The sequence below is a fragment of the Chelatococcus sambhunathii genome (genome assembly GCF_001418005.1).
GTDB classification, from domain to species: Bacteria; Pseudomonadota; Alphaproteobacteria; order Rhizobiales; family Beijerinckiaceae; genus Chelatococcus_A; species Chelatococcus_A sambhunathii.
This window is the reverse complement of the sequence record NZ_LIOL01000002.1, coordinates 619984-665099: the sequence shown is the minus strand read 5'-3', so window position 1 is coordinate 665099 and position 45116 is coordinate 619984. Positions and strand designations below refer to the sequence as shown.

Genomic DNA, 45116 nt, shown 5'->3' with positions numbered 1-45116 from the left:
GATCATCTGCACGTCACCATCGTAAGCCCTTGTGATCGCGTCCATGAGCCGATCCCAGACGCCCGCCTTCCGCCATCGGTTGAAGCGGTTGTAGATCGTGGTCGGCGGCCCGTAGCGCGCCGGCATGTCCGCCCACGGCGCGCCCGAGCGCAGGCACCAGAAGATGCCATTGAGCACCCGCCGGTCATCCACGCGAGGCACGCCCCGCGGCTTGTTGGGAAGGTGAGGCCGGATCGCCTCCCATTCGAAATCCGTCAGATCGTAGCGGCCCATCGCAAAGCTCCCGAAAAGGAGCTTGAATCACAATCGCCACCGTCAGGGAACCCAGAGCCGTTTATGGGTTTACGGCCTAGTTCGAAAGCGCTCGTGGTCCACTCTGCAAGGTTATGGCTGGGCTCGTCCCGGCCATCCACGTCTTTGACGTTGTTCTTTTCTTAAAAGCGTGAATGCCCGTGACAAGCGCGGGCATGACACGGGGAGCCGTCGCACGTCATGGCCGATTGCAGCGCCGCGGTTATGATTCGCGCCCGCCGGCGGTTACTTCGTCTTCTCGAACAGCTCGCGGCCGATGAGCATGCGGCGGATCTCGCTGGTGCCAGCGCCGATCTCGTAGAGCTTGGCGTCGCGCAGCAGGCGGCCCGTCGCGTAGTCGTTGATGTAGCCGTTGCCGCCGAGAAGCTGGATGGCATCGAGGGCGCATTGCGTCGCCTTCTCGGCGGCATAGAGAATGGCGCCGGCCGCGTCCTCGCGCGTCGTCTCGCCCCTGTCGCATGCCCTGGCCACGGCATAGACGTAGGCCTTGCAGGCGTTCATCGTCACGTACATGTCGGCAAGCTTGCCCTGAACGAGCTGAAACGAGCCGATCGGCTGACCGAACTGCTTGCGCTCGTGGACATAGGGCATGACGACGTCGAGGCAGGCCTGCATGATGCCGAGCGGCCCGGCCGCCAGCACCACGCGCTCGTAGTCGAGGCCGGACATGAGCACGTTGACGCCCTTGCCGACCGTGCCGAGCACGTTTTCCTCCGGCACCTCGCAATCCTCGAACACGAGCTCGCAGGTGTCGGAGCCGCGCATGCCGAGCTTGTCGAGCTTCTGGGCAGTGGAGAAGCCTTTCATGCCCTTCTCGACGAGGAAGGCTGTGATGCCGCGCGGCCCGGCCTCGGGGTCCGTCTTGGCATAGACGACGAGCGTCTCTGCGACGGGCCCATTGGTGATCCACATCTTGTTGCCGTTGAGGACGTAGCGGTCGCCGCGCTTTTCCGCTCGCGTCTTCATCGAGACGACGTCGGAGCCGGCGCCGGGCTCGGACATCGCCAGCGCGCCGACATGCTCGCCCGAGATGAGCTTGGGCAGGTAGCGACGCTTCTGCTCGGCCGTGCCGTTGCGGCGGATCTGGTTGACGCAGAGGTTGGAATGGGCGCCGTAGCTGAGGCCGACGGAGGCAGAGGCGCGCGAGACTTCCTCCATGGCCACGCAATGTTCCAGATAACCGAGGCCGGCGCCGCCGAATTCCTCCTCCACGGTGATGCCGTGCAGGCCGAGCGCGCCCATCTCGGGCCACAGGTCGCGCGGGAAGGTGTTGGTGCGGTCGATCTCCTCGGCGCGCGGGGCGATCTTGTCCTGCGCGAAGGCGTGTACCGTCTCGCGGATGGCGTCGGCCGTCTCGCCGAGGTCGAAGTTGAAGTCCTGCGGACGGTTGCTGAGCATGGCGGCTTCCTCCTCTCGTCTTAAATCCCTTATACGCGTTTGGGAGGAACCCTGTCAGCGCATGCTGCCGTGCGTCGATGCCAAGCCGGTGCCTCGGCCCCGCGCACACCCATTAGCCCGTCGTTAAGCGAGAGCGGCTAGCCTCGAGGTCATCCTTGTGCCGAAAGCCCCCGGAGCGCCCTTGCAACCGTCCCCGCAGCATCTCGAGCCGAAGGCTCCCGCGGGATGGCGCCGCGCGGCGCAAAGGCTGGCCTCGCGTCAGGTGCTGTCGGCGGCGACCACGCTCGCCATTCGCGTCGCCTCGGCGGGGATCGGGTACGTGGTGCAATTCGCGCTGGCACGGGCCCTCGGCGCGTCCGAATACGGCATCTTCGCCTTGGCGTGGCTTTGGGTGACGATCGGCGGTTTCGCCGGCTGCTTCGGCTTCAGTCAGACGGTGGTGCGCTTCCTGCCGCGCTACCGGCAGAAGGGCGACATGGCCCTGCACGACGCCTTCCTCACCGTCGGGCGGCGGGTCGTCGCCCTCGTCTCCGGCGTTCTCGCCCTTGTCGGCGCCGCCGTGACGTTTCTTGCCGGCGGCTGGGCCGGCGGGGTTGCGCCCTTCCTCATCGCCGCCGCCTGCGTGCCCGTCTTCGCCTATGCCGACCTGCTCGAGGGCACGGCACGCTCGCGCGGCTGGCTCGGCCTCGCCTTCATCCCGCCCTACATCCTGCGGCAGCTTCTCGTGCTCGGCCTGGTCGCTGGCGTCCATGGCCTCGGCTGGCCGGGCACGGCCGTTACGGCGATGGCGGCCACCTTCGTCGCCCTCGTCATCGCGGCTGCCGTCCAGCACGTCCTTCTCATGCGCCGTCTGCCTCGGGCGGATGGGCCGAAGAAGAACCTGCGCCGTGTGCTGCCGCTATGGCTGCGTTCGGGCGGCCTCCTCTTTCTCGCTGACGGCGCGCGGCTTCTGCGCACCTATGGCGACACCATCGTGCTCGGCGCTTTTCTGCCGCCGGCGGCCGTCGGCATCTATTTTGCCGCGACCCGTGTCGCTTCGGTGCTGGGCTTCGTCGAATATTCGGTCAGTGCCGCAATGGGCTATCGCTTCGCCACCATGGCAGCGAGCGGCGACCGGCATGCGCTCGCGCGCCGCGCGGTCCATGCGGCCATCGTCACGCTGGTGCCGGTGCTCGTCGGCGGCCTCGTGCTGTGGCTCATCGGCGGTTTCGTCCTCGGCCTTTTCGGCGCGGCCTTCGTCGCCGGCACGGCGGTGCTGCCGCTGCTCATCGCCGCGCAGGTGCTCCGCGCCGCGGTCGGGCCGGCCGACGACCTGCTCAACGTGCTCGGGCGCGAGCGCTGGACCTTCGTCGGCCAGCTCGCCGGGCTCGTCGTCAATGTCGCGACGGGGCTCGCCCTGGTGCCGATCCTCGGCATCGTGGGGGCGGGGCTCGCCTCCCTTGCCGCCATGGCGGCGACGACGGCGATCCTCGGCATCGGTGCGTGGCTCCTCCTTGGCGGTCACCTGCGCGCGGCGACGGCCTCGGGCGATGGCGTCGGAACGAGAGGCCAATCGTGATCGGGGAGCAGATCTCAAGAGCATACCAGGTTCGGGGGGAACGATGAGGATCGCAATTCACGGGAGCGTGCATCCACCCAATGCCACCTATCGCTGCGTCATGACCACGGTGGCGGACCTGCTGCCGCATCGCGAGGCCTGGGAGCGGCTGGCGAAGTCGGCGATCGAGCCCAATCCGTTCTACGAGCCGGACGCCTTGCTGGCGGCCGCCCGCCATCTCGAGGGGGGCACGCTCTGGGTCGTCGCCATCTGGCGCGACGGGAGGGAAGGGGGCGAACTCGCCGGGCTGTTCCCGTTGCAGTTCGGCGCGCTCAGGCAGGGCGTCCTCTGGCCGTTGCCGAGCCTCTACGTCAACCATATGTTCTCCGCCACCAGCGCGCCCCTGATCTGCGAAAGCGATCCGGAAGGCGTGTGGGAGGCTTTCCTCGGCGATCTCGGCAACCTCTGCCGGGGCGGCGCGGTCCTCAAGTGCCCCCGCCTGCCGCGTGGGCGCGGCGTGTCGATCGCACTTGAGAACGTCATGGCCAGGCAGGGCCTCAGTCACGCATGGCTGTACGGATACGCGCGGCCGGCCGTCGAGAGCGACCTTTCCTACGATGCCTATGTTGCTCGCTACTCGTCCAAGAGACGGCGCAACCTGCGCCGCGCCGAGCAGCTTCTCGCATCCCACGGCGATGTGACCTTCCACAGTGTTCCGGGGCCGGGCCCCGAGGCGGCGCGCGCCTATGCGGATTTCCTCGCCCTCGAGGTGGCCGGCTGGAAGGGAGCCGCGGGCACCGCCCTTGCCAAGAGCGAAGCCACTCAAGGGTTCGGCGAGCGCCTGTTCGGGCCGCAGCGCGTCGCCGATGGCGTCGCCTTCGATGTTCTGGCCATCGCCGGCCGGGCCGTGGCGATCAACGTCAATCTGGTGCGTAGCGGCGTCGTCTATGCCGCCAAGAGCGCCTATGACGAGAGCTTCTCGCAGGCGAGCCCGGGCACGCTGCTCGATCTTCACCTCCTGCGCCGCACGCTGGACGAGAAGGCTTATACGCGGCTCGATTCCTGCGCCCAGCCCAACCATCCGCTCGCAGCCTACTGGCTGGAGGAGCAGGAGGTTGGCGCTGTATTCCTCGCTACGACGGCGAGCACGCCTCGCTGGTATTTCGACATGATGCTTCTCACCGTGCGCCAGACACGGCGTCTGCGCGAGCAGGCGAGGGAGCTGATCGAGCGCTTCTGGCAGTAGGCGACGGAAGACGGGCCGGTGCCCCGGCCCGCGAGCGCCCGCCGGCCGGTCCTCAGAGCTCGCCCTTCTTGAACTTCTCCCACATGTCGGCCGTGCCGTAGAAGGCGTTGCGATCGACGTCGCCCGTCACGCCCGGCACGCGGCCCGTGGTGGTGAACTGCCAGAAGCTCCAGCGCCGATTGTTGTAGCGTTCCTCCGGCTCGGCGGCGACGGAGCGCAGCCAGAAGTGATAGCCGGGCAGCTCGTTCTCCAGCACCTCCTGGTGGAAGGTGATGTCGGTGTAGATGATGGGCCGCTTGCCGGTATGCGCCTCGAGCTCGGCCAGCATCAGCCGGATCTTTTCGAGCGCGACCTCGCGCGGCACCTTCTGCGGGCAGGTCTTGGAATGGCCGTTCCACTCGACGTCGAGGACGGGCGGCAGCGCGTCCGGGTCGTTCGGTATGTGCTGGCGGAACCACTGCGCCTGCTCGTGTGCCGGACGGCACCAGTAGACGAAGTGATAGGCGCCGCGCGGGATACCGGCCGCACGCGCTCCCGCCCAGTTCTTGTAGAAGCTCGGGTCGATGTGGTCGCCACCCTCGGTCGCCTTGATGAAGACGAACTGCGTGCCGGCGCGCCGCACGGCCGCCCAGTCGATATCGCCCTGCCAGCGGGAGACGTCGATCCCCTGGATCGGGTAGCGATGCGCCTTGGCGACGCCTGGATGCGGCTTGCGGTCACCCTTGTCGGGATAGAACGTGTCGATCGAGGAGCAGGCGACGAGGGCGAGGGCGACGAGGGAGGTGACGGCGAGACGGCGGAGCATCGGGCGGCGGGCGCTCATTGGAAGGGACATGCCGCGACGATTCGTTTCAATAGATTGACGAACCCTTTACGAAAGCCCGAACCACAGGGTGGCGATCCCCAAAAAGGCGAAGAACCCGATCACGTCCGTCGTCGTCGTCACGAAGGGGCCTGACGATACGGCGGGGTCGACCCCGAGCCGATTCAGGGTCAGCGGGATGAGGATGCCGCCCAGCGCCGCCACCGACAAGACGGTGAGGATGGCGAGGCCGATGACGAAGCCGAGGTCGCGGATGCCGAACCACACCACGGCCACCGTGCCGAGGATGATGGCAAAGCCCACGCCGTTGCAGATGCCGACCGCGACCTCGCGGCGGATGATGCGCCAGGTGTTGGAGCGGCGCAGCTCTTGTGTGGCAAGCGCGCGCACCGTCACCGTCATCGTCTGGGTGCCGGCATTGCCGCCGATGGAGGCGACGATCGGCATCAGGACGGCAAGCACAACCATCTGCTGGATCGAGCCCTCGAACAGGTGGATGACGTTGGCGGCCACGATGGCCGTGACGAGATTGGCAAAGAGCCAGGGAAAACGGCTGCGCACCGTGTACCAGATGGTGTCCGACAGCTCCTCGTCGCCCTTGACGCCGCCGAGTGCCTTCAAATCCTCGTCCGCCTCCTCCTCGATGACGTCGACGATGTCATCGACCATCATCACACCGACGAGGCGCTTGGCCTCGTCGACGACGGCGCAGGAGACGAGGTTGTAGCGCTGGAACAGCCGTGCCGCCTTCTCCTGGTCGTCGGTCGCCTCGATGAGATGCTGGTCCTCGTTCATGATGTCGCTGATCTTCACCGGGCGCTTGGTGCGCAGGAGACGGTCGAGCGGCACCGTGCCGATCAGCTGGTAGGCGGGGTCGACGACGAAGATTTCATAGAAGGTGTCGGGCAGGTCCTCGGTCTCGCGCATGTAGTCGATGGTCTGCCCCACCGTCCAGAAGGGCGGCACGGCGATGAATTCCGTCTGCATGCGCCGCCCGGCCGAATCCTCCGGATAGTCCAGCGAGCGCTGCAGCGCCACGCGCTCGGGCGGCGGCAACTGCTCGAGAACCTCGGCCTTGTCGGCCTCGTCGAGATCCTCGAGGATGTAGACGGCATCATCGACGTCGAGCTCGCGCACCCCCTCGGCGATATTGGCGTTGGGGATGCTCTCGAGCAGTTCTTCGCGGATCGCGTCGTCGACTTCGGTGAGGGCTGCGAAGTCGAAATCGCTGCCGAGCAGCGCGACGAGCCGCGGGCGGTCGTCATAGTCGAGCGCCTCGATGAGGGCGCCCAGATCGGCCTCGTGGAGCGGGGCGGCGAGGCGGCGCAGATTCTCGGCATTGCCGTCGGCAATGGCCTCGGAGACGCTCGCCAGGAAGGTCGGATTGACGTTGCCTTCCTCGTCCCGGAACGCGAGCGCCTCGGGCGCCGTCTCGTGCTCGACGTTCACCATGCTGATCCGCCCGCTGTGTGAGGTTCGACGCCCTTCTAGGTGCCGTCCTTGCGGAAGACAACCGCCCACGCGCGGCTTTGTTGCACGATGCCGACGCTGTGGCCCGATCGCCTCAGGGGCGAAGACGAAGTCTCACAGGCCGAGCTGCGGCCCGCGCGGCGCCGTGCCGCCGACGACGAGCACCCAATAGTCGCGCCCGCCCGCCCGGGCGTGGGCAAAGCCGATGTGGGAGGCGGGGTTCTGTAGCATGTTGCGGCGGTGCTCCGCCGAACGGCGCCAGTCGTCCATCACCTCGTCGAGCGAGCGCTGCCCCATCGCGATGTTCTCCGCCCCGTGCGTAAAGCGTTGCCCGGTGCCGTTCATGCGGCTCCAGAACGAGCCGGCGGCATCATGCGAGAGCACGTCCTTCTCTGCCATGGCGCGGGCCTGCTGCCGCGCCGCCGCATTGAGCGTCTCGTCGGGCATCACCGGCCCCAGGCCACTTGCGGCCCGGAAGCGCGAAACGGCCCCGGCCGCGGCCGGGGCAGCTTCGGAAGAGATCAAATCGACACTCTGGCGCCTGGCGCCCGCCAGAGTGCAGGCACCGAGCGCCAGGGCGAGCGAAACGAGGAGGACAGGGGTTTTCATGAAGGTTTTCGGCAGGTGGGACAGCGCCTTGTCCGCCCCGCTCCCGGCGGAAATATGGCGCGAGACGCCCATGATGCCGCGGCCGCGGCCGTTTTCCGTTCAAATAGGGCCGGAAAACTCCGGCTCTTCCGGCGCTGCTGCTTGCCCGTCTGGCTGCGGGACGTTTCGCTGGTCCTCACATGCGGAAGACGCCGAAGCGCGTTTCCTCCACCGGGGCATTGAGGCAGGCCGAGAAGGCGAGACCCAAGACGCGGCGTGTCTCGGAAGGCAGGATGATACCGTCATCCCACAGGCGGGCGGTGGCGTAGTAGGGGCTGCCTTCCTCCTCGTAGCGTTCGCGGACGGGCGCCTTGAAGGCCTCCTCGTCCTCGGCGCTCCACGATTTGCCCTCGGCCTCGATGTTGTCGCGCCGGACGGTGGCGAGCACGCTCGCCGCCTGCTCGCCGCCCATCACCGAGATGCGGCTGTTGGGCCAGGTGAAGAGGAAGCGCGGCGAATAGGCCCGCCCGCACATGCCGTAGTTGCCGGCGCCGAAGGAGCCGCCGACGAGCACCGTGATCTTCGGCACGCGGGCGCAGGCCACCGCCGTGACGAGCTTCGCCCCATCCTTGGCAATGCCGCCGGCCTCGTACTGGCGTCCCACCATGAAGCCGGAGATGTTCTGCAGGAAGAGGAGCGGAATGCGCCGCTGACAGCACAATTCGATGAAATGGGCGCCCTTGAGCGCCGATTCGGAAAAGAGAATGCCGTTGTTGGCGATGATGCCGACGGGAATGCCCCAGATACGGGCGAAGCCGGTTACCAGCGTCGTGCCGTAGAGGCGTTTGAATTCGTCGAACTCGGAACCGTCGACGAGCCGGGCGATGACCTCGCGGATGTCATACTGCTTCTTGAGGTCGGTGGGCACGAGACCCTCGAGCTCGGCCGGGTCGTAGACGGGCTCGGCCGGCGTCGTCAGGGCGATGTCGCTCCTCTTCACCGTATTGAGGTTGGCGACGATGCGGCGGGCGAGCGCCAGGGCATGCACGTCGTCCAACGCATAGTGGTCGGCGACGCCGGACTGGCGGGCGTGCACGTCGGCCCCGCCGAGCTCCTCGGCCGAGACGACCTCGCCGGTCGCAGCCTTCACCAGCGGCGGGCCGCCGAGGAAGATGGTGCCCTGCCGGCGCACAATGATGGTCTCGTCGGACATGGCGGGCACATAGGCGCCGCCGGCCGTGCACGAGCCCATGACGACGGCGATCTGCGGGATGCCAAGCGAGGACAGCGTCGCCTGATTGTAGAAGATGCGGCCGAAATGCTCCCGGTCGGGGAATACCTCGGTTTGGTGCGGAAGGTTGGCGCCGCCTGAGTCGACCAGGTAGATGCAGGGCAGTCTGTTCTCGCGCGCAATCTCCTGCGCGCGCAGGTGCTTCTTCACCGTCATCGGATAGTAGGTTCCGCCCTTGATGGTCGAATCGTTGCAGACGATCATGACCTCGCGGCCCTCGACCCGGCCGATGCCGGCGATCAGTCCGGCCCCGTGGATGGCATCGCCATACATGCCGAAGGCCGCGAGCGGCGCGATTTCAAGGAAGGGCGAACCGGCATCGATGAGACGCATGACGCGCTCGCGCGGCAGGAGCTTGCCGCGCGCCAGATGCCGCTCGCGTGCCTTCGCCGGCCCGCCGGCCGCTACGGCGGCTCGCCGGGCGTCGAGTTCCGCCCGGAGCTCGGCCCAGGCAGCGGCATTGGCGCGAAAATCGGCGGATGTCGAATCGATCGCGCTCTCGATGGCCGGCACGCGTCCCTCCCCAACAGCTATTCGCCCGCGTTGCGGGCCGTTGCGCGGACTATGGCGCTGTGCCCGCCATCCGGCAACGTGCGCCGATACCAAGGCGCATTTGGAGAGGGTGTTTCCGGGATTGACGGGCGGGCCGGCTTCAGGCCGGAACGGGAATGGCCGGTCCGAAGATGTCTTCGAAGCTCGCCCTGAGCGCGGCATCCACCTCCGGCATGGTGACGGGAATGCCGAGATCGACGAGGCTCGTGACGCCGTGCTGGCGCACGCCGCAGGGCACGATGCCGGAGAAATGCGAAAGGTCCGGCTCGACGTTGAGGCTGATGCCGTGAAAGGTGACCCAGCGGCGCACGCGGATGCCGATGGCGGCGATCTTGTCCTCGACGGCCGGCCCCCTCTCAGGGCGACGCACCCAGACGCCGACACGGTCCTCGCGCCGCTCGCCGCGCACGTTGAAGCCGTCGAGCGTGGCGATCAGCCAGGCCTCCAGGGCCGCGACGAAGGCCCGAAGATCGGGCGTGCGCCGCGAGAGGTCGAGCATGACATAGGCGACGCGCTGGCCGGGCCCGTGATAGGTGAACTGGCCGCCGCGGCCGGAGCGGAAGACGGGGAAACGCCACGGCTCGACGAGATCGGCGTCGTTGGCCGAGGTCCCAGCGGTATAGAGCGGCGGATGCTCCAGGAGCCAGACGCATTCGGGTGCTTCGCCTGCCGCGATCGCCGCGACGCGGGTCTCCATGGCCGCCACGGCCTCCTCGTAGCCGACACGGCCGTCGCTGATGCGCCACTCCACGGGCGGCGCGCCCGCCTGCGGCAGCATCAGTCCGCCCAACTCGTCTCTCGCCTTCAGCAACGAAGTCGTCCCCATCCCGTGGCAAGCCGACGCGACCGCGCGGCTCCGCCGCAGAAAGTGGGGCGGGATTTGGCGTTCGACAAGTTCGAAAGTGGCGGCACCGCCCCGTAACCCCGACGGAGTGCCCGAAGAGCCAGGGAAACGACGGAGCAGGCGTCGGCCGGGACGGGGCCTCTGCGGTGCTGCGAGGCGTTTTGCACAGGCCGCAATGGGGTACTTGTGGAGCCGACACCGATCTGTTACATCCCAGCCCGCTTCCGGAGACGGGCGTCTCCATGAAGCGGTTGCGGTCGTGGCGGAACTGGTAGACGCGCTACCTTGAGGTGGTAGTTCCGAGAGGAGTGGAGGTTCGAGTCCTCTCGACCGCACCATGATTTCGAGCCGGTGGCTCCAAAACGGCGATCCCCTGCGGGATCGCCGTTTTGCTTTGTGACTCGGCATGTCCATGCCAGTTCGAGGCAGCCTCGTAGCATTCCCTCTCCACATTGCCGGCATGCCGCCCGTCGGCTTCCACATTGCCGCAGGCACGGGCTAGTCTTTCCCCATTAAACCGGTTCAGATCGGACCAGCGCCGCGGGGCGGCCGGGGACAGGGAGACGTCGCATGGCATCGAAGGGCAAGGTGGCACTCATCACGGGGGCGGGCTCCGGCGTCGGGCGGGGGGTGGCGCTCGCCTTCCTGAAGGACGGCTACAGCGTCGTCCTCGCCGGCCGCCGCAAGGAGGCGCTGGAAGAGACGATCCGCCTCGCGGGCGCCCCCGCCGAGCAGGCGCTGGCCGTTTCGACGGATGTGACCGATCCGGCGTCCGTCAAGGCTCTCTTCGCCGCCTGCAAGGAGCGTTTCGGGCGGCTCGATGTGCTGTTCAACAATGCCGGCGTCTCGGCGCCCGGCCTGCCGCTCGAGGATCTCACCTTCGAGCAGTGGAAGGCGGTGGTGGATACGAATCTCACCGGGCCTTTCCTGTGCACGCAGGAGGCCTTCAGGATCATGAAGGATCAGAACCCGCGTGGCGGACGTATCATCAACAACGGTTCCATCTCGGCCTATGCGCCGCGACCCAATTCCGCGCCCTATACGGCGACGAAGCACGCGATCTCCGGTCTCACGCGCTCGACCTCGCTCGACGGGCGCAAATACGACATCGCCTGCGGGCAGATCGACATCGGCAATGCGGCGACCGACATGGCCGCCAAGATGGCCGAAGGCGTGCCACAGGCGGACGGCTCCATCAGGAAGGAGCCGCTGATGGACGTGGCCCACGTGGCCAATGCGGTGCTGCACATGGCGAGCCTGCCGCTCGAGGCCAATGTCCTCTTCATGACCGTGATGGCGACGAAGATGCCTTTCGTCGGCCGCGGCTGAGGCGGCACGGGCCCGTTGTACCCACCGGGGGCTTCCCGCGGCGGGCGGGGCAGGGTAAGCGGAGGCGTCCGTTTGTCTGACCCTCAGGAGTGAACATGTCTTCGATCGAACGCATCGGCGTCGGCCCACGCATGAGCGAGGCGGTGGCCTACGGTAATCTCGTCTTTCTCTCGGGTGAGGTCGCCGACGACACCTCGCAGGACACGGCCGGCCAGACCCGCCAGATCCTCGCCCAGATCGACGAGACGCTGAAGAAGGCTGGTACCGACAAGACCAAGATCCTCAAGGCCAACATCTGGCTGGCCGACATGGCCGATTTCGCCAAGATGAACGAGGTGTGGGACGCCTGGGTGCCGCAGGGCAATACGCCGGCCCGCGCCACCGTTGAGGCCAAGCTCGCGACGCCGGCCTACAGGGTCGAGATCATGGTGGTCGCGGCGCGCTGAGCCCGGGCAGCGGCTGAGAGCGAAAGGCGCGGCATCCGGGTGCCGCGCCTTTTCTTCGTGGCGGATCGCCCTTGCCACGGCGGGCAGCTTCATCAGACTGTCAGAATGTCGGGCTATGAGCAGCGCCTCGCCCGGCCCCTCATGGCAGAAGATGCCGCAACCGACCGGAGGCAAGGTGCAGGCCGACGTCGTCCGTCTGAGGCACCGCTACGCCCGGCAGGTCACGATGCGCCTCGTCGTGAGTGACCCGCGGCTTCGCGACGCCTTCGCGGCGGTTCCTCGCGAGCGTTTCCTGGGGCCTGGCCCCTGGCGCCTCGTGACGCCGTTCGGCAGCGAGATGACGCCTGATTCCGATCTGCGGCACGTTTATTCCGACATCGCGATCGAGTGCCAGCCGGTGCGCGGAAGGGATGATGGCGAACCCTCGCGGCACGCCCTTGGCATTGCAGCGCTCGGCCTTCGCGCTGGCCAGACGGTCGCCCACATGGGCTGCGGCACCGGCTATTACAGCGCCGTCATGGCGGAACTCGTGGGCGGAACGGGTCGTGTGGATGCTCATGAGGGCGATCGCGTGCTTGCCGAGCGGGCAAGATCTGCTCTCGCGCCGTGGCCGCAGGCGAGCGTGACGGAAAAGCCATCCGGGCCGTTGCGTGTCTGTGACGCGGTCTATTGCGAGGCGGCCCGAACCGGCCCCGACGAGGCGTGGCTTGCGGCGGTGAAGGACGGTGGGCGGATCGTCTTTCCGCTGACCGATGCCTTCGGGCGCGGCGCGCTCGTCTGCCTGTCGCGACGGGGCGATGTCTTCGCCGTCGCGCCGCTTGCCCGCGTCACCGTCGCGCCACCGGCCTTGCCGGTCAGTGCCGGCGTCGATGGGAGGCTCGCCGAGGCTTCGGCAGCCGGCAGGCTCATGTCCGTCCGGGCTCTGCACCGGGGGGTGCCGTCCGGCTCCGATCCGGCGGTCGTTCTGGGAGACGGCTGGTGGCTGTCTTCGCGCCCGCTTGATCTCTAGCGCAGCCGCCCGGCGCCATACCGACAACTTTTCGTCGATCCGCCGGAACCAACGGCGCCGTTCGGATGTTGATCTGGCGAACGTGGATAGCGAGGCGTGAACATGCATCCACGGTTCGAAAACGGAAAGCACGCGAACCAGGCCGACCTGAGCGCGTACGCCCATGGCGGCGTTGCGTGCAGGGACCGTGCGTCCTGACGATGGTCGGCAGAAAAGAGGATCTCCGTCATGCGAACCAAGTTCGGTATCACTGTTGCTACCGCAGCCCTGCTACTGGCCGTGCCGGCGGTCGCGCAGACCACGGCTCCGGCGACGCCCGAGCCGACTCCACCGGTAACTCAGCCGCAAGCGCCTGGCGCTGCGCCTGAGAGCGCGCCGAGCACGGCGCCGAACATGCAGGGCGGCACGGAAATGAAGGCGCCGGATACATCGGCCGCAGCCCCCGCCATTGGCGCCCCAGCCGGCTTTGTGACTGCCCAGGGCGAGGCCCAGTGGATGGTCTCGAACCTGATGGGCAAGTCGGTGGTCGGCACGGACGACAAGACGATCGGTGAGATCAACGACGTCGTGCTCGATCAGGAAGGCAAGGCCGACGCGGCCGTGATCGGTGTCGGCGGCTTCCTCGGCATTGGCCAGAAGAATGTCGCCATCCCGTTCTCGGAACTGCAGGTGTCGAAGAACGCCGAAGGCGAGGTCGAGAAGATCATGCTGTCGGCCACCCGTGAGCAGCTTGAGCAGGCTCCGGCCTTCAAGACCCTCGCGGACATTCGCTCCGAGCAGGACCGCATGAGCACGGGCTCGACCCGCCCAGCCGATCCGACCGCTCCGCCGGCCACGACGGCGCCCAAGCAGTGAGCGCCGCGTAGCTGAGGGCGCGTGCGGCCGCACGCGTCGGACAAGGCGGCCCGCATATGCGGGCCGCCTTTTTGCGTCCGGCGGGCGTTGCGCCGGTCGGGAGCGCGTCTAGGATGGTCAGAACGGTTGCGGCGAGCGGGGGGAGCGATGTTGCGGGCTGGCTTGAGCGAGCGGGTGACGCAGGGCAGGGGCGCCACGGCGGCGGATGTCGTGGTGCGCGACGTCAGGATGCTCGATCTCGTGACGGGTGATCTCGTCCCGACGGATATCGCGCTCTGCGGCGATACGATCGTCGGGACCTACGATCGTTACGACGGACGCGAGATCATCGAGGGCGGCGGGCGTATTGCCGTTCCCGGCTTCATCGACACCCACTGCCACGTGGAATCCTCGCTCGTGATGCCGCAGGAGTTCGAGCGTTGCGTGCTGCCGCACGGGGTGACGACCGCGATCTGCGATCCGCACGAGATGGCGAACGTGCTCGGTGCCCCGGCCTTCGATTTCTTCCTCGCCTCGGCCGAGCGTATGGCGATGGACCTCTTCGTGCAACTGTCGAGTTGCGTGCCGGCGACGGCACTGGAGACGTCGGGGGCGCGGCTCGACGCCGACGACCTCGTGCCCTACTGGGCCCATCCGAAGGTGATCGGGCTCGCCGAGTTCATGAACTTTCCCGGCGTCCTCGCCCTCGATCCGGCTTGCACGGCCAAGCTGCAGGCCTTCGCCAACGGCCATATCGACGGCCATGCGCCCCTGCTCAGCGCCAAGGATCTCAACGGCTATTGCGCCGCGGGCATCCGCACCGAGCACGAGGCGACGAGCGCGGAAGAGGCACTCGAGAAGATCCGCAAGGGCATGACCGTGCTCATCCGCGAGGGCTCGGTGTCGAAGGACCTGCATGCGCTCGCTCCGCTGCTCACCCTTGCAACGTCGCCGTTTCTCGCCTTCTGCACTGACGACCGCAATCCGCTGGACATCGCGGAGGAGGGGCATATCGACTTCCTCATCCGCAGCGCGATCGCCCTCGGTGTGCCGCCGCTCGCCGCCTATCGCTCCGCCTCGCTGACGGCGGCGGCCGCGTTCGGACTCGTCGACCGTGGCATGATCGCGCCCGGCAGACGGGCGGACATCGTCCTTCTCGACCATCTCGAGGAATGCCGCGTGTCGGACGTCATCGTCGGTGGGCGGCGCGTGCGGCCGGAGCTATTTGCGGAACGTGAGCCGGTGGCGCCGATCGGCCTTGCCAGCATGAAGGCGCGCGAGGTCGCCTCTGCGGACTTCTCCATCGCCGGCACAGCGGGCGAGCGTTCGGTCATCGGCGTCGTCCCCGGCAAGATCATCACGGAGCGGCTGAGCCGGACCATGTCCGAGCGCGACGGCGCCTTGGTTGCCGATCCGTCCGCGGACATCGCCAAGGTCGCGGTCGTCGCCCGCCACGGTCGCAACGACAACATCGGCCTCGGCTTCGTCTCGGGCTTCGGCATGCAGCGCGGGGCCATCGCCTCATCGGTCGGCCACGACAGCCACAACATCTGCGTCGTCGGCGTCGACGACGCCGACATGGCGCTCGCCGTCAACCGGCTCGGCGCCATCCGCGGCGGTTTCGTCGTCGTCGAGGGCGGGGCGGTGCGCGCGGAACTGCCCTTGCCGGTTGCCGGCCTGATGAGCGACCGGCCGTACGAGGAGGTGCATGCCGGCCTCGGTCCCCTGCGCGCAGCGGCCAAGGCGCTCGGCGTGACGCTGCCGGAGCCGTTCCTGCAGGTCGCCTTCCTGCCCCTGCCGGTGATCCCGCATCTCAAGATCAGCGACTTCGGCCTGGTGGACGTGGATAGGATGGAACTGGTGCGGCCGTAGGCAATCGGCTGTCCGTCGAAGCGACTGCCTGATGCCGACCGCCGACTGCCGCCTTAATGATATGGATCGGCCGCGTCGCGCAGCCCGTCGCCCATGAAGTTGAAGGCGAGGACGACGATGATGACGGGGGCGATCGGCCACAGCAGCCATGGGTAGAGGTTCACCGCCGCGAGGTTCTGGGCCTCGTTGAGCAGCACGCCCCAGCTCGTGATCGGTGGCCTGAGGCCGAGGCCGAGGAAGGACAGGGCCGTCTCGCCCAGGATCATCGAGGGGATCGATAGCGTCGCCGAGGCGATGAGGTGGCTCATGAAGTTGGGGATGAGGTGGCGTCCGATGATGCGGGCCCGCGACGCCCCCATGAGCTCCGCCGCCTTGACAAAATCCTCCTCGCGCAGGGCGAGCAGCTTCGAGCGCACCGCGCGGGCAAGGCCCGGCCAGTCGAGCAGGCCGAGGATGATGGTGATGCCGAAGAAGACGAGCAGCGGGCTCCAGTTCGGCGGCAGGGCGGCCGACAGCGCGAGCCACAGGGGCAGCTCCGGCAGCGTGCGCAGGATCTCGATGAGGCGCTGGATGGCGTTATCCACCCAGCCGCCCAGATAGCCGGCGATGCCGCCGAAGAACAGGCCGAGCGCGAACGACACCGCGATGCCGACGATGCCGATGGTGAGCGAGATGCGCGCCCCGTAGACGATGCGCGAGAACACGTCGCGTCCCAGCCTGTCGGTGCCGAGCAGGAAGAAGGTGCCGTCCTCCGGCGGACAGACGAGATGAAAGCGCGCATCGAACAGCCCCCAGAAGCGGTAGGGCTCGCCGGAGCAGAAGAAGCGCAGCCGCTGCGGGCGGCTCGTGTCGATGTCGTAGTCGCGGGTGAAGGTCTCGAGGTTGAACCTGAAGCTGTAGGGATAGACGAAGGGGCCGACGAGCGAGCCCTCGTGAAAGAGATGCACCCGCTGCGGCGGCGCATAGAGGAAGTCGCCGTTGCGCTGCGCCTGCCCGTAGGGCGCGATCACCTCGACGAAGGGAATGGCCGCATAGAGGGCGATGAGGACGAAGGCCGAGATGACGGCCAGCCTGTGCCGGCGGAACTTCCACCAGATGAGGGTCAGCGAGGAGGCGCGGAAGAAGCGCTCATCCTCGCGGCCACCGGGCTCACTTGCGCCGGGATCGAAGGGTGCGTCGTCGACGAAATGCGCACTGCGGCGGCGGGAGGGCATTTCGCTCACATTCGTCATCTCAGCGCTGTCCGAGGCGGATGCGCGGATCGAGCCACGCGAGCAGGAGGTCGGAGATCAGCATGCCCACGACGGTGAGCACCGCGACGAACATGAGGATGAAGCCGGCGAGGAACTGGTCCTGCGACTTGAGGGCCGCCAGCAGGATCGGGCCGACGGTCGGCAGGCTGAGCACCAGCGACACCAGCACCGAGCCGGAGACAAGGTTGGGCAGGAGGTTGCCGATGTCGGCGATGAAGGGGTTGAGGGCCATGCGGAAGGGATATTTCAGCAGCGCCCGCGTCTGCGGCAGGCCCTTGGCCGTGGCGGTGACGTAATATTGCTTCGACAATTCGTCGAGGAGGTTGGCGCGCATGCGCCGGATCATCGCCGCCGTGCCGGACAGGCCGATGACGATGGTCGGCACGATGAGGTGCTGCAGCAGCGAGCCTACCTTTGCGAGGCTCCACGGCTCGTTGGCGTAGTGGGCGTCGAACAGGCCGCCGATGGAAATGCCGAACCAGCGGTTCATGTAGTAGAGCAGCACGAGCGCCAGCAGGAAGTTCGGCGTGGCAAGGCCGATATAGCCGACGAAGGTGGCGAGATAGTCGCCGAAGGAATATTGCCGCGTCGCCGAATAAATGGCGATGGGGATGGCCACCACATGCACGAAGATGACGGTGGTGAAATTGACGAGCAGCGTCAGCCAGAGCGCATCGCCGACGACCTGGTTGACTGGCCGATCATACTCGAAGGACCAGCCCCAGTCGCCTTGCAGCAGGCCGGAGAAGCCGTTGGGGCCCGGCCAGACGCCAATCCAGACGAGGTATTGCTCGAAGACGGGCCTGTCGAGGCCGTATTGCCTGATCAGGAACTCAGCCTTGGCCATGGCCGCCGCCTCGCCCTGGGCGCGCAGCTCGGCGATCTGGTTGGTCAGGAAGTCACCCGGCGGCAGCTTGATGATGAGGAAGACGAGGAGGCTGATGACGAGCAGGGTCAGCACCATCGTGACCAGCCGGCGGGCGATGAAGCCGATCATTGTGCGGACGCCACGCGCCGGTCGGCGCGGTCCCAGAATATCTCGTCGACACGGTAGATGCCCACGAGCGAGGTCGGCTCCCAGCTGTAGAGCGCCTTGTCCGGAAAGTTGGCGAGGCCGTTGCGCAGCACGATGGGCTGGATCGCGCCCGCCACCGTGCCGATCGTCCACTGGTTCTCCGCGTGCAGCGCGAGCATCTCGCGCCAGATGCGGGCCTGCTCGGCAGAATCGGTCGTGTGCAGCCACGCCTTGTAGAGGGCGAGCAGCTCCTTCGGCTCGTCCATGTCGCAGGCTTCGCCGACCTTGCCGTGCGTCTCCACATATTGGCCCCACTTGGGCCAGGACAGGTGATACTGGCTGATGGGGGCCAGTTCTCCCGGTGGCATCGCAGGGGTGGGAATGGCGTTGTCGAGGCCCGGAGCGGCGGTCATTACCGGCAGGCCGGAATAGGCGCGGTTGCGCAGCACGGTCCGGTCCTGCGGCTTGATGAAGAGCTTGACCCCGATCTCGCGCCAGAACTCGCCGATGAGCTGCAGGGTGTCGACGAGCATGGTCATGTCGCCCTCGACCTCGACGACGATCTCGAGCAGGCGCCCGTCCGGCAGGAGGCGCAGGCCCGAGCCGTCGCGCTGGTCGAGGCCGATCTCATCGAGCAGGCGGTTGGCCTCGTCCGGGTCGTAAGTGCCGTAGAGCTTGCGGAACGATTCCTCGAACAGGCGCGAGCCTTCGCGTACGGTGTTGTTGCCCTCCATGCCGAGCCCGAAGAACAGGGCATTGTTGACGGTGCGCCGGTCGATGCCGAGCGAGAGCGCGCGGCGGAAGCGCACGTCGCGGTTGAGGTCCCGCCAGACCGGATCGGTCGCATTGAGGTTGGGGTAGAGCACCACTTCCGAGCCGCGGGCGATGGGCCACAGCAGTGTGCGATAGCCCTTGGCCTTCTCCCCCTGCTTGAGCACCGGAATGTCGGCCATGGTCAGGCCCCGTGCGAGCACGTCGACCTCGCCGGCATTGGCCTTGGCGGCGAGTAGCCCGCTTGAGGCGATGTCGACATAGACCCTGTCGATGTAGGGCAACTGCTGCCCGGCCGCGTCGATGCGGTGGTAATAGGGGTTGCGCGAGAAGACGAAGCGGCTCGTCGGTCCCGCGTTGTCGACCTTCCACGGGTCGAGGGTGGGCAACTCGGGGTCGGAGAAGTCCGACATGGAATCGACGCGGTTGTGCAGCGCGGCCCAGGACTTGAGCTTCTGCCGAGAAGCCGCCTGCGCCAAGGTCTCCGGGTCGGTATAGCGCGCGTGGAAGCGCTTCAGGTAATGGGCCGGCCGGTAGATATGCGGGTCGAGCGGCTTGGCGAGGGTCGGCAGGAAGCGGGGATTGGGCTTCGACCATGTGTAGCGCACGGTGGTCTCGTCCAGCACCTCGAAGGTCGGCTGCTCGTCGTCGACGAGCATGAAATCGGGCGGGCCCGCCGGCATCAGGTAGCGGTTCAGCGCCACATCCTCCCACCAGTAGCGGAAATCCTCGGCGGTGAAAGGGTGCCCATCGGACCAGCGGTGCCCCTTGCGCAGGTGGAGGGTGAAGCGACGCCCGTCCTCCACCTCGTAGGAGGCGAGGATGTCCGGCACGAGATTGAGATGTTCATCATAGCCGACGAGCCGGGCATAGGCGATGACCGAAAGATAGCGGATGTCGCGCGCCTTGGCGGCGAGCGTCGTGATGGCGCCGCCCGGCCGGCCCGTGACGCGACCGCGCGCCTCGAGGTCGACCACGAGCGGCTCCAGCGGCACCCGTTCCGCAACGGGAGGCATTTGGCCATTGTCCACCGCCTCTTCGAAGAACGGCGTTTCCTTCAAAGCCGGGGCCGATTGGCCCGCGCCCGCGCCGGCGGCAATCATGGCGAGGCATAAGGCGAGGCCTGCCATCGTGCGACACAGGGGGGCGGACATGAGCCCGAGCGCCGTCATGCCGCAATCCTCGCGCCGGCGTCGGTCACGCGCACGAGGTGGCCGGGCTCGACCTCCACCATCTCGCCGGGGCCGTCCGCCGTCAGCCGGTAGGGCTCCGGCCACTCGGAGGGATGCGAGAACCGGTCGCCGCGCAGCTTGGCAAAATCGAGCGGATGGTTCAGGTCCGGGCTCGGCACGGCGGCCAAGAGCGCCTGCGTGTAGGGATGCAGCGGACGCCTGAAGAGCGATTGCTTCGGCGCCTGCTCCACGATGCGGCCGCGGCACATCACGGCGATGTCGTCGGCGATGTAGTCGACGACCGCGAGATTGTGCGAGACGAAGAGATAGGACAGGCCGAGTGCTGCCTGCAGGTCCTTGAGCAGGTTAAGGATCTGCGCCTGCACCGAGACATCGAGCGCCGACACCGGCTCGTCGCACAGCAGCACCCGTGGCGACAGCGCAAGCGCGCGCGCGATGCCGAGGCGCTGGCGCTGTCCGCCCGAGAAGGAATGCGGATAGCGGCGCAGGTGCTGCTTCTCGAGGCCGACGAGCGAGATCAGCATCTTCGCCTTGGCGAAATGCTCCTGCGGCGAGCCGATGCCGTGGATGACGAGCGGCTCCGTCAGGATTTCGTAGACCGTCATGCGCGGGTTGAGCGACGAGAACGGGTCCTGGAAAACGAACTGCACGGCGCGGCGATAGGCGAAGAGATCGTCGCCCGCGAGCGCATGCACGTCGCGCGGGCCATTGCCGTCGTCGAAGAAGACATGTCCCTCGTCGGGTGCGATGGCGCGCATGATCATCTTCGACAGGGTGGTCTTGCCGCAGCCGGATTCGCCGACGAGGCCGAGCGTCGTGCCAGGCGTCAGCGTGAGGCTGACGTGATTGACGGCGTGGACCTTGCGCGTGGCGCCCGAGAACCAGCCGCTGCGCAGGGTGAAGGTCTTCGACACCTCGTCAACGGCGAGCACCGGCCCGCGCGGCGCCGGGCGCTCGATGCGGGGGGCGGAGGCGATGATGTCGCCGCTCGCCACCTCGCGCAGCGGCGTCAGCCGCTCGCCGGGAGCCATGTCGAAGCGCGGCACCGCCCGCATGAGCGCCTTGAGATAGGGGTGCTGCGGGTTGCGGAAGAGTTCGTCGCGCGGGCCGGATTCGACGATGCGGCCGCGATACATCACGACCACCTCGTCGGCGACATTGGCGACGACGCCGAGATCATGGGTGATCATCAGCACCGCCATGCCGGTCTCGGCCTGCAATTCCCGGATGAGATCGAGGATCTGCGCCTGCGTCGTCACGTCGAGCGCCGTCGTCGGCTCGTCGGCGATGAGGAGCGCAGGCTTGCAGATGAGCGCCATAGCGATCATCGCCCGCTGGCGCATGCCGCCCGACAGCTCGAACGGATAGGTGACGAAGGTGCGCTTCGGGTCGGGAAAGCCGACGCGGGTGAAGACCTGCTCGGCCTCGGCACGAGCCTCTTGCACCGTGACGTTGCGGTGCAGCAGCAGCGCCTCGCTCACCTGGTCCCCTACGGTATGCAGGGGAGACAGGGACGTCATCGGCTCCTGGAAGATCATGGCGATGCGCCCGCCGCGCAGGTCGCGCATCGTGTCGCCCCGAGGATCGAGCTGCGCGATATCGACGGGGGCGCCGCGCTGCGCTTCGCCGAAGAGGATGCTGCCCGTTGCGATGCGCCCCTTCCTGGGCAGGATGCGCATGATCGCCTGGGCCGTCACCGACTTGCCGGAGCCGGATTCACCAACGAGGGCGACGGTGCTGCCGGCCGGGATGTCGAAGGAGATGCCGTCGAGCGCGCGAAAGCGTCCGCCGCCGTCACCCGCGAAATCCACGGCGAGATCGCGGACACTGAGCAGTATGCGGTTCCCGTGCTCCCGTCCCGGCGTCACGCAGCTCCTCCCGATGCCCCCTCCCAGCATGGGAGGTTTCAACACTAAAGCGCCACGCGCAAAAGTGAAAACGTCTTTCTTGCGTGAGGCCGGCTGCGCCACGGAAATATACCCGCTGCGGGCAAGGTCCCTCAGGCCTGCGGCACCGTTCAGCGTCGCGGCGTGTGGCCGAAGAGGGCAAGCGCTGAAACGGGTTCGACGGCACTGCTGTTCCGCAAGTTGGTCAGAAGCCGCTCGCAGAACGCCCAGACGGCCTCGTCGTGCACCAGGTGATGGGTGAGGAGACCGATGGGCTCATCCGCATCGGCAATGCCGCCGGCACGCCGCCGGATAGCCTCAGCGAGACCGGCAAGCAGGCGCGCCGGCTCGGCGAGGCTGCGCGAACCGTGCCAGTCGATGGGGTCGAGATGGGTGTTGACGAGCGGCAGGCCGGCCATGTCCGGCGCCGTCCGGTCGCCGAAGAGCGACAGGCCCGCATAGCCCGCGCGGGCGAGGGCGGGGGCGAGCGCCGGGACGCAGCGGTTCCAGGGCGGCACGAAGACCGGCACCAGCTTCTCGCCGAAGACGGCCCGCGCCATGGCGAGGCTGCTGCGCAATTCGCGCTCCATCTCAGCCCGGTCGCGGTGCGGCCCGAATTCCGCTTTCTTCTCGCCCGCCGGGGCATGGTTGGCATGGGCAAAACCGTGCACGAGCACGCTTGCCTGGGGGGCCGCCGCGAGGCGCACGGCAAGGTCGTGCCCCGCCTGCGACGGGATCGCGGCGATCGCCACCGGCACGCCCGTTCGCGCGGAGAGAACGAGCAGCCTGTCGAGGGCCTGTGAGGGTTGGACCGCGTCATCGTCGCGCCACCACAGCCCGACGCGCCGCCCGGTGCGCGCGAGGACATCGAGCGCCTCGTCGAGTTCGGCCCAGGCACGGTTCTCGTCACGGCTGACGATGGCGGGCGCAGCGGCCCGACTTCTGCCTGCGCAGAGCCTTTCGATGATCGTCGTCGTTCGTTCGACCCCGTCGAGCGCGACGGCGAGCGCCTGGGGCCGTGGCCGCGAGAGCGCTCGGGCGATGGCCTCCGCCAGTCGCTCGCCGCTGAGCGCCGCTTGCGGCACCAGCTCGGCGATGCCCGAGGCGGCGAGGTGCTCAGCCCGCTGACGCTGTTCGGTTTCGTTGCCTTCCTCGAAGGGGACGAGCACGGCCCGCGCCCGCGTGCGGATGAGATCCGTCACCGTGTTGTAGCCGGCAAGGCTCACCGAGGCGGCGCAGCGCGCGAGCAGGGTCCTGAAATCGGGGCGGGCGCGCTCAATGGTACAATTGGCCGGGGCGGCCATTGCAAGCTCGGCGAACAGCGCCGGGGCCACACTCTGGCCGATGAGCAGGCGGAAGGGGTGCTCGGGCAGGAGGCCGGCCGCCGCGATCGTCGCGCGGTAGAGTGGCATGGCCGCGGCGCTGGCGCCGCCGGAGACGAGGATGAAATCGCCTTCCGGCAAGGCACCCGTCGCGGGCGCCTGCGGGCGGTCGGCGCCCTCGTCGACATAGCCGGTGTAATGGAGGAGTGGTCGCAGATTGTGGCTCACCGGCCAGGATGCCGAGAGCGGCAGGACGGCCTCATCGCCATGCACGAGCACGCCGTTATAGGCCGCGAGAAGCCGCGCCTCGGCCTCTGCGATGCGCTCGGCGCGCGCCGGCGCCACCAGCACGTCGCGCACCGAGGCGAGCAGAAGCGGCGCCGGCTTGAGGGCGCGCGCCGCTTGAATCGATCTGATGAATTCCGCCGCCAACATCCTGCGGCCGAAGGGAAAAAGCTCGGTAATGACGACGTCCGGTTGCCCCTCCGTCACGGCCTTTGCCAGAAGCTCGGCCCGCTCCTGCATCAGGGCCGGCGAAGCCTTGTTGCCGTTGGCGTCGAGCAAGGTGCGGAAATCAACGCCGTGCGAGCGCAGCGGCGGCAGTTGCAGCAGCGTCACGCCATCGAGCCGGACGAGCGGCGCCGGCATGCCGCCGGAGGCGAGCGTGACGCGGTGGCCGGCCCGGGCGAGGCCGCGGGCGAGCGCGGCCATGCGCGTGAGGTGCCCGGCGCCGAGGAGATGGGTGACGGCCATGAGGACGTGGCGCTTCAAGGCCGTACTCCGATGAAGGACAGGGCATCCGCAATGATCACGGCGGCATGGCCGAGGGAGCGCTCGCCATGCACGAAACGGCGCGCCGCCGCGGCCATCTGCCTGCGCCGCGCGTGGTCGTCGATGAGGCTGGCGATCGCGGCCGCGAAGGCATCCGCATCGCGCGCCGGGGTGAGAAGGCCCGTCTCGCCGTGGCGGACGACGCTTGCGACGCCGCCCTCGTCACCCGCGACGACCGGACAGCCCTCGGCCTGCGCCTCGAGGAGCACCATGCCGTAGGCCTCGTTGACGGCCGGCCAGACGAAGAGGTCGGCACCGGCATAGAGGCGGGCGAGGGTGCCCGCATCGTCCACGCGCCCGGCAAGGCGCACCCGCTCGCCGAAGGGCGTGAAGAGCGCTTCGACCATGGCTCGCTCGGGGCCGTCGCCGACGATTGTGAGCTGCCACGGCCGCTCGCCGAGCCTGCCGAGCGCTTCCGCGAGAAGGCGATAGCTCGCCAGCTTGTCGCCGGGCCGCATCATCGCCACGGTGAGCAGGCGGGCAGGCCTGGCTGATCCCTCCCCTCGAGGGGAGGGTGTCTCGCCCCATTGGGGCGAGACGGGTGGGGTTCGGCCTGCGCGAGGCGCCCCCCCCGTCGGCTTCGCCGCCACCTCCCCCTCGCGGGGGAGGATCGGGTGACCGTGCGCATCGGCGCTTGGCCCCGCAGCGACATCGACGAACGGCGGCAGGTTGACCAACTCCTGTCCGGCAGGACGCAGGGCCTCCAGCGACGGCCGGTCGTTCTCCGTCATGACGAAGATGAGGCGCGCGGCGTCGAGGGCACGCTCGGCCCCCTCGTGCCCCAGCGCCCACGGCCCGCCGGCGCGCTTGGCCGCTCGTGAGCCTTCCGCGACGACATAGGGGATGCCGAGTGCCGCGGCCACGCGCGGCCCGGTCCAGTCGGGCGCCTTGTAATAGGCGTGGTAGGTGAACCAGACGCGTGGCCGCTCAGCCGGTGGGAGCACTCGATAGTCCGCGACGAGCCGCTCCGCCTCGCGCTCGCCCTCGGCCCGCAGCCGCTCTTGAATCTTCTTGTCACCCGCCCCGTCGAAGGTTCTGAGGCGACAGGCAATTTCCGGCCCGTAGCCGGCCCGTTCCAGCGCTGCGAGAAGGAGCTGCGCCATGCGGCGGTCGCCGGACGGCGTCGCATCGTCCGGCGCCTTGAGCGGAGCGTAGAAGGCCACGGGCCCGCCGCTCACGGCCGCGCCTCCTCCTCGGCGACGGGGACCTCGGCAGGCCTCTCGCCGAGGCTCCTGCGCAGCAGCGCCGCGACCTGGTCGATGCCGCCATCGGCCGAGAAGTCGTCGCGCAGGCGGTTGAAGGCGGCCGTCCCCAGCCGATGGCGCGCCTCAGGGTCGCGCGCGAGCAGGTTGAGGGCGTTGGCGAGCGCCTCCCAGTTGCCCGGCGGCGTCAGCCAGCCTTCCCGGTCGTGGCGGATGAATTCGGGAATGCCGGAAAAATCGGTGGCGATGACGGCAAGGCCCTGGCTCGCCGCTTCCATGACCACGTTGGGCAGCCCGTCGCGGTCGCCGCTTTTCGCCTCCTTGGCCGGCAGCACGAAGATGTCGGCCTCGCGCATGAGATTGATCACATCGGGCTGCGCCTTGGCACCGAGGAAGATGACCTTGTCGGCGATGCCCCTGGCCGCCGCCTGCCGCTTGAGGCTCGCGAGCATGTCGCCGCTGCCGACATGGGCGAAGCGCCAGTGGAGCCCCTCCGGCAGCGCGGCGAGAGCGGAAAGGAGGTCGTCATAGCCCTTCTTCGCCACCGCCCGCCCGACGGAGATGATCCGCACAGGGTCGGCTGCATCGCTGCCGTCGCGTGCCGGGCGTTCGGCCGGCGGGACGGGAAAGCGCGATAGGTCGAGCCCATGATAGGCAAGGTGGACACGCCCGTCGTCCGGCGCGAGCGCGGCGAGGTGGCTGTGCCCCGTCTCTGTGCAGGTGACGCCCCAAGTGCTGTCGGCGATCTTCTCGCGCTTTTCCCAGTCCGGCGTCGTCCAGATGTCCTTGGCATGGGCCGAGAAGCTGAAGGACAGGCCGCGGAGCAGGCTCGCATAGCGCACGACCGAGGCGGGCGTGTGCAGGTAGTGGACATGCAGGTGGCGGATGTCGGCCGGCAGTTCGCGGGCCATGACGAGTGCCTGCCCGAGGCGTCGGCCGCGGCTGGGTGTGAAGTCGCGCTTCAGGTCGCGCCAGAAGGCGACGATCAGCTTCCCGAGCCGGGGATTGGCGAGAGCGATGAGGGCGCCGCGCAGGACCCGGAGCGGCTCCTGGTAGAGATATTCGGGCAGGTAGGTGACAGGCGCCGCGATCTGCCGGTGCATCGGATGGCTGATGCGCTCGGTCGGATGGCGCAGCGACCAGATGGCGAGGGCAAGGCCGCGCTGCTCGAGCCCCAGGATTTCCTGGGCGATGAAGGTCTCGGACAGGCGGGGATAGCCCTTCACCACGATGGCGATGCGCGCCGGCGGCGAGACGCCGCGAGAAGAACCGGACATCGTCATGCGGGGCTATTCGGCGGCCTGGGTCATGGCCCGCGCGGCGCGCCGTTCCAACCAGGAGGAGAAGCGCTGCTGGATGACGTCGAGCCCGTCGAGAAGGCCGGGCACAGTCACCTCGGACGGCCGCTTCTGGTCGGCGAGCCGGTCGATGGCGCGCGCCATGCGGTCCGGGTCGCGATGGCCATTCTCATGGACGAGCATGTTGACGAGGCCGAGCCGCTCGGCCTCGACGGCGCGGATATATTGCTCGAGCCGCGGGCTGGTGCGCGGCACGATCAGGGTCGGCTTGTCGAGCGATAACACCTCGCAGAACGTGTTGTAGCCCCCCATGGCGACGACGGCCGTGGCGCGGCTCATCAGCACCTCGAGCTTGGTGTCGAAGGCGATGGCGTCGAGTTTGGGGTTGCGCGCGATGCGCTCCATGAAGCCGCGCCGGGTGTCGCGGTTGATGAAGGGGCCGAAGACGACAACCGCCGGGATTTCCGGTGGCGTCGAGCTCTCATAGGCGGAGATCGCCCAGTCGATGAGGTCGTCCCCGTCGCCGCCACCGCCCGTCGTGACGAGCACGAAAGGGCCTTTCGTCATCTTGGGATAGCGCGTCAGGCCGGGCTCCTGCGGCACGCTGCGGCGCAGGTAGCCGGTATAGGTGATGCGCTCGGCGATATCGTTGGCGAGCGGCAGGGCTGCAAGCGGCTCGTAGATCTCGCGCAGGCCGTAGACCCACACCTCGTCGTAATAGCGCTCCAGCACCTCGGCGGCGCCCTTGCGCTCCCACTCCGGCACGAGGAGGGCGGGCTCGTCCATCACGTCGCGCACGCCGAGCACGATACGCGCACCAGTGCCCTGCAGCCGCTCCAGCGCCGGCACGATCTCGCCGCGGAATCCCGTCGGCTCCTTGTCCACGATGACGAGGTCCGGCCTGAAGGTGCGCGCCGTCTGCTCGATGATGGCGCTGCGCAGGCCGATGGCATCCTCGAGATGCACATGCAGATTGAGGCTGCGGTAGTCCCCGTCCGGCTGCTTCACGACGCCGGGCACGCGCACGTAGTCGACGCCGGAGCCGAACTCGAAATTGCCGATGACGGGCGAGCCCGAGATGATGACCACGGACACGCCCGGCCGCTCGGCGACGAGCGCATTGGCGATGGCGCGCGAGCGCCTCAGGTGCCCGAGGCCGAACGTGTCATGGCTGTAGATGAGGACACGCGCGTGCTGGCCGTCTTGATCGGCATGCGGGCTGTACCCATCTTGCCCGGAGTTCAGCGACAAGGTGCCCGTCTCTGCTGCCCGCATCGGCAGCCTCCTGATCAGTCTCGATTAATGTGGCCATGGGGGATAAGGGCCGTTTGCGCCCTTATCTCTTTCTTCTAGCATGCAGCCGGGCGCGCGTCCCCGTCCTCGACAGATGCCCACCATGGGCCCGTGTCGCGGACAGTGGCAACGCCCGCGCCTTGAATCAAGGAGAAAGGCTTGGACAAGAGCCTGTTTCGCTACATTTGGCGATTTTCCAAGCGTGAACAGCTCGCGATCTTCGCGGTCGTCATCGCCTCCTTGCCGTTCTATTTCTGGTCGCTGGAACTGCCGAAGCGCATCGTCAACGAGGCCATTCAGGGCGGTGCCTTCACGGAAGGCAGGACCGAAGCCCGCTTCTTCATCATCTCCTTCGACCTGCCGCCCCTCATGGGAGGGGGCACGATCGAGCTGTTCGAGGGCTTCTCGGTCGATCAACTCGGCCTGCTCTTCGGGCTGTCGACGCTGTTCCTCACCCTCGTCCTCATCAACGGCGCCTTCAAATACGTCATCAACGTCGCCAAGGGGGCACTCGGCGAGCGGATGCTGCGCCGGTTGCGATTCGATCTCTTCGCGACGACGCTGCGCTTCACGCCCTCGACCCTGCGCACGGTGAAATCATCCGAGACGGCGACCATCATCAAGGACGAGGTCGAGCCTATCGGCGGCTTCATCGGCGATGCCTTCGTCCAGCCGCTGTTTCTTGGCACCCAGGCCGCGACGGCGATGGCCTTCATCCTCATCCAGAACGTCTGGCTCGGCCTGCTCGCAGCGGCCGTGGTGGGGGTGCAATTCGTCATCATACCGCGCATGCGGCGGGTCCAGCTGCGCCTCGGCAAGGAGCGCCAGATCGCCTCGCGCAAGCTCGCCGGGCGCATCGCCGAGATCGTCGATGGCATGGAAGCCGTGCACGTTCACGACGCCACCGCCTGGGAGAAGGCGGAGATTGGCGACCGGCTTCATCATCTCTTCGACCTGCGCTTCCGCATCTACAAGTGGAAGTTCATGGTCAAGTTCATCAACAATCTTCTCGCGCAGATCACGCCTTTCCTCTTCTATGCCATCGGCGGCTATCTCGCGCTCAAGGGCCAGCTGGACATCGGCCAGCTCGTCGCCGTCATCGGCGCCTACCGCGACCTGCCGCCGCCACTCAAGGAGCTGATCGACTGGGACCAGCAGCGCCTCGACGTGCAGATCAAGTACGACCAGATCATCCAGCAGTTCCTGCCCGACAAGCTCGTGCCGCTCGACGTCTTCGTGGCGCAGGAGAAGGAGGACGGGCCGCTCGCGGGACCGATCGCCGCGGAGCGGCTGCGCATCGCCGACCCCCACGGCTCGCCGATCGTCGAGGAATTCTCCTTCACACTGCCTTTCCCGGTGCGGCTCGCCATCATTGGTGACGGCGGCCCGGGGCCGAGCACACTTGCGCGGGTGCTCGCCCGCCGGCACGACGAATATGCCGGGCGTGTCACGATCGGCGGGCGCGACCTCGGCCGCATTTCCGAGGGCCAACTCGGCCGGCACCTCGCCTATGCGGGGCCGGAACCGGCCCTCTTCCCCGGCTCGCTGCGGGAAAACCTCATCTATGGCCTGCGCAACCGGCCTATCAGGCGCCTGACCGACGACGGACCGCAGGCGCGCCGGCGGCGCATGGAGGCCGAGCGCACGGGCAATCCCATCGACCGGCTTGAGGACGAATGGATCGACTACGAGCGGCTGGGCGTCGAGGATGCCGATGGTCTCGACGGGTTGCTGCTCGGGGCGCTCGGCCGGATCGGCATGCGCGAGGACGTCTATCGCTTCGGCCTACTCGGCCGCGTATCCAGCCAGCGTATGCCCGATCTTGCAGAGAAGGTGGTCGAGGCCCGCCGCCGCCTGCGCAGCATGCTTGCCGAGCAGGGCCTCGAGAACCTGGTCGAGCCGTTCGATCCCGGCCGCTACAATGCTCAGGCCAGCATCGGCGAGAACCTCCTGTTCGGCGTCGCCGTGGGGCCGGCCTTCACGGGGCGGGGGCGGGCGGTCAATCCGGTGGTGCGCAAGGCGCTTGACCGGGGTGCGCTGATGGACGATCTCGTCGCCATCGGTGCACGCATCACCGAGACGATGACCGAGATCTTCCGCGACCTGCCGCCCGGTCATCCCCTCTTCGAGCAGTTCTCCTTCATCGATGCCGACGAGTTGCCGGAGTTCGAGGACATTCTGCGGCGTGTCGCGGCCAAGGGGCTGAAGGCTCTCAACAGCGAGGACCGCGCACGGCTCCTCGCGCTCGCGCTTGACTATATCGAGCCGCGCCACCGCCTCGGCCTTCTCGACGATCGTCTCAGGCAGGCCATTGTCGCGGCGCGCGTCATCTTCCGCACGGCGCTGGACGGCTCCGTCTGGGCGCGCCAGCTCGATCTCTACGATCCCGAGTCGGTATGCGATGCCGCGCCCCTGCGGGAGAACCTGCTCTTCGGCCGCATCGCGCACGGCATCGCCGACGCCCAGTCGCGCGTCATGCGCGTGGTCAGCGCCGTCGTCGACGAACTGGGCCTGCGCGAGGAGGTGGAGAAGGTAGGACTCGGCTTCCAGGTGGGGCCCGGCGGGCGGCTTCTCGCACCGCATCAGCGGGCCGGCGTCAATCTGGTGCGCTGTCTCGTCAAGAAACCCGACATATTCATTCTCGATGGCGGGCTTGCGGCCTATGGTGAGGAGCAGGCGCGGCATATCCGCGAAGGGTTGCTCGCCACCTTCGAGAACCGCTGCTTCGTCGCGGTGTTGCGGGACGAAGAACAGGCCGAGGGGTTCGATGCGCTCATCGTCTTCGATGGGGCGAGGGCGGAACTCCGCCGCAGCCCGGCAGCCGGACGGGAGGGACGGGAGGCCGATGCCGCCGCGGCCAATGTTGCAGGGGGACATGGATGACACTGGATTCGGAAGTTCAATCGCTGCGGCAGGTGCCGATGTTCCGGGACATCGATCCCGCGCGGCTCAAGCTCCTCGCCTTCACCGGCGAGCGGGTGCATTTTTCCGCCGGCCAGCCGTTCTTCCGGCAGGGGGATGCGGCCGATGCCGCCTATGTCATCCTCGACGGCCAGGCGGACGTGACGCTCGACACGCCGTCGGGGCCGCTGAAGGTCGCGGAGCTCGCCCGCAACGACATCGTCGGCGAGATGGGCATCCTGTCCGACACGCCGCGCTCGGCGACCGTGACGGCGGCGGTGCCCATCGTCGCCCTGCGCATCGACAAGAGGGTTTTTCTCGAATTGCTCAACCAGTTCCCGCAGATGTCCATCGCCGTCATGCGGGAGCTCGCCAAGCGGCTGGAGCGCACCAACGCGCGCCTCGCGCAGAGCAATTCCTGAAGGCGCCGGCCGTTCGCCTCGGCATCCGCTGGCGCTAACATGGAACCGGCGAGGGCAACGGGCGGAACGAACGCATGGCCGTCGGTGATCTTGGCACAGCCAGCACGCGTTCCGCCGGGCGACGGCTCGGCGCGCTCGGTGCTTTCGGGCGCCTGCCGGAGCGCGCGCAGCGCATCGTCGACGGCGAAACGCGCGAGGCCGAGGTGCTCTCGGCCTGGCTCGTCGTGGCCATCGCCGTCTTCTTCAACGTGCTCTACGCTGTCTCGCCCAAGGCGCTCGACGCCATCGGCGCCTTCCGGCCCGTGCCTGTCGTCGGCGGCATCTTTCTCGTTCTGGGCCTCATCCGTGTCGCGCTCGCCCGTCGCGGGCGGATGCACGGCTGGCTGGTGCCGGCTTTTACCGTCATCGACTTCACGCTGCTCTACGGCCTCATCTGGTCCTTCCACCTGCAGTACCAGCAGCCGGCGGCCTTCTATCTCAAGGCGCCGACCTTCCTCCTGGTCTTCCTCTTCATCGCCATCAGGGCGCTGCGCTTCGAGCCACGCCTCGTCATCTTCGCCGGCGTCGTCGCCGCTGTCGGCTGGGCGGGGATGACGGCCTATGCCTTCGATGCGGCCGGCGCGGATGTGGACGCGCCGGTAACGCGCGACTTCGTTGCCTATATGACCTCGAACAGCATCCTCGTCGGCGCCGAGGTGGAGAAGATCGTCACCATCCTCCTCTTCACCGGCGTCCTCGCCATCGCCATTGCGCGCGGTCGCCGCCAGTTGCTGACGGCGGCGCTCGGCCTCTCCGCCACGGCGGAGCTGTCTCGTTTCTTCGACCCCACGGTTGCCCGGCGCATCACGAGCGGCGACGGGCTCGCCCCCGGGCGCGGCGAGATGGTCGAGGCGGCGGTGCTCGTCTCCGACATCCGCGGCTTCACCCGTTTCGTCGCCGATCATCCGCCGGACGAGGTGATGCGCCTGCTCATCGCCTACCAGCAGCGCATGGGCGCGATCATCGCCTCGCATGGCGGGGCGATCGACAAGTTCCTCGGCGACGGCATCCTGGCCACCTTCGGCTGCACGGGTGTCTCGCCGACCCCGACGGCCGATGCGCTGCGGGCGGTCCTCGCCCTGGCCGACGAGGCGGCGCGCTTCAGCCATGCCTTCGCCGCGGCCGGCGGGCGCAAGGTCGACGTCGGCTTTGCGGTGGTCTCCGGCCGCGTCCTGTTCGGTACCGTCGGCAACGATGGCCGGCTGGAGTACACCGTGATCGGCGAGCCCGTGAACCTGGCCGCCAAGCTCGAGAAGCACAACAAGATCGGCTGCACGTGCGCGGTCACGGATGCGGCGACGCTCGCCAGGGCCGAGGCCGAGGGCTTCGCGGCGGCGGCTGCCTTCCGGCTGGTACCGGGCGTTGCGGTCGAGGGCGTGGCGGGGCCGGTCGATCTCGCCGTCATGGATCGCGCCGCTGCGGAGGGAAACGCGTGACCGCGACCGAGGTTGCAAGGGGCGATAGCTCCGGCAAGGGTGTGGAGCGGGGCACGGGGAGGGGCCGGGGAGGCGGGTGGCGCCTGCTGCCGTCGCTCGCGCGTCTGCGCCTGGCCTCCGGGCTCGTCCTCTTCGCCTTCGTCCTCCTGCACTTCCTCAACCACGCCCTCGGGCTCGTCAGCATCGCGGTGATGGACGTCGTGCAGACGTGGCGCTGGGCGCTCTGGCGATCACCACCGGGCACCATCCTGCTCTACGGCGCCTTTGCCGTACATATCGCCCTCGGCGTCAGGGCGCTCTTCCGTCGGCGCACCTGGCGCATGCCGGTGAACGACGCCCTGCAGATCGGCCTCGGCTTCGCCATCCCGGTGCTGCTCGTGGGGCACATCCTCGGTACCCGTGGCATGCATGTTGCCGCCGGCGTGGACGACTTCTACGAGCCGGTGCTGCGGCGGCTGTGGCCGGAGGCGGCCGTCAGCCAGTCGCTGCTCGTCGTCATCGTCTGGGGCCATGCCTCGATCGGCCTCTACCACTGGCTGCGGCCGAAGGCGTGGTTCCCGGCGGCGGCGCCGTGGCTCCTTTCCATCGCCACGGCGTTGCCCCTGCTCGCGCTCGCCGGCTGGATCGAGGCCGCCCGCCGGCTGGAGCTGCTCGATCACGGCAGAGAGGTGCCACGCTGGCCGAATGGGGAGACCGCCGCCTTGGCGGGCTGGCTGGCAGAGGCCGGGAACCACCTGGTCTTCGCCTTCCTGGGTGCCGTGGGTCTCGGCCTCATCGCCGTGCGCGTGGCGACGCGCCTCAGGGCCAAGGTCAGGATCAGCTACGGCGGCGGGCGGCTGGTGCGGGCAAGGCCCGGCCCAACCTTGCTCGAGATCAGCCGAATGAACGGCGTGCCGCATGTCTCAATCTGCGGCGGGCGCGGGCGCTGCACCACCTGCCGTGTCCTCGTCACCGCCGGCGGCGAGACGCTGCCGCCGCGCGGCGCGCTGGAGGAGACGGTGCTGGCCCGCATCGACGCGCCGCCCGACGTGCGCCTCGCCTGCCAGCTCAGGCCCACGGCCGATCTCGGCGTCCACCTGCTGGTGCCGGCCGAGGGCGCTGATGTCGGCCAGCGCGATCCCTATCGCTGGGGCGTCGAGCGGCGCATCACAGTGCTCTTCGCCGACCTGCGCGGCTTCACCTCGCTCGCCGAGGAGATGTATCCCTACGACACCGTCTTCCTGCTCAATTCCTACTTCGAGGCGATGACCGCGGTCATCGAGCGGCACGGCGGCACCGTCGACAAGTTCCTCGGCGACGGCATCATGGCCCTCTTCGGCACCCGGCCGGAGCGCGACGCCGGCGCCCGCGCCGCGCTTGCCTCGGCCGGCGAGATGCTGGCAGCGCTGGAAGATCTCAATGCCGAATTCGCCGGCCTCGTGCCGACGCCGCTGCGCATGGGGCTCGGCATCCACACCGGCCCGGCCGTGCTCGGCCGCGTCGGCGGCATGCGCCGCGGCGGCGAGCGCGAGCTGACAGCTTTGGGCGATACCGTCAACACGGCGAGCCGGCTTGAGGAGATGACGAAGGAGTTCCGTTGCCTGCTCGTCACGTCGGAGGACACGCTGAAGGCCGCCGGCATCGAATGCCCGGGCGGCGACTTCCGTCATGTCGCGGTGCGCGGCCGCAGCGAGACCATCGCCGTCTGGATCGCCGACCGCCGCGAGACGATCGGCGATATCCTCACCGTCACGATCTGACGAAGAGCCACTCGTCATGCGCCACGGCGTCGATGCCGGCGGCATCCTGCGCCTCGGTCGCGGCGCCGGCTTCCGTCACCCTGTGGGCGCGCCAGCCGGCGAAGGCGGCGAGCGCCCGGCGCGTCGCGCCGGCAACCTCGGTTTCGCCGCTCTCCGCGAGCACGCGCGGGTGGAAGGAGGCGATGACGGCGACGTTCGCGTGCGCCACGAGGGGGGCGATGGCCGGCAGGAGCGCGTACTCGGCCCCTTCGAGGTCGATCTTGATGACGCGGCGGGGGGAGGCCGGCAGCCGCTCCGCGAGCGCGGCAGGTGTCAGGGCCTCGGCCTGCCAGGTGGTATCGGCGCCGGCGAGCAGCAGGCTCGACATGGAATCGCCGGGCTTGCGCCGGGCACCGAAGGTGACGGTGCCACCGTCCGGATGGATCGCCTTCGGCACCACCGTGACTCGCGCGGCCAGCCCGGGATTGGCGGCGAGGTTGCGGCCGAGCTGGTCGAGCGCGGCGGGATCGGCCTCGACCGCCACCACGCGCGCGCCGCGCGCCGCCGCCTGCAGCGTCGTCGGCCCGACCCAGGCGCCGAGGTCGACGAAGAGCGTCGAGGCGTCGACGAGCGTGTCGATGAGGCGGCGGGTGCCGGGCTCCCAGCTGTCGGCGGCAACGCGCTCCCAGAAGGTGGGCTGGTCATCGGCGAGCGCGATGCGCCGGTCGCCGAGCACGACGCTGCGCCCTGTCGTCACCTTCACGCCGCCTTGTCGTTGAGATGGCAGGCGGACACGCGCCCCGGCCCGATGGCCTTGAGCGCCGGCCGCTCCGTGCGGCAGCGGTCGAAGGCATAGGGGCAGCGCGGGTGGAAATGGCAGCCGCTTGGCGGCGACAACGGCGAGGGCAGCTCGCCCTTCAGCGCCGAGAAGGTCTTCTTCTTCGGCTCGAGCCGCGGCACCTCCTCGAGCAGCGCCCGCGTATACGGATGGTTCGGCGCGCGGAACAGCTCCTCTGCCGGTGCGAGCTCGACGATGCGGCCGAGATACATCACCGCGACCCGGTCGGCGATGTGCTCGACCACGCCGAGGTCGTGGCTGACGAAGAGATAGGTGAGGGAGAGTTCCTCCCTGAGCTTCATGAAGAGGTTGAGCACCTGCGCCTGGATCGACACGTCGAGCGCCGCGGTCGATTCATCGCAGACGATGACCTTGGGCTTCACTGCGAGCGCACGGGCGATGCCGATACGCGCTCGCTGGCCGCCCGAGAACTGGTGCGGATAGCGCCGGCGCGTGGCGGGGTCGAGGCCGACGCGGGTCATCACGTCGCAGACGTAGTCCTCGACCTCGGCGCGCGAGACGAGGCCGTGCACCACCGGCGCCTCGCCGATGATGTCGATGACGCGCAGGCGCGGGTTGAGCGATGCCATCGGATCCTGGAAGACCATCTGAACCGCGAGGTCCACCTTGCGCCGCGCCGCGCCCGTGAGCTTCGCCACGTCCTGCCCCTCGTAGGAGACGCTGCCGGCGCTCGGCTCGAGGATGCCGGCGACGACGCGCCCGAGCGTGGATTTGCCGCAGCCGGATTCGCCGACGAGGCCGACGACCTCGCCCGGCGCGATGGTCAGGTCGATGCCGTCGACGGCATGCACCACCTGCTCATGGCGCCGCGCGCCGAAGAGGTTGGCAATCTTCTCGGCTGCGTCGAGCTTCCGGACGAAGCGCTTGGAGACGCCGTCGAGTGCGAGGATGGGGGCGGCGGTCACGCGGCGGCCTCCACGGGAATGAGGGGATGGAAGCAGCGGAAGGCGCGGGCGCCGCCGGTATGCGTCACACCGGGCGGGGCCTTGCAGACGGCGTCCGCCCGCGGGCACCGCGGCGCGAAGGCGCATCCGGGCGGCAGGCTGGCGAGGGAGGGCGTCATGCCGGGGATCTGCGCCAGCGGTTCGCCGCGCCTGTTGCGGCTCGGCACGGAGCCGATGAGGCCGTTGGTATAGGGATGGGCGGGCCGCTCGAGCACGTCGGCGACGCGGCCCTCCTCGACGATGCGCCCGGCGTACATCACGGCAACGCGGTCGGCGAGGCCGGCGACGACGGACAGGTCGTGCGTGATCCAGACCAGCGCCGTGCCGCTCTCGGCAGCGAGCTGCTGCACCTCGGATAGGATCTGCGCCTGGATGGTGACGTCGAGCGCCGTCGTCGGCTCGTCGGCGACGAGGACGGCCGGGCGGTGCAGCAGCGCGATGGCGATGGCGACGCGCTGGCGCATGCCGCCGGAGAACTGGTGCGGATAGGAGACGAGCCGCTCCTCGGGTGAGGGGATGCCGACCTTGGCGAGTGCGTCGCGGGCGCGATCCCGCGCGGCCCGCTCCGACACCTTCTCATGGGCGCGGATGGCCTCGATCATCTGCGTGTCGACGCGCAGGACCGGGTTCAGCGTCGTCATCGGGTCCTGGAAGATCATCGCGATGTTGCGGCCGCGCAGGCGGCGCAGCTCGGCCTCGCTCTTCTTCGTCAGGTCTTCGCCGTTGAGAAGGATGGCGCCCGAGGCGATGCGCCCCGGCGGGTCGATGAGGCCGAGCACGGCAAGGCCAGTGACCGATTTGCCGGAGCCGGATTCGCCGACGAGCCCGAGCACCTCGCCGGCATGGACGTCGAAGCTGACGCCGTTGACGGCGGTGAGCACCCCCTCGCGGGCCGTGAATTCCACGACGAGGTCGCGGACGGAAAGGACGGGTTCGCTCATCGCGACAACCTCGGGTTCAGGACATCGCGCAGCCGGTCGCCGACGAGGTTGATGGCGACGATGGCGGCAACAAGGGCGATGCCGGGGAAGGTCGAGATCCAGTACTTGCCGGACAGAAGATAGTCGTAGCCCTTGGCGATGAGCATGCCGAGCGATGGCTCCGTCACCGGCACGCCGACGCCGAGAAACGACAAGGTGGATTCGAGCGCGATCGCATGCGCCACCTGCACCGTCGCCACCACGATCAGCGGCGGCAGGCAGTTGGGCAGGAGATGGCGGAAGACGATGCGGTTCTTCGGCAGGGCGAGGCAGCGCGCCGCCTCGATATAGTCGCGCCGCCGCTCGACGAGGGCCGAGCCGCGCACCGTGCGCGCATAATAGGCCCACTGCACGATGACGAGGGCGATGATCACCTTGTCGACGCCGCGCCCGAAGACGGCGAGCAGCACGAGGGCGACGAGGATGGCCGGGAAGGAGAGCTGCAGGTCGACGACGCGCATGACGAAATTGTCGATGCGCCCGCCGGCATAGGCGGCGATGACGCCGACCGAGGCGCCGACGGCGCAGGCGATGACGACGGAAATGGCGCCGACGCCGAGCGAGATCCTGAGGCCGTAGAGGATGGCCGACAGCAGGTCGCGGCCCTGCTCGTCTGTGCCGAGCCAGTAGGTGTAGCCGGCAAGGCTCTCCGATCCCGGCGGCAGGGTGCCGTCCATGATGTCGAGCTGCGCGAGGTCGTAGGGGTTCTGCGGCGCGATGAAGGACGCCGCGAGCGCCAGGATGACCAGCACAACGAGGCCGGCAAGGCCGATGACGGCGAGCGGGCTCTCGAAGAAGGCGGCGACGTGGCGCAGCAGCAGGCTCTCGCCCTTGTCGGTCGGGCGGGCGGCGGCTGCGGGCGCGGGGGTGGCGGCCTGTTCGCTCATGCCTTGGCCTCCTCGAGGCGCACGCGCGGGTCGATGGCGGCGTAGATGAGATCGACGATGAGGTTGATGATCACGAACATCACGACGGTGAGCATGAGGTAGGCGACGATCACCGGCCGGTCGAGCCGGCCGATGGAGTCGATGAGCAGCTTGCCGATGCCGGGATAGGCGAAGACCGTCTCGGTGACGACGGCGAAGGCGATCATCGAGCCGAGCTCGAGGCCGAGCACCGTGACGACCGGGATGAGGATGTTCTTCAAGACGTGCACGCCGATGACGCGCGACTGGGACAGGCCCTTGGCGCGGGCGAAGCGGATGTAATCCTGCAGCATCACCTCGCGCGTGCCGGCGCGGGTGAGGCGGATGACGAGCGCCATCTTGTAGAGGGCGAGGTTGAGCGCCGGCAGGATGAGGTGGGAAAGCCCGTCGAGGGTGAGGAAACTCACGGGCACGCCGAGGAGCTCGCGCGTCGTGCCGCGCCCGCCGGCCGGGAACCAGCCGAGCATGACGGAGAAGAGGAGCACCAGCATCAGCCCCTGCCAGAAATTCGGCAGGCTGAAGCCGAGGATCGAGCCGGCCATGATGGAATGGCCGCCGAGCGACTGCGGTTTGAGGCCGGCATAGAGGCCGAGCGGGATGCCGATGAAGACAGCGATGACAAGGGCCGTCAGCGCCAATTCCAGCGTCGCCGGCAGGCGGTTGAGGATCAGCGTCAGCGCCGGCTCGTTGTAGACGAAGGAGCGGCCGAGGTCGCCGTGCAGGGCATTCCAGACGAAGAGACCGTATTGCTCGTAGAGCGGCCTGTCGAGGCCAAGGCGCTGCGTGATCGCCTCCAGCTCCTGCTGGTCCGCCTGGGGGCTCGCGAGGATCGCGACAGGGTCGCCCACCGCATAGACAGCGATGAAGACGAGCGTCGCCATGACGGCCAGCACGAGTGCCGCCTGGCCCAGGCGTCGGATGACGTAGACGAGCATTGTCGTTGACCTTGCAAAAAAGCGGTACCCGGCCGGCAAGCGATGGCTCGCCGGTCGGGTCCGGTCATCAGCCTCGTACGGCCGCTGTTACTGCGCCGGCTTGACCTCGGTCACCAGCGTATACTGGTCGACGCGCGGCGTGTAGCTCAGCGTCTTCTTGAACGCCCAGGGCGTCACCTCGAAGTGCAGCGGCAGGAGGGCGTAGTCGTCCATGGCGATCTTGGACGCCTTCTGCAGCAGCTCCTCGCGCTTGGCGTCGTCGATGGTGCGCTGCGCCTCCATCACAAGGTCGTCGACCTCCTTGTTGGAATAGCGGCCGCGGTTGGTGTGACCGCCGCCGGTCTCCTTGTTCGGCGTCACGACGAGGGCGTTGAGGGAGTTGGACATCTCGCCCGAATCCGCGCCCCAGCCGGCGAGATAGGCCGAGAACTCGTGCTTGTTGCGGCGCGAGAAGAAGGTCGAGGCCGTCATGGCGTCGATATTGGTCTTGATGCCGACGCGCGTGAACATCTGCGCCACGGCTTGGGCCACCTTCTCGTCGTTGATGTAGCGGTCGTTCGGCGTGCCGATGGTCAGTTCGAAGCCGTTCGGGTAGCCGGCCTCGGCGAGCAGCTTCTTCGACGCCTCGGGATCGTAGGCGACGGGCTTTGCATCCTTCGTCGTGCCGAAGAGCGGGTAGGGCAGCAGTTCACCGGCGGGTTTGGCGACGCCGCCCATGATGCGCTCGACGATGGCCTCGCGGTTGATGGCCTTCGACAGGGCCTCGCGCACGCGCTTGTCCTTGAAGGGGTTCTTGTCCGTGCCCTTCACGCCCGGCGTCTTGTCCTCGAACTGGTCGAGATGGATATAGATGATCCGGTTCGACAGGCCCTCGACGAGGGCGAAACCGGCACCCTTGATCTTGTCGAAGTCCTGGATCGGCGGGTTCTCGATCATGTCGACGTCGCCGGCGAGCAGGGCCGCGACGCGCGGGCCGGCACTGGTGATCGGCCGCATGACGACGCGCTGCCATACGGGCTTCTCGCCCCAGTAGCCCTCGTTGGCCTCGAGGATGATATGCGTGCCGCGCGTATATTCCTTCAGCTTGTAGGGGCCGGTGCCGATGGCCTTCGCCGGGTCGTTGAAGTCCGACGACTTCGGCGGCGTGCCCATGTTCTCGCAGCCGTCCTTGCCGTACTTGACGTCGCCCGCCCCGAAGACGGCGGCGGAGAGGATGCCGAGCGTGGTCATGTTGTTGGGGAAGAGCGGCTGCGGTGTCGTCGTCTTGACGCGGATGGTCAGCGGATCCGGCGTCTCGATCGATTCGATGCCGCGTGTGAACACCGTGAACGACGAGGGCGAGTTCTCGACCAGCGGCACCCGGCACATGGTGTAGACATAGTCCCGTGCCGTGAAGGCCTCACCGTTCGAGAACTTGACATTCGGGCGCAGCTTGATTTCCCACGTCGTGTCGTCGACTGCCTTCCATTCCTCGGCGAGCGCCGGCAGCAGCTTCTGGTTGGCGTCGGTGGTGATCAGGGATTCGAAGATGTGGCGGCGCAGGGCATTGTTCTGGCCGACGTTGTGGAAGTGCGGGTCGATGGAGGTCGCCTCGGAGGCAACGCCGACCTTCAGCTCTTTCGTGTCCTGCGCGGCAGCCGGCTGCGCCATGGCGACGGCAAGCGGCAGCAGGGCATAGGCTGCGGGTTTCAGTTTTTTCATTCCCATTCTCCTCTGGGTGGATGCGCACCACGATAACGAAAACGCGCGGGGAGCGGCAGCACCCCGCCGACGTGGCTTGCTCATCTGGGGCCCGATGCTATTATTCATTCTTGGCATTGTCACCGCCAAAAAGAATAACGAGATTGCATAGAACTATGCCGTCCGAGGATAGCGAAAGCCGATCATCGCGACCGAGCCTGCGCGAGCTCGAAGTGCTTCACGCGCTGATCGCCACCGGCAAGACGACCGCGGCCGGCCAGCGCCTCGGCATTTCCCAGCCTGCCGTCTCGCGCGCCGTGGCCGCGCTCGAGGAACGGGTCGGGCGGGTGCTGTTCTCGCGCGACGGCGGTCGCCTCGTGCCGACGGCCGATGCGCTCGCCTTGGAGGCGGAGGCGGCGCCGATCCTCGCCGGCCTCGCCCGGCTCGAGAACTGGCCGCGGGCGCCGCGGGCGCAGAGCCTCCTGCGCATCTCCGCTGCGCCGACCGTGGCGCATCATTTCCTGGCGCCGCTTCTCGCCCGTTTCGTGGCCGCGGAGCCCGAGACGCGCGTCGTCGTCGAGATCGGCCGTGGCGGCGACGTCCTTGCGGCGGTGGCGGCCGGCAGCGTCGATGTGGGGATCGGCATGCTGGAGACGCCGGTGGCCCATCTCGGGGTCCGGGCTGAGCCGTTCCGCCGCTCTAAGGCCAAGTGCATCATGTGGCCGGATCACCGCCTCGCGCGGCTTCCCGTCGTGCGTCCAATCGACATCGGCAGCGAACCGCTCATCGTCGTCACCCGGCGTTTCGCGGCGCGAGCGCTGTTCGACAGGGCTTTTGCCGATGTCGGCATCGAGCCGAACATCGTCGCGGAGGCGACGACCTCGACCTTCGTGATGGAGATGGTGCGCAGCAGGGCGGGCATCTCGGTGCTCAATCCCTTCCCCATGTCCCTGACAGACGACCCGAGCTTCGTCTACAGGCCGTTCCTGCCGGAAATCACCTACGAGATGGCCTTCCTCCTGCCCGCGACGGGCGCCGCTCCGTCGGCCGCCCGCCGCTTCGTCGATCTCGTCCGCGCCGAGCAGCCGGACGATCCCTTCACGGTCGCCCTGCGCTGAGGCGGCCCCCGTCGGAGTTCATGATGTCCAGTCCCGCGATCACCGAGATCCTCGCCAGCCTCGTCGCCTTCGACACGACGAGCCGCAACTCCAACCTCGACCTCATCGCCTGGGTCGAGAACTATCTCGCCTCCCACGGCATCGCGAGCGAGCGCATCTACGACGCGACGCGCGCCAAGGCCAACCTCTGGGCCACCATCGGGCCGGCGGACCGGGCGGGCTACATTCTCTCCGGTCACACCGACGTCGTGCCCGTGGACGGGCAGGAGTGGACGGACGATCCCTTCAACCTGGTCCTGCGCGATGGACGGGCCTATGGCCGCGGCGCCTGCGACATGAAGGGCTTTCTTGCCGCCTGCCTGTCGCGGGTGCCGGCGATGAAGGCGGCCGCGCTCGCCCGGCCCATCCATCTCGCCTTCTCCTACGACGAGGAGGTGGGCTGCGTCGGCGTGCGCGGCATCGTCGAGAAGCTGGCGAAGGCGGAGGTCAAGCCGCTGGGCTGCTTCGTCGGCGAGCCGACCGCGATGAACGTGGTTATCGGCCACAAGGGCAAGCGCAGCCTCAAGGTGCGCGTGCGCGGCAAGGGTTGCCATTCTTCGCTCGCGCCACAGGGCGTCAATGCGGTGGAGTGGGGCGCCCGGCTCGTCGCCCACATCCGCACCATCGCCGACCGCTTCGCGACAAGCGGCGCCCGCGACGCGCTCTACGACGTGCCCTACACGACCGCCCATGTCGGCATTTTCACGGGCGGGACGGCACTCAACATCGTCCCTGACGAGAGCCAGATCGTCTTCGAGATCCGCGCCATCGGTGCCGACGATCCCGATACCGTCGTTGCGGAGATCGAGGCCTATGCGCGGCGCGAGCTGGAGCCGGCCATGCAGGCCGTCGACCCGCAAAGCGGCTTCGATTTCGACGTCTTCGCCGGCTTTCCGGGGCTCGACACGGCGCCGGGCGACGAGGTTGTCACGCTCGCCAAGCGTCTTGCCGGCCGCAACGAGCACGGCAAGGTGGCCTACGGCACCGAGGCCGGCCTCTTCCAGGCGGTCGCCGGCGTGCCGTCCGTGGTCATCGGGCCGGGCTCCATCGGCGAGGCACACAAGCCGGACGAGTACATCGAGGTTGCCCAGCTCGAAGCCTGCGGCGCCTTCATCGACCGGCTCATCGGCCATTGCGCCGAGGCGCATTGAGGGCGAGCCCCGCTTTCATAACGGTCATGCCCGCGTCTGTCGCGGGCATCCATGTCCGGAAAGCTGAGCAGCATCAAATGCGTGGATGGCCGGAACGAGCCCAGCCATGGCGAGGTCGCCCCTCGTCTGAGACCCCCGATCCCCAGCAGCTCGCGGGCCTTTGCGGAGGTTCAGGCATCCCGGCCGTTGAACGGCGTCAGCTTCAGGCTGTCGATATCGATCCCGTCAAGGCAGCGCGCGTTGACGGCGATCATCTCGCTGCCGTCGGGAGCCTTGCCGCGCGCGAAGGATTCGATGCCGCAGTGGCGGCAGCGCAGGTGGTGGATGACCTTGCGGTTGAACTGGTAGTCCTCGAGCGCATCCTCGCCGGACAGGAGCCTGAAGCGGTCCGGCGTGACGAAGGTCGGCAACAGGCCGCGCTTGCTGCAATGCGAGCAGTTGCAGGAGATGACGGTCTCGAGATCCGTGGTCGCCTCGTAGCGCACCGTGCCGCAATGGCATCCGCCTTGATAGGTCTGCATTCTCGCTCCTGCCAGCTGTCCGATCGTCAGGGCGCGACTATGCCACCCATGGCGAAGATCGCAAGGCGTGAGGATGCCGCCGTCACATCAGCCCGTCGGCATCCGCAGCTCCGTCGGGTCGTCCGACGCTGACGTACAGGAAGCCGCGGCGGGCCATCTCGTCGGCGCGGTAGATGTTGCGCAGGTCGACGACGATCGGCGCCTTCATCTGCCCCTTGACCCGGTCGAGATCGAGGGCGCGGAAGGCGTTCCATTCAGTGACGATGACGAGCGCATCCGCGCCTTCGACGCAGTCGTAGGCATTGTCGCAATAGGTGACGTGCTCGAGCAGGCTCTGGGCCTGCTCCATACCCTCCGGATCATAGGCGCGGATCCTCGCCCCGCTATCCTGCAGCGCGGTGATGATCGACAAGGCCGGCGCCTCGCGCATGTCGTCCGTGTTGGGTTTGAAGGTGAGGCCGAGGACAGCCACCGTCTTGCCGCGCACCGATCCGCCGCAGGCTGCGATCACCTTGCGCGCCATGGCGCGCTTGCGCTGGTCGTTGACGGCGGCGACCGTCTCGACGATTCGCATGGGCGAACCCGCGTCCTGAGCCGTCTTGATGAGGGCGAGCGTATCCTTTGGGAAGCAAGAGCCGCCATAACCCGGCCCGGCATGCAGGAACTTGCCGCCGATGCGGTTGTCGAGGCCGATGCCGCGCGCCACTTCCTGCACGTTGGCGCCCACCTTCTCGCACAGATCCGCGATCTCGTTGATGAATGTGATCTTGGTGGCGAGGAAGGCGTTGGCGGCGTACTTCGTCAGTTCCGCCGTGCGCCGGCCGGTGTAGAGGATCGGCGCCTGGTTGAGGTAGAGCGGGCGGTAGACCTCGGCCATCACCCTGCGGGCGCGCTCGTCGTCGGTGCCGATGACGATGCGGTCGGGCCGCTTGAAATCTGCGATGGCCGCGCCCTCGCGCAGGAATTCCGGATTGGAAACCACGGCGAAATCGGCGTCCGGCCGCGTCTCGCGCACGATGCGCTCCACCTCGTCGCCCGTGCCGACAGGCACGGTCGATTTGGTGACGATCACGGTATAGCCGTCCATGACCTTCGCGATATCGCGCGCCGCCTGGTAGACGTAGGAGAGGTCGGCGTGGCCGTCGCCCCGCCGCGAGGGCGTGCCGACCGCGATGAAGACGGCGTCGGCCGAGCGCACGGCTTCCGTCAGATCGGTGGCGAAAGACAGGCGCCCTTCCTTGACATTGGTGGCGACGAGATCGTCGAGCCCCGGCTCGAAGATCGGGATGTCGCCCCGAGTCAGGGCCTCAATCTTGGCCGGATCCTTGTCAACGCAGGTCACGACATGGCCGAAATCGGCGAAACAGGCACCGGAGACGAGGCCGACATAGCCGGAACCGATCATTGCGACGCGCATCGAGACACCCTGATGGTGGAGCGGAGGATCGCCGAGGGCTTTAAAGCGTCGGCGGGCGAGGGGCAAGGAACCCCGCAGTTTGACAGGGGCCCGGTCGCTGCGCAAAAGAGCGCCAAACGGAGAAGGCATGATGACGGATCCTGTCCTGGTCGAGGTCACGCGTGGCGATGTCGTGGAATCGGTTCACCACGGCGCGCTCGCCGTGGTCGATGCCGACGGAGCGGAGGTGCTCGTACTCGGCGATGTGGACCGGCCGGTCTTTCCGCGCTCTGCGGTCAAGGTCATCCAGGCGCTGCCGCTCATCGAGAGCGGCGCGGCCGACCGCTATGGCCTGACGGACGACGAACTGTCGCTCGCCTGCGCCTCTCATTCCGGGGAGCCGCGGCATGCCGAGACGGTGGCGCGCATGCTCGCC

The 45116-nt window shown here is 68.1% G+C and carries 37 protein-coding genes and 1 tRNA gene (1 of these 38 running past the window's edge); 15 read left to right on the top strand and 23 right to left on the bottom strand.

Features of this window, described 5'->3' with window-relative positions:
- A partial coding sequence (locus ASC46_RS06600) for an IS5 family transposase (protein WP_055458454.1) occupies positions 1 to 273 on the bottom strand: 273 nt, incomplete at its 3' end.
- Between the two features lie 264 nt (positions 274 to 537).
- A complete protein-coding gene (locus ASC46_RS06595; protein WP_055458453.1) occupies positions 538 to 1710 on the bottom strand; it encodes an isovaleryl-CoA dehydrogenase in 1173 nt (390 codons plus the stop codon).
- Between the two features lie 181 nt (positions 1711 to 1891).
- Between ASC46_RS06595 and ASC46_RS06590 the strand changes: the two genes are divergently transcribed.
- Entirely contained in the window at positions 1892 to 3268 is a 1377-nt protein-coding gene (locus tag ASC46_RS06590; RefSeq protein ID WP_141659663.1) for a lipopolysaccharide biosynthesis protein, read from the top strand.
- 43 nt (positions 3269 to 3311) lie between these two features.
- Positions 3312 to 4493, top strand: a complete 1182-nt coding sequence (locus tag ASC46_RS06585; protein ID WP_157672319.1) for a GNAT family N-acetyltransferase — start codon at positions 3312 to 3314, stop codon at positions 4491 to 4493.
- A 52-nt stretch (positions 4494 to 4545) separates the two neighbouring features.
- On the opposite strand, the gene ASC46_RS06580 is transcribed toward ASC46_RS06585, so the two are convergent.
- From ASC46_RS06580 to lipB, 5 genes are all read right to left on the bottom strand, one after another.
- Positions 4546 to 5316 carry a glycoside hydrolase family 25 protein gene (locus tag ASC46_RS06580; protein WP_055458450.1) on the bottom strand — a complete coding sequence of 257 codons (771 nt, stop codon included), beginning with the start codon at positions 5314 to 5316 and terminating at the stop codon, positions 4546 to 4548.
- Between the two features lie 48 nt (positions 5317 to 5364).
- Positions 5365 to 6768 (bottom strand): magnesium transporter, encoded by a 1404-nt coding sequence (gene mgtE, locus ASC46_RS06575; RefSeq protein ID WP_055458449.1) that lies wholly within the window; start codon positions 6766 to 6768, stop codon positions 5365 to 5367.
- A gap of 132 nt (positions 6769 to 6900) precedes the next feature.
- Entirely contained in the window at positions 6901 to 7395 is a 495-nt protein-coding gene (locus tag ASC46_RS06570; protein WP_157672318.1) for a CAP domain-containing protein, read from the bottom strand.
- Positions 7396 to 7570: 175 nt separating this feature from the next.
- Entirely contained in the window at positions 7571 to 9178 is a 1608-nt protein-coding gene (locus ASC46_RS06565) for a carboxyl transferase domain-containing protein (RefSeq protein ID WP_055458447.1), read from the bottom strand.
- A gap of 139 nt (positions 9179 to 9317) precedes the next feature.
- Positions 9318 to 9995 (bottom strand): lipoyl(octanoyl) transferase LipB, encoded by a 678-nt coding sequence (lipB, locus tag ASC46_RS06560; protein ID WP_096335333.1) that lies wholly within the window; start codon positions 9993 to 9995, stop codon positions 9318 to 9320.
- Positions 9996 to 10314: 319 nt separating this feature from the next.
- Between lipB and ASC46_RS06555 the strand changes: the two genes are divergently transcribed.
- From ASC46_RS06555 to ade, 6 genes are all read left to right on the top strand, one after another.
- Positions 10315 to 10399: transfer RNA gene (locus ASC46_RS06555), tRNA-Leu, on the top strand.
- Between the two features lie 232 nt (positions 10400 to 10631).
- Positions 10632 to 11390: an SDR family oxidoreductase gene (locus tag ASC46_RS06550; RefSeq protein WP_055458445.1), complete on the top strand. Its 759-nt coding sequence runs from the start codon at positions 10632 to 10634 to the stop codon at positions 11388 to 11390.
- 95 nt (positions 11391 to 11485) lie between these two features.
- Complete coding sequence (locus tag ASC46_RS06545) at positions 11486 to 11836, top strand: RidA family protein (RefSeq protein WP_055458444.1); 351 nt, start codon at positions 11486 to 11488, stop codon at positions 11834 to 11836.
- Between the two features lie 115 nt (positions 11837 to 11951).
- Positions 11952 to 12845, top strand: coding sequence for a protein-L-isoaspartate O-methyltransferase family protein (locus tag ASC46_RS06540; RefSeq protein WP_055458443.1), 894 nt, complete (start codon positions 11952 to 11954; stop codon positions 12843 to 12845).
- 228 nt (positions 12846 to 13073) lie between these two features.
- Positions 13074 to 13700 carry a PRC-barrel domain-containing protein gene (locus tag ASC46_RS06535; RefSeq protein WP_063186135.1) on the top strand — a complete coding sequence of 209 codons (627 nt, stop codon included), beginning with the start codon at positions 13074 to 13076 and terminating at the stop codon, positions 13698 to 13700.
- A 147-nt stretch (positions 13701 to 13847) separates the two neighbouring features.
- The gene (gene ade, locus ASC46_RS06530; RefSeq protein WP_096335332.1) at positions 13848 to 15551 is read left to right on the top strand and encodes an adenine deaminase; all 1704 of its coding nucleotides are present in this window, start codon (positions 13848 to 13850) and stop codon (positions 15549 to 15551) included.
- A gap of 53 nt (positions 15552 to 15604) precedes the next feature.
- Here ade and ASC46_RS06525 read toward each other — a convergent pair whose 3' ends face one another.
- From ASC46_RS06525 to ASC46_RS06490, 8 genes are all read right to left on the bottom strand, one after another.
- On the bottom strand, positions 15605 to 16765 hold the full coding sequence (locus tag ASC46_RS06525) for an ABC transporter permease (protein ID WP_055458517.1): 1161 nt from the start codon (positions 16763 to 16765) through the stop codon (positions 15605 to 15607).
- A gap of 19 nt (positions 16766 to 16784) precedes the next feature.
- Positions 16785 to 17801, bottom strand: coding sequence for an ABC transporter permease (locus ASC46_RS06520; RefSeq protein ID WP_055458441.1), 1017 nt, complete (start codon positions 17799 to 17801; stop codon positions 16785 to 16787).
- Positions 17798 to 19762 (bottom strand): ABC transporter substrate-binding protein, encoded by a 1965-nt coding sequence (locus ASC46_RS06515; RefSeq protein WP_055458440.1) that lies wholly within the window; start codon positions 19760 to 19762, stop codon positions 17798 to 17800. Before ASC46_RS06515 ends, ASC46_RS06520 begins: the two co-directional genes overlap by 4 nt.
- Positions 19759 to 21651: an ABC transporter ATP-binding protein gene (locus tag ASC46_RS06510; protein WP_082464724.1), complete on the bottom strand. Its 1893-nt coding sequence runs from the start codon at positions 21649 to 21651 to the stop codon at positions 19759 to 19761. The genes ASC46_RS06515 and ASC46_RS06510 overlap by 4 nt, the downstream gene beginning before the upstream one ends.
- 149 nt (positions 21652 to 21800) lie before the next feature.
- Entirely contained in the window at positions 21801 to 23762 is a 1962-nt protein-coding gene (locus ASC46_RS06505) for a glycosyltransferase (RefSeq protein ID WP_055458439.1), read from the bottom strand.
- Positions 23759 to 25000, bottom strand: a complete 1242-nt coding sequence (locus tag ASC46_RS06500; protein WP_055458438.1) for a glycosyltransferase family 4 protein — start codon at positions 24998 to 25000, stop codon at positions 23759 to 23761. The genes ASC46_RS06505 and ASC46_RS06500 overlap by 4 nt, the downstream gene beginning before the upstream one ends.
- Complete coding sequence (locus ASC46_RS06495; RefSeq protein ID WP_096335339.1) at positions 24997 to 26301, bottom strand: glycosyltransferase; 1305 nt, start codon at positions 26299 to 26301, stop codon at positions 24997 to 24999. The genes ASC46_RS06500 and ASC46_RS06495 overlap by 4 nt, the downstream gene beginning before the upstream one ends.
- A 12-nt stretch (positions 26302 to 26313) precedes the next feature.
- On the bottom strand, positions 26314 to 27597 hold the full coding sequence (locus tag ASC46_RS06490) for a glycosyltransferase family protein (RefSeq protein WP_072249433.1): 1284 nt from the start codon (positions 27595 to 27597) through the stop codon (positions 26314 to 26316).
- Between the two features lie 177 nt (positions 27598 to 27774).
- On the opposite strand from ASC46_RS06490, the gene ASC46_RS06485 reads away from it, so the two are divergent.
- From ASC46_RS06485 to ASC46_RS06470, 4 genes are all read left to right on the top strand, one after another.
- Positions 27775 to 30498 (top strand): ABC transporter ATP-binding protein/permease, encoded by a 2724-nt coding sequence (locus ASC46_RS06485; protein WP_055458436.1) that lies wholly within the window; start codon positions 27775 to 27777, stop codon positions 30496 to 30498.
- On the top strand, positions 30495 to 30938 hold the full coding sequence (locus ASC46_RS06480; protein ID WP_019401287.1) for a Crp/Fnr family transcriptional regulator: 444 nt from the start codon (positions 30495 to 30497) through the stop codon (positions 30936 to 30938). The genes ASC46_RS06485 and ASC46_RS06480 overlap by 4 nt, the downstream gene beginning before the upstream one ends.
- Before the next feature lie 74 nt (positions 30939 to 31012).
- On the top strand, positions 31013 to 32413 hold the full coding sequence (locus ASC46_RS06475; RefSeq protein ID WP_055458435.1) for an adenylate/guanylate cyclase domain-containing protein: 1401 nt from the start codon (positions 31013 to 31015) through the stop codon (positions 32411 to 32413).
- Positions 32410 to 34152, top strand: a complete 1743-nt coding sequence (locus tag ASC46_RS06470; protein ID WP_055458434.1) for an adenylate/guanylate cyclase domain-containing protein — start codon at positions 32410 to 32412, stop codon at positions 34150 to 34152. The genes ASC46_RS06475 and ASC46_RS06470 overlap by 4 nt, the downstream gene beginning before the upstream one ends.
- On the opposite strand, the gene ASC46_RS06465 is transcribed toward ASC46_RS06470, so the two are convergent.
- The 6 genes from ASC46_RS06465 to ASC46_RS06440 form a co-directional block, all read right to left on the bottom strand.
- The gene (locus tag ASC46_RS06465; RefSeq protein WP_055458433.1) at positions 34142 to 34894 is read right to left on the bottom strand and encodes an FkbM family methyltransferase; all 753 of its coding nucleotides are present in this window, start codon (positions 34892 to 34894) and stop codon (positions 34142 to 34144) included. The genes ASC46_RS06470 and ASC46_RS06465 overlap by 11 nt on opposite strands.
- On the bottom strand, positions 34891 to 35895 hold the full coding sequence (locus ASC46_RS06460; RefSeq protein ID WP_096335330.1) for an ABC transporter ATP-binding protein: 1005 nt from the start codon (positions 35893 to 35895) through the stop codon (positions 34891 to 34893). The genes ASC46_RS06465 and ASC46_RS06460 overlap by 4 nt, the downstream gene beginning before the upstream one ends.
- Complete coding sequence (locus ASC46_RS06455) at positions 35892 to 36875, bottom strand: ABC transporter ATP-binding protein (protein ID WP_055458432.1); 984 nt, start codon at positions 36873 to 36875, stop codon at positions 35892 to 35894. Before ASC46_RS06455 ends, ASC46_RS06460 begins: the two co-directional genes overlap by 4 nt.
- Positions 36872 to 37801, bottom strand: coding sequence for an ABC transporter permease (locus tag ASC46_RS06450; RefSeq protein WP_055458431.1), 930 nt, complete (start codon positions 37799 to 37801; stop codon positions 36872 to 36874). The genes ASC46_RS06455 and ASC46_RS06450 overlap by 4 nt, the downstream gene beginning before the upstream one ends.
- On the bottom strand, positions 37798 to 38775 hold the full coding sequence (locus tag ASC46_RS06445; protein ID WP_019401280.1) for an ABC transporter permease: 978 nt from the start codon (positions 38773 to 38775) through the stop codon (positions 37798 to 37800). Before ASC46_RS06445 ends, ASC46_RS06450 begins: the two co-directional genes overlap by 4 nt.
- A gap of 87 nt (positions 38776 to 38862) precedes the next feature.
- Positions 38863 to 40476, bottom strand: a complete 1614-nt coding sequence (locus ASC46_RS06440; protein ID WP_082464722.1) for an ABC transporter substrate-binding protein — start codon at positions 40474 to 40476, stop codon at positions 38863 to 38865.
- 20 nt (positions 40477 to 40496) lie between these two features.
- Between ASC46_RS06440 and ASC46_RS06435 the strand changes: the two genes are divergently transcribed.
- Together ASC46_RS06435 and argE are read left to right on the top strand one after the other, a co-directional pair.
- A complete protein-coding gene (locus ASC46_RS06435) occupies positions 40497 to 41573 on the top strand; it encodes a LysR substrate-binding domain-containing protein (RefSeq protein WP_082464721.1) in 1077 nt (358 codons plus the stop codon).
- Positions 41574 to 41593: 20 nt separating this feature from the next.
- Entirely contained in the window at positions 41594 to 42763 is a 1170-nt protein-coding gene (gene argE / locus ASC46_RS06430; protein WP_055458429.1) for an acetylornithine deacetylase, read from the top strand.
- A 170-nt stretch (positions 42764 to 42933) separates the two neighbouring features.
- On the opposite strand, the gene ASC46_RS06425 is transcribed toward argE, so the two are convergent.
- Together ASC46_RS06425 and ASC46_RS06420 are read right to left on the bottom strand one after the other, a co-directional pair.
- Positions 42934 to 43284 carry a GFA family protein gene (locus ASC46_RS06425; protein ID WP_055458428.1) on the bottom strand — a complete coding sequence of 117 codons (351 nt, stop codon included), beginning with the start codon at positions 43282 to 43284 and terminating at the stop codon, positions 42934 to 42936.
- An 82-nt stretch (positions 43285 to 43366) separates the two neighbouring features.
- Positions 43367 to 44701 carry a UDP-glucose dehydrogenase family protein gene (locus ASC46_RS06420; protein ID WP_055458427.1) on the bottom strand — a complete coding sequence of 445 codons (1335 nt, stop codon included), beginning with the start codon at positions 44699 to 44701 and terminating at the stop codon, positions 43367 to 43369.
- Between the two features lie 130 nt (positions 44702 to 44831).
- On the opposite strand from ASC46_RS06420, the gene ASC46_RS06415 reads away from it, so the two are divergent.
- Positions 44832 to 45116, top strand: partial view of an asparaginase gene (locus ASC46_RS06415; RefSeq protein WP_055458512.1) — the 5' end (the start) only. It continues 726 nt past the right edge of the window; 285 of the gene's 1011 nt are visible here — the first part of the coding sequence; it begins with the start codon at positions 44832 to 44834; the stop codon falls past the right edge of the window.

Coding starts and splice junctions, on each gene's coding strand:
- ASC46_RS06595 (WP_055458453.1), bottom strand. CDS start 1,710: ATGCTCAGCAACCGTCCGCAGGACTTCAACTTCGACCTCGGCGAGACG.
- ASC46_RS06585 (WP_157672319.1), top strand. CDS start 3,312: ATGAGGATCGCAATTCACGGGAGCGTGCATCCACCCAATGCCACCTAT.
- ASC46_RS06580 (WP_055458450.1), bottom strand. CDS start 5,316: ATGAGCGCCCGCCGCCCGATGCTCCGCCGTCTCGCCGTCACCTCCCTC.
- mgtE (WP_055458449.1), bottom strand. CDS start 6,768: ATGGTGAACGTCGAGCACGAGACGGCGCCCGAGGCGCTCGCGTTCCGG.
- ASC46_RS06570 (WP_157672318.1), bottom strand. CDS start 7,395: ATGAAAACCCCTGTCCTCCTCGTTTCGCTCGCCCTGGCGCTCGGTGCC.
- lipB (WP_096335333.1), bottom strand. CDS start 9,995: ATGCTGCCGCAGGCGGGCGCGCCGCCCGTGGAGTGGCGCATCAGCGAC.
- ASC46_RS06550 (WP_055458445.1), top strand. CDS start 10,632: ATGGCATCGAAGGGCAAGGTGGCACTCATCACGGGGGCGGGCTCCGGC.
- ASC46_RS06545 (WP_055458444.1), top strand. CDS start 11,486: ATGTCTTCGATCGAACGCATCGGCGTCGGCCCACGCATGAGCGAGGCG.
- ASC46_RS06540 (WP_055458443.1), top strand. CDS start 11,952: ATGAGCAGCGCCTCGCCCGGCCCCTCATGGCAGAAGATGCCGCAACCG.
- ASC46_RS06535 (WP_063186135.1), top strand. CDS start 13,074: ATGCGAACCAAGTTCGGTATCACTGTTGCTACCGCAGCCCTGCTACTG.
- ade (WP_096335332.1), top strand. CDS start 13,848: ATGTTGCGGGCTGGCTTGAGCGAGCGGGTGACGCAGGGCAGGGGCGCC.
- ASC46_RS06525 (WP_055458517.1), bottom strand. CDS start 16,765: ATGCCCTCCCGCCGCCGCAGTGCGCATTTCGTCGACGACGCACCCTTC.
- ASC46_RS06520 (WP_055458441.1), bottom strand. CDS start 17,801: ATGATCGGCTTCATCGCCCGCCGGCTGGTCACGATGGTGCTGACCCTG.
- ASC46_RS06515 (WP_055458440.1), bottom strand. CDS start 19,762: ATGACGGCGCTCGGGCTCATGTCCGCCCCCCTGTGTCGCACGATGGCA.
- ASC46_RS06495 (WP_096335339.1), bottom strand. CDS start 26,301: ATGTCCGGTTCTTCTCGCGGCGTCTCGCCGCCGGCGCGCATCGCCATC.
- ASC46_RS06490 (WP_072249433.1), bottom strand. CDS start 27,597: ATGCGGGCAGCAGAGACGGGCACCTTGTCGCTGAACTCCGGGCAAGAT.
- ASC46_RS06480 (WP_019401287.1), top strand. CDS start 30,495: ATGACACTGGATTCGGAAGTTCAATCGCTGCGGCAGGTGCCGATGTTC.
- ASC46_RS06475 (WP_055458435.1), top strand. CDS start 31,013: ATGGCCGTCGGTGATCTTGGCACAGCCAGCACGCGTTCCGCCGGGCGA.
- ASC46_RS06455 (WP_055458432.1), bottom strand. CDS start 36,875: ATGAGCGAACCCGTCCTTTCCGTCCGCGACCTCGTCGTGGAATTCACG.
- ASC46_RS06450 (WP_055458431.1), bottom strand. CDS start 37,801: ATGAGCGAACAGGCCGCCACCCCCGCGCCCGCAGCCGCCGCCCGCCCG.
- ASC46_RS06445 (WP_019401280.1), bottom strand. CDS start 38,775: ATGCTCGTCTACGTCATCCGACGCCTGGGCCAGGCGGCACTCGTGCTG.
- ASC46_RS06440 (WP_082464722.1), bottom strand. CDS start 40,476: ATGAAAAAACTGAAACCCGCAGCCTATGCCCTGCTGCCGCTTGCCGTC.
- ASC46_RS06435 (WP_082464721.1), top strand. CDS start 40,497: ATGCGCACCACGATAACGAAAACGCGCGGGGAGCGGCAGCACCCCGCC.
- argE (WP_055458429.1), top strand. CDS start 41,594: ATGATGTCCAGTCCCGCGATCACCGAGATCCTCGCCAGCCTCGTCGCC.
- ASC46_RS06425 (WP_055458428.1), bottom strand. CDS start 43,284: ATGCAGACCTATCAAGGCGGATGCCATTGCGGCACGGTGCGCTACGAG.
- ASC46_RS06420 (WP_055458427.1), bottom strand. CDS start 44,701: ATGCGCGTCGCAATGATCGGTTCCGGCTATGTCGGCCTCGTCTCCGGT.